The organism is Paenibacillus sp. Y5S-9 (genome assembly GCF_036894235.1).
GTDB lineage: Bacteria > Bacillota > Bacilli > Paenibacillales > Paenibacillaceae > Paenibacillus.
Genome location: NZ_CP145887.1, coordinates 749,731 through 807,401 on the forward strand (window position 1 = coordinate 749,731; position 57,671 = coordinate 807,401).

At 45.9% G+C, this 57,671-nt stretch carries 41 protein-coding genes, 3 rRNA genes, 2 riboswitches and 1 other annotated feature (1 of these 47 running past the window's edge); of the genes, 29 read left to right on the forward strand and 15 right to left on the reverse strand.

Annotated features, from left to right (window positions below; translation table 11 throughout):
• The 5 genes from V6669_RS03475 to V6669_RS03495 form a co-directional block, all read left to right on the forward strand.
• Positions 1 to 798 carry the 3' portion of a sugar ABC transporter substrate-binding protein gene (locus tag V6669_RS03475; RefSeq protein WP_338590726.1) on the forward strand. Its footprint begins 486 nt before the window's first position, so the window shows 798 of its 1,284 coding nt (coding positions 487–1,284); the start codon falls outside the window, past its left edge; it ends in the stop codon at positions 796 to 798.
• A gap of 139 nt (positions 799 to 937) precedes the next feature.
• Complete coding sequence (locus V6669_RS03480) at positions 938 to 1,840, forward strand: sugar ABC transporter permease (RefSeq protein WP_047841423.1); 903 nt, start codon at positions 938 to 940, stop codon at positions 1,838 to 1,840.
• A gap of 2 nt (positions 1,841 to 1,842) precedes the next feature.
• The gene (locus V6669_RS03485; RefSeq protein WP_338590729.1) at positions 1,843 to 2,682 is read left to right on the forward strand and encodes a carbohydrate ABC transporter permease; all 840 of its coding nucleotides are present in this window, start codon (positions 1,843 to 1,845) and stop codon (positions 2,680 to 2,682) included.
• A gap of 73 nt (positions 2,683 to 2,755) precedes the next feature.
• Entirely contained in the window at positions 2,756 to 3,997 is a 1,242-nt protein-coding gene (locus V6669_RS03490; RefSeq protein ID WP_338590731.1) for a rhamnogalacturonan acetylesterase, read from the forward strand.
• A gap of 555 nt (positions 3,998 to 4,552) precedes the next feature.
• On the forward strand, positions 4,553 to 4,969 hold the full coding sequence (locus tag V6669_RS03495; RefSeq protein WP_338590733.1) for a sensory rhodopsin transducer: 417 nt from the start codon (positions 4,553 to 4,555) through the stop codon (positions 4,967 to 4,969).
• Positions 4,970 to 5,054: 85 nt separating this feature from the next.
• Here the strand turns inward: V6669_RS03495 and V6669_RS03500 are convergent, their stop codons facing one another.
• The 5 genes from V6669_RS03500 to V6669_RS03520 all read right to left on the reverse strand — a co-directional run bounded on the left by V6669_RS03500 (position 5,055) and on the right by V6669_RS03520 (position 11,244).
• Entirely contained in the window at positions 5,055 to 6,212 is a 1,158-nt protein-coding gene (locus V6669_RS03500) for a Ger(x)C family spore germination protein (protein WP_338590735.1), read from the reverse strand.
• Positions 6,209 to 7,678: a spore germination protein gene (locus tag V6669_RS03505; RefSeq protein ID WP_289391102.1), complete on the reverse strand. Its 1,470-nt coding sequence runs from the start codon at positions 7,676 to 7,678 to the stop codon at positions 6,209 to 6,211. Before V6669_RS03505 ends, V6669_RS03500 begins: the two co-directional genes overlap by 4 nt.
• Entirely contained in the window at positions 7,659 to 8,765 is a 1,107-nt protein-coding gene (locus V6669_RS03510; protein WP_338590738.1) for an endospore germination permease, read from the reverse strand. Before V6669_RS03510 ends, V6669_RS03505 begins: the two co-directional genes overlap by 20 nt.
• A 69-nt stretch (positions 8,766 to 8,834) precedes the next feature.
• Complete coding sequence (gene trpS / locus V6669_RS03515) at positions 8,835 to 9,827, reverse strand: tryptophan--tRNA ligase (RefSeq protein ID WP_338590740.1); 993 nt, start codon at positions 9,825 to 9,827, stop codon at positions 8,835 to 8,837.
• A 140-nt stretch (positions 9,828 to 9,967) separates the two neighbouring features.
• Positions 9,968 to 10,281 (reverse strand) — a binding site (T-box leader).
• Between the two features lie 27 nt (positions 10,282 to 10,308).
• Positions 10,309 to 11,244, reverse strand: coding sequence for a DMT family transporter (locus V6669_RS03520; RefSeq protein ID WP_338590742.1), 936 nt, complete (start codon positions 11,242 to 11,244; stop codon positions 10,309 to 10,311).
• A 159-nt stretch (positions 11,245 to 11,403) separates the two neighbouring features.
• Between V6669_RS03520 and V6669_RS03525 the strand changes: the two genes are divergently transcribed.
• Entirely contained in the window at positions 11,404 to 12,798 is a 1,395-nt protein-coding gene (locus V6669_RS03525; protein WP_338590744.1) for a PLP-dependent aminotransferase family protein, read from the forward strand.
• Positions 12,799 to 12,936: 138 nt separating this feature from the next.
• Here V6669_RS03525 and V6669_RS03530 read toward each other — a convergent pair whose 3' ends face one another.
• Complete coding sequence (locus V6669_RS03530; protein WP_074093436.1) at positions 12,937 to 14,256, reverse strand: glutamate-1-semialdehyde 2,1-aminomutase; 1,320 nt, start codon at positions 14,254 to 14,256, stop codon at positions 12,937 to 12,939.
• Positions 14,257 to 14,387: 131 nt separating this feature from the next.
• Positions 14,388 to 15,431 (reverse strand): LCP family protein, encoded by a 1,044-nt coding sequence (locus V6669_RS03535; RefSeq protein ID WP_091018703.1) that lies wholly within the window; start codon positions 15,429 to 15,431, stop codon positions 14,388 to 14,390.
• A 212-nt stretch (positions 15,432 to 15,643) separates the two neighbouring features.
• On the opposite strand from V6669_RS03535, the gene V6669_RS03540 reads away from it, so the two are divergent.
• Genes V6669_RS03540 through bcp form a run of 4 tightly spaced genes read left to right on the forward strand, consistent with a single transcriptional unit; the run spans position 15,644 to position 18,787 of the window.
• Positions 15,644 to 16,690, forward strand: coding sequence for an ABC transporter ATP-binding protein (locus V6669_RS03540; protein WP_338590749.1), 1,047 nt, complete (start codon positions 15,644 to 15,646; stop codon positions 16,688 to 16,690).
• Position 16,691: 1 nt separating this feature from the next.
• Positions 16,692 to 17,486: an ABC-2 family transporter protein gene (locus tag V6669_RS03545; protein ID WP_338590751.1), complete on the forward strand. Its 795-nt coding sequence runs from the start codon at positions 16,692 to 16,694 to the stop codon at positions 17,484 to 17,486.
• Between the two features lie 4 nt (positions 17,487 to 17,490).
• Complete coding sequence (locus tag V6669_RS03550) at positions 17,491 to 18,276, forward strand: ABC-2 family transporter protein (protein ID WP_076333833.1); 786 nt, start codon at positions 17,491 to 17,493, stop codon at positions 18,274 to 18,276.
• 46 nt (positions 18,277 to 18,322) lie between these two features.
• Positions 18,323 to 18,787 carry a thioredoxin-dependent thiol peroxidase gene (gene bcp, locus V6669_RS03555; protein WP_338590755.1) on the forward strand — a complete coding sequence of 155 codons (465 nt, stop codon included), beginning with the start codon at positions 18,323 to 18,325 and terminating at the stop codon, positions 18,785 to 18,787.
• A gap of 92 nt (positions 18,788 to 18,879) precedes the next feature.
• On the opposite strand, the gene V6669_RS03560 is transcribed toward bcp, so the two are convergent.
• The 6 genes from V6669_RS03560 to V6669_RS03585 all read right to left on the reverse strand — a co-directional run bounded on the left by V6669_RS03560 (position 18,880) and on the right by V6669_RS03585 (position 25,012).
• Positions 18,880 to 20,007, reverse strand: coding sequence for an endospore germination permease (locus tag V6669_RS03560; RefSeq protein WP_338590757.1), 1,128 nt, complete (start codon positions 20,005 to 20,007; stop codon positions 18,880 to 18,882).
• Between the two features lie 99 nt (positions 20,008 to 20,106).
• Positions 20,107 to 21,231 carry an endospore germination permease gene (locus V6669_RS03565; protein ID WP_338590759.1) on the reverse strand — a complete coding sequence of 375 codons (1,125 nt, stop codon included), beginning with the start codon at positions 21,229 to 21,231 and terminating at the stop codon, positions 20,107 to 20,109.
• 18 nt (positions 21,232 to 21,249) lie between these two features.
• Positions 21,250 to 21,486: a hypothetical protein gene (locus V6669_RS03570; protein WP_338590761.1), complete on the reverse strand. Its 237-nt coding sequence runs from the start codon at positions 21,484 to 21,486 to the stop codon at positions 21,250 to 21,252.
• Between the two features lie 6 nt (positions 21,487 to 21,492).
• Positions 21,493 to 22,695 carry a Ger(x)C family spore germination protein gene (locus V6669_RS03575; RefSeq protein ID WP_338590763.1) on the reverse strand — a complete coding sequence of 401 codons (1,203 nt, stop codon included), beginning with the start codon at positions 22,693 to 22,695 and terminating at the stop codon, positions 21,493 to 21,495.
• Between the two features lie 20 nt (positions 22,696 to 22,715).
• Positions 22,716 to 24,230, reverse strand: coding sequence for a spore germination protein (locus tag V6669_RS03580; protein ID WP_338590765.1), 1,515 nt, complete (start codon positions 24,228 to 24,230; stop codon positions 22,716 to 22,718).
• A gap of 134 nt (positions 24,231 to 24,364) precedes the next feature.
• The gene (locus V6669_RS03585) at positions 24,365 to 25,012 is read right to left on the reverse strand and encodes a DedA family protein (RefSeq protein WP_338590767.1); all 648 of its coding nucleotides are present in this window, start codon (positions 25,010 to 25,012) and stop codon (positions 24,365 to 24,367) included.
• 240 nt (positions 25,013 to 25,252) lie between these two features.
• On the opposite strand from V6669_RS03585, the gene V6669_RS03590 reads away from it, so the two are divergent.
• The 14 genes from V6669_RS03590 (at position 25,253) to rrf (ending at position 49,415) form a co-directional block, all read left to right on the forward strand.
• Positions 25,253 to 26,554, forward strand: coding sequence for a polysaccharide deacetylase (locus tag V6669_RS03590; RefSeq protein ID WP_338590769.1), 1,302 nt, complete (start codon positions 25,253 to 25,255; stop codon positions 26,552 to 26,554).
• A 102-nt stretch (positions 26,555 to 26,656) separates the two neighbouring features.
• Positions 26,657 to 27,646, forward strand: a complete 990-nt coding sequence (locus V6669_RS03595; protein ID WP_338590771.1) for a MoxR family ATPase — start codon at positions 26,657 to 26,659, stop codon at positions 27,644 to 27,646.
• Positions 27,643 to 28,908, forward strand: coding sequence for a DUF58 domain-containing protein (locus V6669_RS03600; protein ID WP_338590773.1), 1,266 nt, complete (start codon positions 27,643 to 27,645; stop codon positions 28,906 to 28,908). Before V6669_RS03595 ends, V6669_RS03600 begins: the two co-directional genes overlap by 4 nt.
• Positions 28,895 to 31,258, forward strand: a complete 2,364-nt coding sequence (locus tag V6669_RS03605) for a transglutaminase-like domain-containing protein (protein ID WP_338590775.1) — start codon at positions 28,895 to 28,897, stop codon at positions 31,256 to 31,258. Before V6669_RS03600 ends, V6669_RS03605 begins: the two co-directional genes overlap by 14 nt.
• A 380-nt stretch (positions 31,259 to 31,638) precedes the next feature.
• On the forward strand, positions 31,639 to 33,177 hold the full coding sequence (gene guaA, locus V6669_RS03610; RefSeq protein ID WP_091018677.1) for a glutamine-hydrolyzing GMP synthase: 1,539 nt from the start codon (positions 31,639 to 31,641) through the stop codon (positions 33,175 to 33,177).
• A gap of 499 nt (positions 33,178 to 33,676) precedes the next feature.
• The gene (locus V6669_RS03615; RefSeq protein ID WP_338590779.1) at positions 33,677 to 35,224 is read left to right on the forward strand and encodes a type I restriction-modification system subunit M; all 1,548 of its coding nucleotides are present in this window, start codon (positions 33,677 to 33,679) and stop codon (positions 35,222 to 35,224) included.
• Positions 35,221 to 36,462: a restriction endonuclease subunit S gene (locus V6669_RS03620; RefSeq protein ID WP_338590781.1), complete on the forward strand. Its 1,242-nt coding sequence runs from the start codon at positions 35,221 to 35,223 to the stop codon at positions 36,460 to 36,462. The genes V6669_RS03615 and V6669_RS03620 overlap by 4 nt, the downstream gene beginning before the upstream one ends.
• Before the next feature lies 1 nt (position 36,463).
• Positions 36,464 to 37,675 carry an AAA family ATPase gene (locus tag V6669_RS03625; protein WP_338590783.1) on the forward strand — a complete coding sequence of 404 codons (1,212 nt, stop codon included), beginning with the start codon at positions 36,464 to 36,466 and terminating at the stop codon, positions 37,673 to 37,675.
• Positions 37,672 to 40,776 carry a type I restriction endonuclease subunit R gene (locus V6669_RS03630; protein ID WP_338590785.1) on the forward strand — a complete coding sequence of 1,035 codons (3,105 nt, stop codon included), beginning with the start codon at positions 37,672 to 37,674 and terminating at the stop codon, positions 40,774 to 40,776. The genes V6669_RS03625 and V6669_RS03630 overlap by 4 nt, the downstream gene beginning before the upstream one ends.
• Positions 40,777 to 41,350: 574 nt before the next feature.
• Positions 41,351 to 41,602: a hypothetical protein gene (locus tag V6669_RS03635; RefSeq protein WP_338590787.1), complete on the forward strand. Its 252-nt coding sequence runs from the start codon at positions 41,351 to 41,353 to the stop codon at positions 41,600 to 41,602.
• A gap of 403 nt (positions 41,603 to 42,005) precedes the next feature.
• Positions 42,006 to 42,105: riboswitch (purine riboswitch) on the forward strand.
• Positions 42,106 to 42,276: 171 nt separating this feature from the next.
• Positions 42,277 to 43,653, forward strand: a complete 1,377-nt coding sequence (locus V6669_RS03640) for an NCS2 family permease (protein WP_091039082.1) — start codon at positions 42,277 to 42,279, stop codon at positions 43,651 to 43,653.
• Between the two features lie 774 nt (positions 43,654 to 44,427).
• A 16S ribosomal RNA gene (locus V6669_RS03645) occupies positions 44,428 to 45,980 on the forward strand.
• A 317-nt stretch (positions 45,981 to 46,297) separates the two neighbouring features.
• A 23S ribosomal RNA gene (locus V6669_RS03650) occupies positions 46,298 to 49,223 on the forward strand.
• 75 nt (positions 49,224 to 49,298) lie between these two features.
• Positions 49,299 to 49,415: ribosomal RNA gene (rrf, locus tag V6669_RS03655) — 5S ribosomal RNA — on the forward strand.
• The 16S, 23S and 5S rRNA genes sit together here, the layout of an rRNA operon.
• Before the next feature lie 173 nt (positions 49,416 to 49,588).
• Here the strand turns inward: rrf and V6669_RS03660 are convergent.
• Entirely contained in the window at positions 49,589 to 50,143 is a 555-nt protein-coding gene (locus V6669_RS03660) for an NAD(P)H-dependent oxidoreductase (protein ID WP_338590790.1), read from the reverse strand.
• Between the two features lie 301 nt (positions 50,144 to 50,444).
• Between V6669_RS03660 and V6669_RS03665 the strand changes: the two genes are divergently transcribed.
• Positions 50,445 to 51,452, forward strand: coding sequence for a ketoacyl-ACP synthase III (locus V6669_RS03665; RefSeq protein ID WP_338590792.1), 1,008 nt, complete (start codon positions 50,445 to 50,447; stop codon positions 51,450 to 51,452).
• 173 nt (positions 51,453 to 51,625) lie between these two features.
• Here the strand turns inward: V6669_RS03665 and V6669_RS03670 are convergent, their stop codons facing one another.
• Entirely contained in the window at positions 51,626 to 53,560 is a 1,935-nt protein-coding gene (locus V6669_RS03670) for an amidase family protein (RefSeq protein ID WP_338590794.1), read from the reverse strand.
• Between the two features lie 371 nt (positions 53,561 to 53,931).
• On the opposite strand from V6669_RS03670, the gene V6669_RS03675 reads away from it, so the two are divergent.
• The 4 genes from V6669_RS03675 (at position 53,932) to V6669_RS03690 (ending at position 57,276) form a co-directional block, all read left to right on the forward strand.
• On the forward strand, positions 53,932 to 56,061 hold the full coding sequence (locus V6669_RS03675; protein ID WP_338590796.1) for a DNA topoisomerase III: 2,130 nt from the start codon (positions 53,932 to 53,934) through the stop codon (positions 56,059 to 56,061).
• A 74-nt stretch (positions 56,062 to 56,135) separates the two neighbouring features.
• Positions 56,136 to 56,273, forward strand: a complete 138-nt coding sequence (locus tag V6669_RS03680; protein ID WP_017690703.1) for a hypothetical protein — start codon at positions 56,136 to 56,138, stop codon at positions 56,271 to 56,273.
• Positions 56,274 to 56,399: 126 nt separating this feature from the next.
• Complete coding sequence (locus V6669_RS03685) at positions 56,400 to 56,663, forward strand: DUF1294 domain-containing protein (protein ID WP_017690702.1); 264 nt, start codon at positions 56,400 to 56,402, stop codon at positions 56,661 to 56,663.
• A 178-nt stretch (positions 56,664 to 56,841) separates the two neighbouring features.
• Positions 56,842 to 57,276, forward strand: coding sequence for a universal stress protein (locus V6669_RS03690; protein ID WP_047840488.1), 435 nt, complete (start codon positions 56,842 to 56,844; stop codon positions 57,274 to 57,276).
• 270 nt (positions 57,277 to 57,546) lie between these two features.
• Positions 57,547 to 57,648: riboswitch (purine riboswitch) on the forward strand.
• Positions 57,649 to 57,671: the final 23 nt, after the last annotated feature.

The window sequence follows — 57,671 nt, forward strand, 5'->3', positions numbered from 1 at the left end:
GGCGTGGATGCAATCCCTGACAATATGACTTGGGAATCATACGAAGCACTGGGTAAACAAACCGCAGAGAAAGGTCTGTATTTGGATGGAGGGATAGCTCCGGATATTTTCTTCCACTACTTCCTGCGTACCAAAGGACATTCCCTCTACAATGCAGAAGGAACTGGTCTTGGTTATGATGATGACCAATTGTTTGTGGAATTCTTCGGACTTATGCGCCGCATGATTGAGCAGGGCGCAGCACCTACACCGGATGTAGCCAACCAAACCAAAGGCATTATTGAGGAATCGGATCTCGTGAAGGAAAAAGGAATCGGCGTATGGCAATGGTCCAACCAGTTCGTAGCCTTGCAACAGGTAGCGAACCGTCCGCTCGAAATTGCTCCAATGCCAGGACCAGATATGGAAAAAGGACTTTATATGCAGCCAAGTATGTACTGGGGTGTGACGTCCAACTCCAAAGTGAAGGAAGAAGCGGCTAAATTCATTGATTTCTGGGTGAATGACGTGGAAGCCAACAAACTGATCAAAGGTGAGCGCGGTGTGCCAATTTCAGGAGCAATCAAAGAAGCTATCGCACCTGAGCTGAGTGACGCAACGAAACAGGTCTTTGAATTCGTAGCAGCCATGGAGCCAAAAGCTTCACCAATGAGTTCTCCGCCACCGGTTGGTTCACCGGAAGTAATCTCTGCTCTGGCAGATGTGGTTGAAGAGTTGAACTTTGGCAAAATTACACCTGAACAGGCAGCAGAAACATTCCGCAAGAACGCCGAATCTGTACTTGCGAACAATAAATAACAGTTGAATGATGGCTTGCTCGTCCCACTTCAGGGATGGTCGGGAATGGGGCTACTCGCGAATGCGAGGGCCTTTCCCCGTCCAGATGACCGAAGCAAGGATGAGGGAGCAAGCTGATCCATGAAGGAGGTTCGTTCCATTGAGGCAGTATTCGTCGTTACGTAGAAACTTAACCGGATATGCGTTCATAAGCCCGTTTATTATTGGATTCCTGGGCTTCACACTGATCCCCATGTTTGTGTCCTTATATATGTCGTTTACGAGTTATAACTTGTTCACTTCTCCGCGGTGGATTGGGCTCGATAACTACACCAAAATGTTTTTTGATGATCCGAAATATTGGAACTCGGTCAAAGTGACGTTTCTGTATGTATTCATTGGGGTACCGTTAAGGTTGATCTTTGCCCTCTTCGTAGCGATGGTCCTGAACACTGGCTCTCGTATGATTGGAACGTACCGGACGCTGTATTACCTGCCATCCATTATCGGTGGTAGTGTGGCTGTATCCATCATGTGGCGTAACCTCTTCAGTAATGAAGGTGTTATCAACAGTGCTCTAACGGCAATTGGGATTGGGCCAATCAGCTGGTTTGGTGACCCGAATGCGTCCCTCGTTATGCTTATCTCACTGTCTGTGTGGCAGTTCGGTTCGTCCATGCTGATCTTCCTGGCTGGTCTCAAAAATATTCCCACTGAGATGTACGAGGCAGCAGGTGTAGATGGTGCAAATCCTATTCGGAAATTTTTCAGCATTACCTTGCCGCTCCTTAGCCCAATCGTTCTATTCAATATGATTATGCAAACGATTGGTGCATTCATGACGTTTGTACCTGCCTACATTATCTCCAAAGGAGAGGGCGGTCCAATGGATGGTACGATGTTGTACTCTCTGTATCTGTTCCGTCAGGCATTTATGTTTAACAACATGGGTTATGCTTCGGCCATGGCCTGGATCATGCTCATCATGATCGGTATACTCACGGTAGCTGTATTCCTGACATCCAAGTACTGGGTGTTCTACGAATCTGAAGGAGGGAAGTAACGATGGTTTGGAGAAATGTGAAATGGCCCATTTATCACCTGTTCGTTGCAGCTCTTGCCCTCCTGATGCTCTATCCCGTCCTATGGATGCTATTCAGTTCATTCAAGGAAAGCCGTACGATTTTCGTCACAGCGGATACCCTGTTTCCTGCGGAGTGGATCTGGAGCAACTATGTGGATGGCTGGAAAGGCACAGCTGGAAGACCGTTTATGGATTACATCACCAACTCACTGGTAATTGTGGTTATTTCCACCATCGGTGCTGTAATATCGTCATCGCTGATCGCTTTCGGTTTTGCCAGACTGAATTTCAAGGGACGTACGTTCTGGTTCTCCTTGATGATGTTAACACTGATGTTGCCACATGACGTGGTATTGGTTCCTCAGTACATCATCTTCACGAAGCTGGGTTGGCTGAATACAATTCTTCCAATCGTTGTCCCTACATTTTTCGGAATGCCGTTCTTCATTTTCCTGATGGTACAGTTCATTCGAACGATTCCGAAGGAGCTGGATGAGGCTGCAACCATCGATGGATGTAACAAATTCAGGCTGTATATTCAGATCATTATGCCTCTGATCAAGTCTTCTCTGGCGACTGCAGCGATTTTCTCCTTCTACTGGAGATGGGAGGATCTGCTCGGTCCGGTATTGTACCTGAACTCGCCTGAGAAATATACCGTATCCATGGCGCTGAAAATGTTCCTGGATAGCGAGTCTGCTTCCAACTGGGGCGCAATGTTCGCCATGTCCATCGTCAGTCTGGTTCCGGTTGTAGCTGTGTTCTTCATCTTCCAAAAACAAATTGTTCAAGGGATGAGCACCAGCGGATTGAAAGGATAAGCCAGATTCACTGTATCTTCGTATCTTCGCCCGAATGAACGTTTACGAAAGTTAACCAAGGAGGTTATCGCTTTTGAATAAAGCTCAGGGTAGTCAGGCCGTTGCCATGGAGGCAGCGGCAGAGGGCCAGGCAGGGTCCGTGACCAGCTGGAAGTTTAACTTTGGACCAGACTCGGGAAGAGCAGATGAGACAGGGGATTATCTGAAAGTAACTGCAACAACCGCATATGAGGAACGCGAAGGATACGGATTCGAGGCAGGATCTCTGGTGTATGAGAAACAACGCATTCGTGATGACGATGTGTCGGATCCTACGAAACAACATTATAACAATCCGGGGCAGACAACCATGTCTGCCCGATTGCGTTCAGGCTTCTGTATTCCGCTCAAAGCATCATTCATCGTGGATGTTCCCGACGGAACCTACCAAGTATTACTCGTTGCAGGTGATGAATTGGCTGAGACAGTGACCCGCGTGAAAGCTGGTGAGGGCAGGCTTGTACTGCCAACCATTCGCACACTTCCCGGACAATGCGCAGAGGTTCGATTCTCGGTTGTTGTTCGTGGCGGCAGACTTCGTCTGTCATTCTCCGGTCCTGCGCCAAGAATCAATGCGTTAGAGATTACCCTTGCGAATCAGACTATGACCGTATTTCTTGCCGGGGATTCAACCGTAACAGATCAGCCGGAGAGTGGATATCCGTATTGCGGGTGGGGCCAGTTATTGCCAGCACAGTTCAAACATGATGTGGCAGTAGATAATCATGCCCAGTCAGGGCGCAGTTCCCGCAGTTTTATTAATGAAGGCAGACTCAGCGCCATTCTGGAGCGAATCAAGCCTGAAGATTTTCTGTTTATTCAATTTGGACATAACGATGAGAAGCCGGACCCCGAACGTGGGACGGACCCATTCACAACATATAAGGAATATTTGAAAAAGTATATCGACGGTGCCCGGGAAGCCAAGGCTCGTCCGGTGCTCATCACCCCGGTGCATCGTCGCTATTTTGCGGATGATGGCACTTTGACCGATACGCATGGCGATTATATCGTCGCCATGCGTGAGCTGGCGGAAGAGGAAGATGTTCCACTGATCGATCTGGCTGAGCGCAGCCGTCTTCTGTTCGAGCAGGCGGGCGTTGAAGGCACCAAGGACGACTTTATGTGGGTACTGCCAGGCGAGTATGTGAACTTCCCCTCAGGCGTGGAGGATAACACGCATTTTCAGGAACGAGGCGCCCGCCGCCTTGCCCAGCAGGTGGCAGAAGCCATCCGCGAGTTGCAATTGCAACCGTTGCAGATGTATCTGCGGTAGGTTCATCCCCTAAATAATTAAGCGAGTTAAACGAAGTAACGAGAAAAACAAAGTTGCCCAGCGAAGAGCGAAGGCAATAAACTTTTAAAAACAGGCGAGCGTAGCAGCGGAGGAGGGCGGAATCGGGTAGAGGGAGCAAAGCGTCCGCCTTTGGAGCGGGATTTCCCCTGCTGAGGGGGAATGGATAGAAATCCCGAGCCAACAGCGGCCCGCAGCCCGATCCGCCCGCCGAAGCGACTGCCCCGCAGCTATTCAGGGTTTAAAAGCTGTAGCAAGTTAAACAAAGTAACGAGCCAGCAAAAGTTGCCCAGCGAAAGAGCGAAGGCAATAATCTTAAAAAAAACAAGCGAGCGTAGCAGCGAAGAAGGGCAGAATCGGGTAGAGGGAGCGAAGCGTCCGCCTTTGGAGCGGGATTTCCCCTGTTGAGGGGGAATTGAATAGAAATCCCGAGCCAACAGCGGCCTGTAGCCCGATCCGTCCGCCGAAGCGGCTGCCCCGCGAGCCCATTTATTTTTAACCTATATTGCACTCGCAAAAAAAGGAGGATGTATTTCAATGACACCTGACCAGACAGAATCAGGCACATCTGCCCATAAGAACGATCCGACAGCGACAGGTCACACCTACTGGGTCATTCCGGATGGCTACATCCCGCCGGAGAGCAGCGGCACACTGGAGAGTCACGAAAGCATCTGTGTACTGAACACCAGTGCAACGGATGCGGAGCTGCACATCACGATTTACTTTGAAGATAGAGAACCACTCGAAGGTATTGTCGCTGAAGTGCCAGCGAGAAGGACGAAGCATATTCGCACTGCATCGCTACGATCCGGGGAGCAGACTATTCCTATGGGCGTACCTTATGCAATTACGGTTTCGAGCAACATCCCCGTTATCATCCAGTACAGTCGTTTGGACACGACCCAGCCTGAATTGGCTTTGATGAGTGTCATGGCGTATCCATTAGGATAACTTCCCTAATCGACAACATAGTTGGAGATGGTAAGAAGCCCCGTAACCTTGCATCCAATGCAGGCCGGGGCTTCTTTTTCTTCATTTAATCGCTGTATTTATACGTGCTCGCATTAAGGATATCCACATGGACCTCTACTTTGCCGAGCTTGAAACGCTCCAGGGGGTCTGCACGTTGGGAGACCTCTTGTTGCCATAAGGGCAGATTGTGGCGATAGAGGTGTTCCACGAGACCGTATGAATCGATCTTGCGTGACTTGGTTTTTTCGAACGTATCTCGGATTTGGGATTCGATTTGTTTCTCCGCTTCCTGTTCCATGGCATGTGGAGACCGAGGAGCCCCGTGATCTTCGGTGATGGAGCTTTTGACCGAGGTAACTAGATCAAATGTGACGCCATCTCCTTGTTTTCTCGCCGTGATTCTCGTCTTGGGATGGCGAAGCATCAAGGTTAAATCAGGAGTTTTCCCACCATTCCCATATACGTATAGTGGGTACTGATGTACGCGCTCATAATTTACGTAACGTGTACCATCTGCATCTGCTCCTGCAACTCTACCCTGACTTGTGCCTTTGGAAATGACATAAAACCCATCCATTCTAACAAGGGGGGGCGTTTTATCGCCGTTGAACCAGGTCTCGTTCCTCGTTGATACCGAGGGTAAAAGAACGATGGAAGCCGGCTCCCGTAGTCCATCGAGAAGCTGATGGAGCCGGATAGGTTCGAAACCGGAATGCTGTTTGTATAGCCTCATGGGCTCGAATAACTCAATCGTCTGGGCAGATTGGTTCAGCAGCGCAGATGGGGAGAGCACATCCGGAATGTTCTGCTCTGTCGCGTAAATCCAGGGTGTATATCTCAGTTGACCTGAATGCAGCAACGTATTAAATATATCCTCCAGCTTCCCTTCCAGAGCATTTTTCGATAAAACAATGGCTTTAACATGAGTCCAGAGCGTTTGCTGCTGTGATGTTTCATACAAGTCGTTAATAGCCATGCTCAGTGTTGAACCTTCGCCCCGTCCAATCCAGATATCCCTTGTTTCCCGGGAAGTTGGCGTTTCCTGTTTTGCAATACTGGAGAAGTCAATCAACTGGGCATACGCAATATATTGGTTGTCCACATAGTCTATTCCAATGGCCGTGATGAAGTTAATACTTTGCACCTCTTTGGAATCCCAGCATCCCGTTAGCAGGATCAAGCACCCCGCAAGTAGGCCACTCATGGACGTCCATCTGATCATGACCGTTTTCTCCAGCGAGTGGAATCTTGGGTGTGAAGTGCTTCTGGACGCTTGTTTTTTTTCATGGAAGGGGGCATGGATACGGCCTGAGTGAAGTCTCCTGGAATGTAGGGAGATACGGGTGACAGATAGGATACGCCATAACACTCCAACGATACGAGGTGTACCAACAGAGCGAACAGTCCGATCATAAATCCAAATAATCCAAGGATCGAAGAAATAATGAGCATTCCGATACGAATTTGTGCAGTAGCCCCGCTGAGCACGGTATTCACGAGAATATAGCTGGAGATGACTGAGATCGCTACCGTAACTATGATGGTGGGCGATGTAATCCCGGCACGAATGGCTGCATCCCCGATGATAAGTCCGCCGACCACGCTGACCGTCTGCCCTAACGCACGTGGTAACCGCCGACCGGCTTCGTTAAATAGCTCGAACATAAAAATCATTAAAAAGGCTTCCAGCGTCACCGGCATGGGCAGGCCCATTCTAGTACCAGCAATTGTAGCCAAGAGAGGTAGCGGAATCTGTTCCACATTGAAACTGGTCAGGCCGATGTAGAAGGCTGGGAAGAAACAGGCAATCAGCAGACCGGAAATACGCAAAATCCGTTCGAAGGTAACGATGAAAAAAGGTGTGCTTTTGTCTTCCGGGGACTTCAACTGATTGAAAAGTGTAGTTGGTGCGATGACCGCCACAGGAGAACCTTCAATGAGAACGGCAAAACGTCCATTTAACAGGGAATCGACGACAAAATCAGGACGTTCAGTATTATCTGTGAGTGGAAAAATACTTCGAATCCCTCCCATGACAGCTCGCTCCATGATTGAGGTACCCAGAATGCCGTCAATCTCAATCTGATCCAGATTGTGTTGTGCTTCTTTCAGAATGTCTGGATTAATAATATCTTTTACATATAGAAGTCCAATGGCAGTTTGGGTACGACCACCTTTGACATATTTCTCATAACACATCGAAGATGTTTTCATTCGTTTGCGAATAAGGGCCACGTTGGTAGTGAGTTCTTCGGTGAATCCATCGCGCGGGCCTTTAACTGATGTTTCAATGGCTGATTCTTCTGGACTGCGTCCCGGGATATCAGCGATATCCAGACTGCAGGCCTGCACACCATTACCAAAAATGATCAGTAGTTGTCCACTAAAAATCAAAAGATTAAGTTTCTTGGAATCAGTGAGATCCTCAATCGGATTTAAGGTTAATCCCAGTTCGTGGGGATGTGATTCCTCAATGATCAGGGAGTGTTGTTCCAGACGGGGAATAATAAATTGATTGATTTGTTTGCCGTCGACCAGTCCTTCGCAATAGAGCAAAATGACTGGCTGATCGGATTCATCTTTGACAGGAAAGGTCTGAATAACAACATCTGCACATGGATTGAACTGCTCTTTCAAAGAGGCAAGCAGTGTCTCATGGGACGTGGTGTCAATCGCTTGATGCTCCATGATGTTTCCTCCTCTGATGGCGTGAATGGATAAAGGCAACCGTCGTCGCGATAATCGCTAGTCCGCTCAGATACAAGAGATTGAACGGAAATATGTATTCGACCAGAAGCTTTTCGAAGGTCATATCATCCAGAGGATACAACATGGTTAGAATAAAGAAGACACCTAACGAGATACAACTGATAAGCCTTCTGGTAGAGCTCTTAATATTCCATATTTCTACTACAATATACATGGCGAGACTAATCCGGGTGAACGAGCCTGCGAGCCATTGGTAGATGGAAAAGAAGTCGGTTTGGGCGATGTATTTGCCCAAGGAGGCAATTCGCCATTCTTCAAAGGCGGGATATCTCATTTTGGCAGCCTCAAAAGGATCGAATTCCACAATCGCCCCGATGAGTGGGCCGACAGTCAGTCCCACAAGAATGAGTGCGAGCATCAGATACTGCCATACACGTATACGTTTGGAGAGATGAGGCTGGATATACCAGATGAACAGCAGTTCAAACATGCCTGCAAGACTGTAAATCATGCCATTCAGCACCGGATGCCAGCCATGTTCTAACACAGGCAGGAGACGGCTATAATCCTTGTATTGAGTGTTCACAATTGCAACATAGAAGCCCAGCAGTACCACTAGTGGAAGGATCAATCCTGCCGTAAATGCCAGTGAGCGGATACCTTTATATGCCCCATAGGCACAGAGAGACATGATGGCAATACTGGTTACCAGAATTGGCGTTTCTGTCAGATAATTTGTTTTGGCCCAAGTGGTGGTATCGTGCAGGGTGAAATAGATTGCGCTCAGAAAAAAGAGGCTGTTCCCAACTCGAAATAACATGCCAATGGGCTTGCCGAGACGGGATGTTAACCATTCATGCAAGGTTTGATGCTGGAGGAAACGAGAGACATAAGCGAGCATTAGCGCAAATATCAGAAATGGTCCGGCTGATAACAGGACGGAAATCCAAGAATCCCTTTTGGCCGCAGCCAAAAGGGCAGGAATAATTAGAACATGGCTGATCAAGCCAACGGACAACATGATCAACATCATAGCTTGTAAAAAAGAAGGTTGTGTTCGTTTCATGCTGAGGGGTCTCCTTTTCCCGATAGACTGTCCTCAGCAGTGTTAACGGGATTGGAGCGCTTCATACTGTCAGTCAAAATAACGAATACCCATGGCTTCTCTTACCTCTAACATCGTTTCCCGGGCCGCTTTCCTGGCCTCACGGGTACCCTCGATAAGAATCTCTTTCACTTGATCATCACGCTGTTCATAATAATTCCGTCGTTCGCGAAAAGGAGCAAGCAGATCATTGATGGCTTCACCTGCGATCTGTTTACAATCTTTGCATCCAATCCGCCCCTGACTGCAACCGGCATGTATTTCGTCTGCGTTCTCCTTGCGGAAAAGCTGATGATAGGCAAAAACAGGGCAGATATCCGGGTGTCCTGGATCAGAACGATGGATGCGGGCAGGATCAGTCTTGGCCTTGATCAATTTGGCTTTTACATCTTCAGGACTTGCATTTAATGAGATCGCATTCCCCATGCTTTTGCTCATCTTACCAACGCCATCCAGTCCTCCAAGCCGCTCTCCGGTCAAAATGCGGGGTTCGGGGAGAATGGGAGCGTATAACTCGTTGAACCGGCGAACCAATTTTCGTGCTGTCTCAATGTGAGGAATCTGATCTTCCCCTGCCGGAACAAGGGTGGCTTTACAGAATGCAATATCAGCAGCCTGACTGACCGGATATCCAAGAAATCCGTAGTACAGGTCGGTATATCCGCGATCACGTGCTTCGCTCTTGATGGTCGGATTATGCCGGAGTGTATTGACGGTAACAAACATGGAGAAGATCACAGTCAATTCCGCAATTTCCGGAATCATGGATTGAATGAACAGGGTAGCTTTGTTCGGATCAATGCCTACGGCGAGGTAATCAAGCGTGACTTGATGAACACTATCTGAAATCAGGCCAGGTTGATCATAGTGGGTGGTGAGTGCCTGAACATCTGCCAGTAAAATATAGGTTTTGTACTCTTCCTGCAATTGTACCCGACTGCGCAGGCTGCCTACGTAATGGCCGAGATGAAGTTGTCCGGTAGTCCGATCTCCTGTCAAAATAATATCCTTGTTTTTGTTCATGGTTTATTCTCCTTTGGTTTTGTGATTTTTCAACATTGAGCTGTCGCCACCAGCCGTCTTCCACGACCATCACCTCCTTTCAGCCTGCAAAAAAATCAAAAAAGCTTCGTCTTTTATCCCATTCCCCGGTTGGGAACAGAATAAAGGACGAAGCTTGTGCCTCGCGGTGCCACCTTCATTGGCCGCTCTGTTGCGGCCCACTTGAGGGATACGGATGAGGTATCTACCAGGAGCTCTTTTATGAGCTTCCATGCCTATCGATATCCTGTCCATGGATAACGGCTGGACATGCCGCCTCGCCTACTGAAAGTGTGTATTCCTAGGAACGGATACAGACTTGGTTCAACTTGGAACTCCGAAGCCCATTTCCACATATCCGATGCACCGACTCCCACCAGCCGCCGGCTCTCTGTAGCATCCTGACATATGTACTTCTCTTCATCATCGTGGATAACAAATGTTTACAATTTCCAGAATTATATCATGCTTTGATTCCACTGACCAGCCTATGTTTGCGACCACTCATATTGGTGCCAAGCACACCAGCGATAATCAACAATGCACCAATATAGTGGTAGCTACCCACTGGTTCATGCAATATCCATGCACCTCCTACGATGGAGATGAGCGTGGACAGATTGCTGAATACACTCATTTGCGAAGCCTCCAGATGGGTCAGAGCATAGCTCGCGAGCAGGGTGGAGATCATGGTGGAGAGAATTGCCAGATAAGCGAGCGCACCCAGATAGGATGTATCTCCAAGTGGTTTGATGTAGTCCATCATGGAACCGCTGGAAGCATGACGGATCAGGGAAGCGGCGTTAAATACAATACAGCCAACCATTAATGTGACCCATGTTAGTTCCATTGGTTTGTACTTCTGGGTTAATGGTCTTGCAAGCACACCATACCCTGCAAAACAGACTGTGGATAACAGCAATAATGCAATGCCTTTCAGGTTACCTATAGACATGCCGCTTCCTTGCATTATGAAGATAAAAACTACTCCAGCGACAGACAGAAGCAGGTACATCTTCTGCATCGTGGATGTGCGTTCCTTCAGGAAAACTGAAGCGAGAACGAGTGTGAATACAGGAGCCATAGCCTGAATAATACCAGCTTCCGATGAGTTGGAAGATACAAGTCCAAAGGCTTGAAAGGCAAAAAATAAAACGGGAGATAACAGCCCCAGTGGAATAATTCTCCACAGATCACGAAGGCTAAGTCGAATTTTGATCCAGCCAAAAATGATAGGAATGCTGACAACGATCAACGACAGCGCGAATCGGTGGGCAAGCACATCAATCGGATGTGCAACAGTGACGGTCATTTTAACAAATAGAAAAGATAGACCTATAATAGCTGCGTACAGTATAGCTGCGATATAAGCATATCCCCGAGTGTGTGTTGTGTTCATGAATGCTCCTCCAATACAGTAGTCATAGCGTTTTATCTTTCATTATCCTGAATTATGTCAGGTTCGAGGCATGTGCTGGCCTTATTCAATATACTGCCGGGTGCATCGTGCTACAATAGATAAAAGGTTAAACTGTATCGGTACAGTTGTTGGAGAGGGATGGGTGCATTGAGAAAATACGAAGTGATTGCCGAAGCGTTAAAGCAATGGATTCAGGAACAGATGCAGCAGCAGGATCGTCGCCAGTGGGCGGATAAGGGCATTCGACTGCCAGCAGTTCGAGTTGTAGCAGAACAATATCAATGCAGTGTAAGTACAGCGATTCGAGCATATGAGTGGCTGGAACAGCGGCATTTGGTGTACGCCATACCTCAATCCGGTTATTATGCTGTACAGAACGGGACAGGTGCTCAGGACATGGACTGGCAGGGAGCGTTGGACTTTGCTTCAGCTGCTCCCGATCCAAGAGTGTTCCCTTATGCAGACTTTCGTCACTGTGTGGATCAGGCGATGGAGAAGAAGCAGGCAGAGTTATTTATGTATGGCACGGATCAGGGATTACCTTCGCTAATTCTGCTGTTGCAGAAGCAGTTTTCGGATTATCAGGTGTTTGCGAGAACAGAGCAGTTCTTTATCACGTCAGGTGTGCAACAGGCACTGGCTGTACTTGCATTGATGCCTTTTCCCAATGGAAAGAGAAAAGTACTGCTTGAACTACCGACCTATCATAATATGCCCTCGCTACTGAGTGGATTGAATGTGCCGATTGCCGGTGTGAGACGTACCCTGGATGGGCTGGACTGGGCATCGCTTGAACGTCAGTTCGCTGAGGAAGATATCAAGTTTTTCTATGTGATGCCGCGCTTTCACAATCCGATTGGCACATCTTTGACTGTTGCTGAGAAAAAGAAACTGATCCGGCTTGCACAGCGGTACGATGTCTATCTGGTGGAGGACGATTATCTGGCTGATCTGGAGGACAATACGAAACAGGACCCGCTATGGTCATATGATACGGAAGGCCGGGTCATCTATCTGAAGAGTTACTCCAAAATTTTGTTTCCAGGCTTGCGCATTGGTGTAGCTGTTCTGCCTTCGCCTCTAATTGAATCGTTTGGTGCATACAAAAAAATGCTCGATATCGACACTTCAGTCCTGTCTCAAGCTGCTCTGGAGATCTATGTCCACAGCGGAATGTTTGCTCATCACAGGAAAGTGATTCGTAACCGCTATGCTGCCCGGATGAACACGGTGCATGAGCAACTGGACACATATACAGACTTTGCTCCATTTATGGAGGCTCCTCGAACAGGAGGGGAGCATACCGTATTGCCTTTGGCGGGTGATATCCCACTTCGTGTTCTGCTGTCCCGGCTTCAAAAGCGTGGTGTCATCGTTGATACAACAGAACGGTATTATCCGGAGGGAACATATCAGGTGCATGAGGATCAAATGCTGCGATTGAACATCTCCAATGTGCCGAAGCAGAGAATCGAAGAAGGGATGCAGGTGATCCAGGAGGAAATTTTGAAACTTCAGATCAGGCAGAAATAACGTGAAGAATCGGAGTGTTGTCCGTATATAACAAAAGGCGTCCACACAAGTTGATCACTTGTTGGACGCCTTTTCCATGAATTGTTTTCCACCGACCATACAGCTTGTACGCTATATTGTAGATGGAAATAATCCGTTTTATTCCTGAGCCATCGCCTTGAAGGAAGCTTCTGCGGCTTCCAATGTAGCCTGAACATCCTCGTCTGTATGGGCCGTGGTCAGGAACCAAGCCTCATATTTGGATGGAGCCAGGTTAATGCCACGGTTCAGCATGTGACGGAAGAAGGAAGCAAACAGCTCTCCATCCGTGTCTTGAGCATGATCATAATTCGTAACCGGATGGTCACAGAAATGGGTGGAGAATGCACCACGAATCCGGTTGATCGTCAGTGCAATTCCATGACGGTCAGCAGAAGCTTGCAGACCTGCTGTCAGGTCGATAGCAAGGCGTTCCATCTCTTCGTATACACCTGCGCCTTGCAGGACCTCCAGACATGCGATACCAGCCGAGATGGATGCAGGGTTACCAGCCATCGTTCCTGCTTGATAAGCAGGGCCGAGTGGAGCAACCTGCTCCATAACATGTTTGCGTCCGCCGTAAGCACCGATTGGCAGGCCGCCACCAATAATTTTACCAAGAGCCGTCAGATCGGGTTCAATCTCCGCATGATTATCGAGTCCGGCATACGTCTGTGTAGAACCGTAATGGAAACGGAAAGCCGTAATAACCTCGTCATAGATAACCAGTGAGCCGTTGGCGCGTGTCATGGCACAGAGACCTTCCAGGAAGCCAGGCTCCGGCATAACCATACCGAAGTTCCCAACGATCGGTTCAACCATGACTGCGGCAACATCATCACCCCAGCGCTCCAAAGCATCCTTCAGGGCTTCCAGATCATTGTAGGGCACAGTAATGACTTCTTGTGCAATACTGGCTGGAACTCCCGCACTGTCAGGAATTCCGAGCGTGGACGGCCCAGAACCCGCAGCCACAAGCACCAGATCCGAGTGACCGTGGTAACATCCGGCGAATTTTACGATCTTGTTGCGTTTGGTGTAGGCACGGGCTACGCGAATCGTGGTCATAACCGCCTCTGTACCGGAGTTTACAAAACGCACTTTATCCATGGAAGGAATGGCTTCTTTCAGCATTTTGGCGAGCTTGATCTCAAGCTCTGTTGGGGTACCGTACAGCACGCCATTTGCTGCAGCTTCCGTAATTGCCTGCGTAATATGAGGGTGAGCATGTCCTGTAACAATCGGACCGTAAGCGGCCAGATAATCAATATAACGGTTGTCATCGACATCCCAGAAGTGGGCGCCTTGGGCTTTTTTCATAAATACAGGTGCACCACCACCAACGGCTTTGAACGAGCGTGAAGGGCTGTTAACCCCCCCAACAATATGTTCAAGTGCTTCTGCGTATAGAAGTTCGGAACGGGAACGTGATGTATTCATAAGATAACTTCCTTTCGTAATGCAAAATATGATAAAGGTACAAGCTACAGAAAGATATGATGATTTTCTCATAATAGTATAGCCGGGCACAACGAGAGGGCAGCGTAATGGCTGCCCTCTGCATGTTTAGATTACTGAGCCGGTTGCTCTGACTTTTGATCGTCACCACTGGCTGTTTTATCTTCGGTGCTGGTTGTACTATCATCCGTTGTAGCAGGCGGGTGAATAATATCCTGAATATGCTGCTTCAATTTCTCTTCATTGGTAACCGTCAATACTTGCGCACCGCCTGCTGTACGTTCTTCTTTCAGCAGGTTCATTGGCGGGATCTGCTCACTGCCATTCATGCTGCTCTGGTAACCGAGGCCACCCAGTTTCCACATATCGGAGAGTGTCAGATTCGTATCCACATAGGGATTAACCTGTTCCAGAATGGAAGGCAGCTTGGCAATGGTAGTTGTTGACTGCATTTTCGCCGTCACAGCTTTCAGCAACTCACGCTGACGCTCGGAACGAGCGAAATCCGACATCGCATCATGGCGGAAACGAACGTACATGAGGGCTGTTTCGCCATCCAGATGCTGATACCCTTTTTTGAGATCAATATCGTATTCGTTATTGTCTGCTTTACTTGTATAGTGCATGTCTTTCTCCACATCAAAATCAACACCGCCAACGGCATCCACCAATTTGATGAATCCCTGGAAATCCGTATACACATAATATTGTACAGGAATGCCGAGCAGGTCGCCGGCAGCTTGCATCGCTGCATTAGGACCATGGGTGATGGCAGTGTTGATCCGTTCTTTGCCATATCCGTCAATATTGACGTAAGTGTCGCGCAGAATGGAGAACAGATTGATTTTTTTGGTAAGTGGGTCGAGCGATACAACCATCATGCTGTCGGAGCGGGGAACTTCACCTTTTTTCAATCCGCGCGCATCGACACCCATAACGAGAATATTTACCGTTTCTGTGCCTTCCCATTTTGGAGGGTCAGGAGTATTTACTTTCTCCACATTCTCGATACCTGCGAATGGTGATTCGTCGCCGTCTTTTGCCAAACCGTCCAACTGATTGAGAATAGAACCGAAATAATATGCCGCTGCTCCTCCGATAATTAACACGAAGGCGGCAAGAGAAATCCATATGGTTCTCTTCGTCTTTCTGGTCATGCTAGCTCTCCTTTGTATTTGAGATGAAATAAAAAAACGAGTTCGAGTATTCAAGTAAGATCTAGTCGAAGCTTTCCGTACACGTCTTTTCCCAACATAAGGGCAGGACGCGGCTCCAGACTATTTTAAAGCTTGCTGAATTTTGACTGATACCATTATAATTTCTTTTTGGGCTACAAGCAATTTCAACAAAATCCAAGTGAGGTATAATCATGCTGGCGATTGATGTCAAAGATTTGCGCAAGTCGTTTAGCGTCCAGAAAAGCCGAGGTGGGCTGAAGGGCGCATTCCAAGACCTGTTTGCACGTCAATACCAGGAGGTATTGGCTGTAAATGATATTTCATTTCAGATTCCGCAGGGCGAAATTTGCGGATATATTGGGGAGAACGGTGCCGGTAAATCAACAACGATCAAGATGTTGACCGGCATTTTGGTGCCTACTTCAGGGCAAATATCGGTTGGTGGATATGTTCCGTATCAGGAACGGGAGAAGTTTGTACAGAATATTGGTGTTGTTTTTGGTCAGCGCAGTCAATTGTGGTGGGATATTGGCGTTATCGAATCCTTCCATTTATTGCGCAAAGTATATCGTGTAGGAGAGGTCGATTTCCGGAAACGTCTGGATGAACTGGTTGAGCGATTGCAGCTTCAGGACCTGTTAAGCCGTCCGGTGCGGAAGCTCAGTCTTGGTCAGCGTATGCGCTGCGAGTTAGTGGCAGCCTTGTTGCATAATCCGAGTATTGTTTTCCTGGATGAGCCAACTATTGGTTTGGATATTGTGGTGAAGTCGGAAATTCGGGATTTCTTGAAAGATATGAACAAGGAGCATGGAACGACCATCCTGCTCACCACCCACGATTTGCAGGACATTGAGGCCCTGTGTTCCCGGGTGATCATGCTTGATGCGGGCAACATCATCTATGATGGTGGTCTGGATCATCTGAAGTCCCAGTGGGGCAAGGAGCGGGAGATCCGCTTCAAGTTTGGCTCAGCTCACAACATCAGTCAGATGCAGGAATGGACTGCTGCGTTGCCTGTGCGTTGGACAGTAGAGAATGAATTGTCCGCATCTGTATGGATTCCGCTGGACCTGAATGTTTCGGATGTACTCGGACGTGTCGTTGGACAGGCTGATATTACCGATATTCAGATTATCGAGATCAACACGGATGAGATTGTGCGCAGTATTTACCAATCCGGTTCCGCCGAGCGTCCCAAGATTGTGGGAGCAGGGAAAGAAGCGGTGGGTGTATCCTGAGATGAATAGTGCATTTATTGATTTTATGCGCATCCGTTTTCTAACGATGCTGGCATACCGGGTGAATTATTACTCCGGCATTTTGATATATACGCTGAATATCGGCGTGTATTACTTTACCTGGCAAGCCATTTACGGTAGCAGTGGTGAACTCGGCGGTTTCACGGCAGCGCAGATGACCACTTACATCGCTGTATCCTGGATGGCACGTGCTTTTTACTTTAACAATCTGGACCGGGAGATTGCCGCAGACATACGGGATGGCTCCATTGCGATTCAATTCATCAGGCCGATCAATTACGTTATGGTCAAAATGATGCAGGGTCTTGGTGAAGGCATTTTCCGCTTCCTGCTCCTCATGATTCCAGGGATGCTCATCGCCATTCTGCTGTTCCCGGTTGAATTGCCTACGGCGCCATCGGCGTGGATCGGCTTTCTCGTCATGCTGTTCTTCAGTTTCCTCATTAATTCCCAGATTAATGTGATAACGGGACTGGCAGCATTCTTTGTGGAAAACAATGAAGGCATGATGCGTATGAAACGCGTCGTGGTTGATCTGTTCTCTGGTCTAATCATCCCGATCAGCCTGTATCCAGGCTGGATGTCCGCGGTGATGAAGGTATTGCCTTTTCAGGCCATTACGTATCTGCCCGGTTCCGTTCTCACTGGAAGAGTGGAAGGTACCGCCATCTGGAATGTACTCGGTATTCAGGTGTTCTGGTTTGCCGTGTTACTGCTCCCGATGGTATTGATCTGGCGTAAGGCGCGCAAGCGTCTGTTCGTGCAAGGGGGATAACGGAATGTACTATATGGGGCTGATCTGGGAATATTTGAAGAACTACATGAAAACACGACTCACGTACCGTGCTGATTTCTGGGTGGAGATTCTATCGGATCTGCTGTTCCAGGCAACCAACCTGATCTTTATCTTTGTGGTCTTCCGTCATACGGATAACCTGGGCGGCTGGAGCGAGAGTGAAGTACTCTTTGTTTATGGATATTTTATGGTGCCCTATGGCATCTTCAGTTGTTTTATCAATCTGTGGGGGTTCAGCGAGCGGTATATCGTCAAAGGTGAGATGGATCGTATCCTGACACGCCCTGCACATAATCTGTTCCAGATCTTGCTTGAAAATGTAGACCCGCCTGCACTCGTGGGCTCGTTTATCGGCTTGATTATCATGATCTTCAGCGGAGCAGAGATGGGCTTGATGCTGGAGTGGTGGCATATTCCTGCCTTGATTATTTTGGCACTCAGTTCAGTAATGATCTATGCCGGCATTTATACCACACTTACTTCGTTGTCCTTTTATTCAGACGCACCAACAGGTATTCTGCCATTGATGTATAACATCCAAGGGTATGGGCGTTACCCTGTGACGATCTATAACCGTGCCATTCAGGTACTGCTAACCTGGATCATTCCGTTTGCCTTTGTGGGCATCTATCCGGCAGCCTTGTTCCTGGAGAGGTCCGAGATGCATCGGATGGCGCTCCTCACACCTGTGATGGGACTGGTGTTTGGTTCCATGGGCTTGCTTCTGTGGAATTATGGCGTGAAACGGTATCGCGGAGCAGGATCATAATAACGCCCTGATAACAATTCATGGGCAAGACTAGGGAGGAACTGACATGACGTTAACTGTAGGCGAACTGGCACCGGATTTTGAGCTTCCGTCCAGTACGGGAGAATCAGTAAAGCTTTCGGATTACCGCGGACAGCGGGTACTGCTTTATTTTTACCCCAAGGATATGACTTCGTCCTGTACACAACAGGCTTGTGATTTCCGGGATCGACATGCTGAATTTGAAGGGCTGAACACGGTCATTCTCGGAATCAGCACCGATCCAATGAAACAGCATGACAAGTTTATCGCCAAGTATGGACTGCCGTTCACCTTGTTATCGGATGAAGAGCACATTGTTGCCGAGCAGTACGGCGTATGGCAGTTGAAGAAAATGTATGGCAAGGAGTACATGGGTATGGTTCGCTCCACTTTTCTGATTGATGAAGAGGGGAAATTGATCAAGGATTGGTCCAAAGTTCGGGTCAAAGGACATATTGAGGCAGCACTTGAGGCTGTGAAGGCATTGTAATGTAGTGACCTGGATATGTATGAATGCATGCATATAATCCGTTGCATCACCAAAGGCTGTGTTTCGCGGAATTTACCGTGAACACAGCCTTTTTAGGTGGGCAATCGTTTTGGATGGGTTGAATTGTTTTTGCTCTTGCCAGAACGAATTCGATGCACGAGAAGAAGGAATAGCGGAATAATAAAGCTAACCGTGATATCCCAGTCCACCCAAGCAGGCATGATCGTATTGGTGTAGAAAATGACATTGGGAGAAATCAGCACTGCTAACGCGAATAATAACATCGCTGATGGCAAAATGAGCGGTTTATATGTCTTTAATCGAAATAACTGAGCTGTTCCAACGACAAAGGAGAACATGTAAAGCAGGCTTTTGAAATAGGTAGCAATTAACCAGGCAGTCGCCATGAAGGCCTCAATTCGCTCAAAAAAGTTGCCGATATTAATTTTCTGGGACAGGGTATAGGAGATGTAGATGTCATGCTGGGTCAGAAAGGGCCCAAAAATCATGAGCGAAATGACCAACAGTGTGGTTAGCAGCAGCCCTCCGCACAAAGTGGCGAGTAACATATCACGTTTGACATGAGGCCCAGACATCACATAAGGAAGAACCATGGTGATCACGATTAGTTCACCAAAGGAAGTAAATGCCCCTCTAATGATAGACTGCATCAAATGAAGCCAAGGGGTGTCCAAATAAGGCAGTAGATTTGAACTTTTTACTTGGGGCATCAGCCCTAAAAATAAAAGAATCATAAACGAAACAACGATGGGGGCTAGCATTTCACTGCTTCCTCCTATTGTACGCAAGCCATGCATAAGCCCCCAGACCAGAGTGCACATAAGGATAATTATAATGACCCGGATGGGGGTCTGAAGATAGATCTGTGTGGTCATAAAGTCACCAACCTCACGGATACATATGACAGCGCCTATGGCGAAATAAAATAGATATGCAACTGACAGAACAGACCCTACCCATCGGCCAAGTATTTTTTGGCAGATTTCAATAAGGGAAAGATCAGGATGCGTCTGATGAAGTTTGTATAGTACCCACATGATGAGTATGCCGATCGGTTGGCCGATAAGAGAACAGATCCATGCATCCTGTTTACCAGAAGCAGTAACCACGGAGGGGTAAAGTAGAATCATGTCCCCAATCATGACGAGAAAGGTAAGGACTGCAAATTGCCTAATGGTGATTTTCTCCTTAATTAACATAGACACCGTTCTCCTTCTCTATATTCAGCATGGATGATATTCATGAATGAACTCCATTTTTCCATCCATCCCAGGCTCCTTCTCCCCAAAAAATAGTACTTATTCCTGTGAGGAATTGTTGGGAGTAACCGATGATTTTCTGAAAGACTTGAGCCATTGTATCAACAGAAGACAGGCCGGCAGAATGATCCCCAATGTGGTATCCCAATCTACCCAGTATGGAACAACGGTGATTACGATGAAGGTTATGCTGGGTGAGACCAGATTGGCTAAACCGAACACGAGTATGGACGCAGGGAGTACCAGTATCTGATACTGCTTAAGCTTGAACAGTTCCGCACAACCAACAATAAAGGCGTATAAGTATATCATCGCTTTGAAGTACGTAGAGATCAGCCAGGAAGAAGCCATAATGGCTTCAATACGTTCAAAAAAGCCCCCAATACTAATTTTCTGAGATAAAACAAAAGAAGCATATATGTTATGTTGCGTAAGAAAGGCACCCAAGACCAGCAACGATATGGTAACAAGCGTTGCCAATACCAAGCTGCCTAAACCAGCTGCAATAATTACGTCTCGTGTTCGATGAGCCTGCTTGGCAACGTAGGGCAGTATCATCATGATGGGAACAACTTCACCGATCGGATATATAATGCTTACCAGAATGCCCTGCGAGATAGAGACAACACTCGTATCACTTGCTGGCTTCAAATTTCTGGTATCAATCTGAGGAAGCAGGCAGACTGCAAGGACGACAATAAACACAATAACGACGGGCATCAGTAGTTCACTACTTCGTCCCATCGTCTCTAATCCGTGAGACACTCCCCAGGCGATCACGATGACAAACATCAGAATGATGATGCGAATGGGAGTGTACGGGAAGATTTGAGTGGTCATGAAGTCGCCGACTTCTCTCGTATGCGTGGAAGCACCAATAATGAAAAAGAACAGGTAGAAGCAGGAAAAGAAAGTACCTGGCCAGAACCCTAGAATGCTTCGTGCCATCTGCACCAGATTTTTGTCTGGGTGCATACTACATAACTTCAGGATCATGGCCATCAGTGCCATCCCCAGAGGAACGCCTATAAAAGCACAAATCCAGGAGTCTTGTTTGGCATAAGACGTGATGACTGAGGGGTAGATCAGCATCATATCCCCGACCACCATCATAAAAGTGAGAGTGGTCAATTGTCTTGTTCCAAGGCGCCCCTGTTCCAGCATAATGGTCCTCTCCTTTTTCTAGGTTCCCGTCAGACGTGCCAAGAATTGATTAACAGGTTCATAGATCCACATGATGATATAGAGTGGACTGGGGAAATCCCACAGGTTGGCTGCAATCACACTGAACCCTGTGGCTATGACGAGCATCCCGCTGTACACAGCGGTTTCCCTCCATTCCTTGCGGCGGATGAGACCCGGAAGATCAACTAAGCCTACGAGGCCCCCTATGACAATAACAGTAATTGTAATCAACATCCGGTCTCACTCCTTCAAATCCTCCTTGAATGAATCATCCAGTGTACCTACACGTTTGATCTGTACATTGGCTTCGTACGTAACATCCAGATTCTCAAAATATTGATCCCAATCCTTCTCAATCTTTTTGAAAAATTTAGGATCGGCATGATACACTTCCTGACCGAATCCAAAAATGTCAATATGGAACTTTCGCCGCACGGAATTCACGGATTTTTCCATCAGGTCTATCAGTCGCTCCTCACTGTCCTTTTCCAACTCTTTGAGTGTTTTCATTGAACCAATTTTGATTCCGCACTCTACTGCGCCAATGGAAGACACATTTTTGAGTTTGATGTGGATCACAGGTTGGTCGTTAATGACCTTTGCTTTTCGTTGGGTCTTGGTGCGGAGAGCTTTGAAAGTCACTTTTCCTCCCTTTCGGCAAGGCAGGTGACTGATAGTAGACACCACATTGTCACGGATATAGTTGTATCCTTTTGATTCATCTTCCGTTAACCAGCCGATCAGTTTGTCCTTTTTAAATATGCTTAATCCCGTAGAATTCAGTCGGGCGGGAGACTTGATTGTCGCAATATTATCTTTACTTCCGCTTATCTCTGAATTGCCAACGATCCCTACACCAGTGATTACAGGCTGTATTCCAGGCGTCAGCATATAATCAATTAATTGGTCTCCGGTTACGGTTGTTGTGGGAGACCAGGTCTTGGCAGACACATCCAAAGAATTAAATAACTTCTCCGCAGGAATGTTTTCCAATGGAGTAAGTACGTCCAGTACTTTGGAAGCTGTAGTATTTCGTGCAACCATGACGTAATAATCAGGCCTGGCAGTAGGTTCCCTCATTAACGCTTCCATGACATCGTAGATGCCCTCTTTGCGTGCATATTCTTCTCCGAACACCAGTACACGGATATGTGCCATGAATATGCGACGTGGGCTTGTCTCGGTCAGCTTCTGAATCGCTTCAAACAGCGTGGGCGCGGACGCTTCATACAGCGTGACAGGAGTACCGTTCCCTCCCCCTGACTTGGAGGATACTTCATTCGGCACGACGACCTGAGCGCTCACTTTAATCAAATCGCCATCCTTGTCTACACCAAGACCCAGCATAATGCCAAGTTCATTCAGTTCCTGGCGATCCCAGCATCCGGTAAGGAGAGGGAGCAGGAATACAATGCATACAATTAATCGGAAGCACTTGTTCATACGTTGTTCTCCTTACCGAATTAACGCTTCATTTTTTTGCTGGATTGTCTGATTTTGTTCGGGGTACCCGTAGAGAATGGACGTGTTTTCATATGGGACCAGGGTACACGAAACAGCGTATCTTTCAGATCTTTCTGAATTAGAGGTGCAAAGGGGGACATATACGGTACGCCAAAAGAACGCAAGCTGCACAGGTGTGTAACTGTGATAAGCAGAACAATTAGAATACCGTAGAAACCAAAAGCTGCCGCAAGTATCATTAATACAAATCGCAAAATCCGGACAGAGATCGAAAGTCCATTCTCCGGAATGACATAACTGGATATGGCCGTAATGGAAACGATAATAACCATTGCAGCGGAGACAACTCCTGCATCTACGGCTGCTTGGCCAATGACCAGCGTTCCGACAATGGAAACGGCCTGACCCACTGTTTTTGGAATACGTATACCTGCTTCTCGCAAAATTTCATAGGTCAGTTCCATCAGTATGGCTTCAATGAATGCAGGAAAAGGAACGCCCTCACGTTGAGCTGCCAGACTAATGAGCAGATTGGTGGGTAACATCTCCTGGTGAAAGGTGGTAATGGCAATATAGAAGGAAGGAGCTAGTAAAGCGATAAAAAAGGACAGATAACGAATCAAACGAATCAATGTGCTGATATCGGCCCGTTGGTAGTAATCTTCCGGCGATTGGAAGAAATGTACGAACAAGGCTGGAACCAGCAGCACAAAAGGCGTGCCGTCCACGATGATGGCTACTCTTCCCTCAAGTAAGGCAGCACAAACCGTATCCGGACGTTCACTATTGTAAACGGTGGGGAATAACGTGCCTGTTTCGTCCTGTACAAGTTCCTCGATGTACCCGCTCTCCAGAATCCCGTCAATGTCGATCTCATCGAGCCTGCGCCTTAGTTCCTCTACCACTTCTGGATCAACGGTATGCTTCAAATATAAGACCGCAACCCTTGTTTTGGTGATACGACCAATCTCCTTTTCTTCGATCCAGAGATGAGGGTCACGAATCCGTTTGCGAATCAAGGAAGTATTTGTACGCAAATTTTCATTAAATCCCTCCATAGGACCCCGAACAACGGTCTGTGAGATGGGTTCACCAACAGCACGGTCTTCCCACCCAGCTGCGGCAATTTTCAATCCTCGTACACTGCCTTCGATTAGCAGGATGGCCGAACCGGACAGGAGAGCATTAAGCACATCTTCCATGTCATCCACAAATGTTACATTGCTCGCAGCCAGAATGTCATTCTGGAGGTAGCTTAGATGCTCATCATCTGCGGAGAATTCTGGAAGTTCATGTGTCTTTAACAGGGATTCCAGGATGGAATGATTCAGAATCTGAACATCCACTAATCCATCAATGTACAACATGACTGCAGGCCATTTATGTAAACACTGGAGAGGGCGCATCATCAAGTCGTTGCTGTTTCCCATCACTTGCTTGCAGTATTCCATATTTTCGCTTAGATCCGGAGAGATTTGCCTCTGATCTTGGCGTTCCAGCGACGATTCACTCATGCCTTCACCTCCCTATACACCCTATATTTTCAAGTTAGTATGACCTGGATGAATTCGGATTATCACAAAAAAAAAGGAGCCGCGATTACTCGCAACTCCTTGCCTGCTTATTATAGATGGACTTTTGTCCGAGTTTACTTTTGTCTTTGTCGAACAGGGGCTGGCTTGGATACGGTGGATTTTGCTGCCCATGCTTTGCGGTAACGATAGAGCACGGCTACGATGAGCAATAGGCCGATTCCTCCCACGATATATGCTGCATTTTGATGAGCCAGATGGAATACGGCGTTCCACTGAGGGCCAAATATTTTGCCAATGCCGAGAAACAGTACAACCCAGAACAGTGCGCCTGAATAGGCGTAGAGAGCGAATTTGCGAAAGGGAACAGCGGCTATGCCCGCGAAATACCCGGTGAAATGCCTTACACCCGGAATGAAATAACCGATGAAGATTAAGGCATTACCATACTTGGCGAACCACTTTTGCGTTTTATCGAGCTTGTCCTGCTTCAGCAGAAACCATTTTCCGTATCGTGTTATAAAGGGCAGACCTGCTTTGGCTCCAATAAAATAAGTGATGGTCATGCCAATCGTTGTCCCCAGAAAAGCCAGTATGGTGAGGATTCCAAAGTCGAGATGCCCCTTGTAGGAGAGAAACCCTGCGTAAGCCATCGTTGTTTCACCAGGAAAGGGAAGTGCGATGAATTCAAGCAACAAGCCAAAAAACAAAACGCTGTATCCGTAGGACCCAAACAGATGTTGGATCTTCTCAAGCAATTCCAATAGATTTCACTCTCCTGAATACGGGGTGGGAGCATGAATACTCTCCAAGGTGTTTTAATGTGTTCTGCCTTTTCATTATGCTACCTAATCTGAAGCGAAGAATCAATCAGGCTAGATAGCAAATTGTGAAAAAATATTAAACAAAATCACGTCTTTTTTCAATGAAGCCTCCATATAATTCTAACAAATCTGCTGAAGTCTATCAGCAAATTACTAGAGACGGTGGAGGTCGATTCGTAAATGGTACAGAGACCGGAATTGAGAAGCAAGGAAAATGGGGGGAACTCTGCAACAACCATACATATGTTTTTATCTGGACAATGGTCTGTCATTCTCGTGCGAATTGCGATATTGCTATGTGCATTCGCTGTATATGCAGGCACGGCTTATGCATCTTCTGCTTCCGGCTCAGGTGATCCAATTTCGGAAGATAAGAATACTCAAGACAAGGTAGTCTATCTGAGTTTTGACGATGGACCGGGTAACCATACCCGTGAAGTATTGGATATTTTGCGCAAGGAGAAGGTTTTGGCTACATTTTTTGTGCTGGGTGAGCAGGCAGAGCGTTATCCCGAGTTAATCCGGGGGCTTGTGGAGGATGGACATGCTTTGGGCAATCATACGTTTAATCATCAATACGAACAGCTATACAGTGATTTTAAAGTGTTCTGGAAACAGATCAAGCAGACAGAGGAAGTGCTGGAGCGTATAACCGGTTTCCGTCCGAATCTGGTGCGAGCACCAGGCGGTACATACGGGCATTTTGACCAGAGTTATTTTGATTTGCTCCAACTGGGTGGATACACCGTCATGGACTGGAACGTCGATAGTGGAGATTCCAAGCGTAAGGGTGTTCCGGCCAAAGAGATCCTCAGCAATTCGACCAAAGTACCTGCGGGAGCACGTTCGGTCATTGTCCTGATGCATGACGGTGGTGCACATGCTGAAACGGTAAAAGCTCTTCCGGGTATTATCAAATATTATCGTGATCATGGATATCGTTTTGACACCATAAAGAGTACGGATCAACCAGTTCAATTCCGTGTACATCCAGATAGTAAGTTTAAGGCCCGCAAGGTGCCGGGAAAGGCCTGGATCGCAGAGCATGTAGAAGCAAATGCGACGTTGTGGCTCGCAACCAAGAAGCTGAAGGTAGAGGTGGGATTAGCCGCGGCTACCTTGCAACCGGGCGAGTTCCGTATGGAAGGTCAGCGAATCATGGTGCCTTTGCGTACATTCATGAAAAAATTCGGGGGCAGCACTCGCTGGGACTCTGAAACAAGGACAGCCATAGCAGTATGGAAGGAAAGAACGATTCATGCAGACAGTGTGAGCGGAACACTGACCACAACAGGGGCAATTGAAACGGGAGCAGTACAGAGTCAGGGGGGAACCATCTGGGTTCCGTTACGTGAGTTACTGGAGCAGATGGGGTTGAGGGTGAATTCCTTAACCAGTAATGAAGCAGAGTGGACGGTCAAGGCGGGCACTTCCAGATCCATTTCGGCAATGAACAGCATATTTAAGTATAAAATGATCTGAAGAAAGTCATTCTTGCAGGACTATTCTCTCTACTTCCGGGCAACACTGAATCATAGATTACTATGGTTCAGGAATGCTGATGAACGGAAGGAGATCAGAGAAATGTCTTATATCCGAATGGAACATGAACATGCGGTCGAATTGTTAAACAGGGTCATGAAGCGTGTTGAGAGTGTGATTATTGGCAAAAAAACAGAGATTCGTTATGTCCTCACTGCAATGCTCAGTGGAGGTCATGTACTTCTGGAAGACGTGCCAGGTACCGGGAAAACGATGCTGGTTCGTGCCGTTGCTTCTGCACTGGACTGCTCCATGGGCCGGATTCAATTCACGTCCGATGTCATGCCGGCTGATGTTACGGGCACTTCAATCTATCATCCACATACAGCTGAATTCAAGTTTCGGCCCGGACCTGTCATGTCCAACATTGTCCTGGCTGATGAAATAAATCGCGCTTCACCACGCACTCAGTCTGCCCTGCTGGAGGCAATGGAGGAACGACGTATTACGGTTGATGGCACAACCTATGCCTTGCCACGCCCGTTCTTTCTGCTGGCGACACAGAATCCGTTACAGTTCGAGGGTACGTACCGTCTGCCTGAAGCGCAGCTGGATCGATTTATGATGAGAATTGGACTGGGGTATCCCGATCCGGAACAGGAATTGGAATTGTTAACCCGCATGCAAGGTAGAGAAGCGTTTGATGAACTTCGCCCTGTCCTGCTTGCTGAAGAAGTCGTAGCCATGCAGCGTGAAGTCAAACAGGTACATGTTGATCCGGTCGTCAAACAGTATCTGGTGGCCGTTGCTGTAGCCTCTCGCAGCCTTCCGGCGGTTAGATTGGGCATCAGTCCGCGTGGAACACTGGCCTGGATGGCTGCTGCGCAGTCATTTGCCTATCTTCAAGGGCGCAGTTATGTCATTCCGGATGATGTGAAAGAGGTAGCTGTGCCTGTCCTTTCCCACCGTATTCAATTGAAGGCCCAGAACAGAGCGGAGGTTTGGGGGCAAGTACAGGTCATTGAAGAAGCATTGTCATCGGTCCCGGTACCTGTACAGATGGCATCACAGGGAAGGGGACGGAAGCAATGACTGCGCTGGGACAACGGATTGTGAGTGCTGTCTTGGTGGTGGCTTTTGCTTCCTTGTATCAGTGGCATGGGGGCAAAGCGGCGTTGTTTCTATCCGTTATAACTTTCTTGATGTTCACAGGAGGTCTGCTTCTCCATTTGTTCAGACCACGGCGTATTCACATCCGTCGGAAAATACACACGAACCGGATTGAGGCAGGCGAGCAGGTACGGGTTCTGGTCGAACTGGAATTCAAATGCCGTATTCCATTGTTATGGATCGTTCTGTGTGAGAACACACCTGCAGGTGTTCATCGCAAATTAATTTTTCCGGGAACACGGCGACAATTTTCCTATCAATATGAATGTTCCGGGTTACGCAGAGGAATCTACAGATGGGATACGGGCAGATTGTACTGGGGTGATATGTTTGGCTGGAATACCCTCTCCGCAGAGACCGAAGGAGGTACACCCCTGATTGTTGTTCCTCAAGCAACGGCTTGGGGGAAGGATGATTCGGTAGAATTCGCAGCGATGATCGAAGGGACTCTGTCGGAGCGAAGAAATAGCCAGGGAAACCGTAGCCCTGAATTCCGTGAATATCAGCAGGGTGACCCACTGGGAAGAGTTCATTGGAAAAGTACAGCCAAAACGGGTAAACTTCAGACCTTTCTGCCTGATACCACGGATCTGGCTTCGCTCGGCATCCTTGTGTATGAAGGTGCGTCGGGTTATGACGTAAAACAACAGGAGAACATGGATGCACCTGCTTTTGAACGAGTGGTTCGTGCAGCTGCCCGCTGGATTCATACCGCTGAGCGGGATGACATTCCTTATCACCTGTGGATGGAAGGCGGTGATAAGAGCCATGATGCACAAGATCAATGGCAGCATGGGCCGTTCCATGCAGATGATGAGAATCATGGACTGGACAAGTTAGCGGGGGCACAAATATCCAAAGCACAATCAGGCTCTGTTTCACTCCGAACGGAGATGCTGGATGGACTGACGAGTGGGTCGCGAATTGTGGTTCTTACCGGTAAGATGGATCAGGTTCTGGCCGAATGGATCTTAACTGCAATCGGGTCGGGTTATCGTGTAGAGGTGCAATTGACTGAAGCAAACCAGGACCAATTAGGATCAACGGATAGATTGATGAATGGATTGGGATATGACAGCTTAAGTTTGGAGCGGCTTCGTCACAGCGGGGTGCCAATCCATGCGGTTACAGACGTTGCGTTATCTTCATTGGGAAAGGTGGAGGTAACGGATGTGGGAGCGTAATGGTAACCAGCAACCCAATTCCACTGTGGCCGACTTAGAGTCAACGGACCGTACGAGAATAGAATCGGCCCGTTCCGTATATAAAGTTGTGAACCAGAATTCTGTGAAGGATATAAAGGATGAGGGATATGTGAGCGTACCTGTCCTGTACAAAATTGTTATTTCGGCCATTTTACTTATACTGTCTCTGGAGTGGATATATCCGGTTACATCATCAGATCAGCAGGGCAGTGAACGGTTCTTGTCCGTAATGGCGGGATTAACGGGAGCATTGTTGCTCGCGGGGTTAATTCGTACAGGATGGATCACCGGAGTACTGATTCGATTATTCATTGCACTCGCTGCTTTATGTCTGATGTACGGAGGAAGTGATCCTGTCCGTTGGGCGGTCGCTTATCCGGGGATATTTTCAGCGGATATGGACACTTTTATAAATAACTGGCGATTTCACTCGATTAGTACAGAAACGAGAGGTTTGTTCATGATGTGCGGCTGGAGCATGCTCATGGCTTCTGTGCAATCCCTCGTATTGTTACGTCGAAGCGTTATGCTGTTTGGCAGTGCAACACTGCTCTATTTGCTTTTGCTTGAATCCTTTGCGGGGCTGGATGTGTATGCTTCTGTAATACGGTCTGTCCTATGGACTTTTCTTATTCAGGCTCTGCTCCAGCTATTACGTCTCAATGCAGGAGTCACTACTCCGAGTTATCGCGGCAGCCCCTATGGCCGTTGGAGTGCAGTAACTATCGTTGCTTCTGCAGGTATGGTGCTTTTCTCCGCGTTACCTGGCCAGTTTGCTTCCATTCCTCAGCCGGAACGCATATCTTTGGAGCAGATGGGTGAACGCTTAGCTCGATGGGCAGGGTATACACAGCACAGTAGTATCCCTGCTGCAACGGCAGTCACGGGATATAGTACAGCAGACGCGCCTATGGGAGCACCGTTGGTGCAAGGGAACTCCATCTTTTTTATAGCAAAGAGTCCAAAAGTGACGTATTGGCGAGGGGAGACCCGTTCATATTATAACGGTAGTACTTGGAGTGATCCGGGTCAAAGCTTCGAAACGGCAAGTCCATCCGGAATGCTGCGTGCTGATGGTTGGGAGAATCCAACCTATTGGAGTCGCATTCGCCAAACCGTCACGATGCAGCGAGAGTGGAAAGGACCAAATCCTCTCTTTACCGGGGGGATACCGGTTAACGTATCGTTCCAGGATAAGAACAAGGATAATCAGGAAAACATGTTTTCTTTGCTGTCTAATCGCGATTCGGCAACGTTGTGGCTCGCGAGCTCAGGGGACGATAAGATAGTTAAACATTATTCGGCAGACGTCATGGTTCCTGTCGCAACACCTGAACAGTTACGTCTGCTTGAGGAAACGAATAAAGGGAAAGATCCGGCAGCCATTCGGAGGGACTATCTGCAATTGCCTGCATCACTCCCTGGTCGAGTGCAGACGCTCGCCAAGGAAATTATTAAAGGCAGTGAGACCCGGTATGACGCTGTGCAAGCTGTAAAGACTTATCTGGCTGCTCATGCCGAGTATACGTTGGATACCCGTATGCCACCGCGTGGAACCGATTTTGTGGACGATTTTTTATTCGTCACCCGGCAGGGGTATTGCAATCATTTCTCCACAGCCATGATTGTGTTGCTGCGTGCAGAGGGCATCCCCGCACGCTGGGTTAAAGGTTTTGGCCCCGGAGTTGCTGACCCGGATGTGCCCAGTCAGTATGTGGTTTCACAGGGAGATGCACATTCCTGGGTAGAGGTGTATTTTCCGGGTGCAGGCTGGATGCCGTTTGAGGCCACGCCGGGCTTCACCATGGCGCAAGGCGCGAGCGAAGATGCTGCAGCGCTTGCCGGGGCGCAGCCTGTTGCGGAGACTCCGCCGTATATGAGCGGCGGATTGGCTAACGCGGGCGCATGGCTGCTCGCCCGCGCACGGGCCATTGCCGCGGAGCCATGGCTCGCGGCAGCCCTTGTGGCAGCGGCCCTGCTGGGCGCCGCTGCTCTGGTCCGCATGCGGCGGCTACGCCCCGCGCTGCGGATCAGGCTGCTGCTGGCGTGGCCACGCAGCAGCTTCCCGGACCGCGAGCGGCTGCTGGGTGCCGCCGCTCCGGTCTGGGCCGCGCTCGCGCGCCGGTACGGCCCGCGGCCGCCGGGTATGACGCTGCGTGAATATGCAGCGTCACCGGCTTTGGCCGCAGGCGCGGACGGCGCGGACATCGCGCGGTTTGCAGCCGACTGGGAACGGCTGCTGTACGGGCCAGACCGTCCGCTGCGCGCGGACAGCCTGGACTTCCTGCGCCGGGCACTTCGTTTGGCCCGGCGGTTGCAGACGTTGTAACACAAGGATGTTACAACGTTACACCAAAGATGCGAAGCTGCTGCCATACAATCGCTATCGCTTTCCAATAGAGCTTGGCCACTTGTGGGCAGATGAAGATCGCCATTGGCTGGCGCATTGTTATTTAAACGCAGCGTTTGGTTCATCGCTGCATGCCACACATAAGACGCCTTTCGCGCTACGCTGCGAACGAGGCGTCTTTCCACGATCATACACTTGAACCAGCATCTTGCTGCCAAGCTTTTCTATTCGGAATTTCATATTTAAAGGCATTTGGTAATCCTGTTTTGATATGTCGAAAAAAGGAGTTTCGCCTTTCCTTGACGGTATGTTTTGTCGTTGCGTATAATTAGTTTCATTGAATTGAGGGAGGCACGGTTATGAATAAGCAGAATGAGATTGTGGTTGTCCTTGACTTTGGGGGCCAATACAACCAGTTAATCGCCAGAAGAATCCGGGATCTTGGCGTATACAGCGAGCTTTTGCCGTATAACACACCGGCGGAAAAGATCGCAGAAATGGCACCAAAAGGAATCGTATTTTCAGGTGGGCCGTCCAGCGTATACGCTGAGAATGCTCCACACGTGGACCCAGGTGTTTATGACCTAGGCTTGCCAATCTTCGGTATCTGCTACGGAATGCAGCTTATGGCACAACAGCTCGAAGGTAAAGTAGAACGTTCCGAGAAACGAGAGTACGGTAAAGCAGACCTTGAGTTTGCCGCTGGATCTACACTGGCAAAAGGCATTGAAGGCGAACATACAGTATGGATGAGTCACGGTGACCACGTGGTTACACTTCCTCCAGGTTTCAAACTGGATGCAGGTACGGAAAGTGCGCCAATCGCTGCCATGAGCGACGATGAGCGTAAATTGTATGCTGTTCAGTTCCATCCGGAGGTACGTCACTCTGTTCGCGGTAACGACATGATTCGTAACTTCCTGTTCGAAATCTGTGGTTGCGAAGGCAACTGGACGATGGAAACATTCATCGATGACACCATCAAAGACATTCGTGAAAAAGTTGGCGACAGTAAAGTACTATGTGCGCTTAGCGGCGGTGTAGATTCTTCCGTTGTAGCTGCATTGCTTCACAAAGCCATTGGTGATCAACTGACATGTATGTTTATCGACCACGGTCTGCTGCGCAAAGGCGAAGCGGAAAGTGTAATGGAGACGTTTGTCGGCAAATTCGACATGAAAGTGGTCAAAATTGATGCACAAGAGCGCTTCATGTCCAAACTGGCTGGCGTGGATGATCCAGAACAAAAACGTAAAATCATCGGTAACGAGTTTATTTACGTATTTGACGAAGAGTCCAAGCAGTTCGATGATTTTGCATTCCTCGCGCAAGGTACACTGTACACAGACATCGTGGAAAGTGGTACAGCGACTGCACAGACCATCAAATCTCACCACAACGTGGGCGGTCTGCCTGAAGACATGAACTTCAAACTGATCGAACCGCTGAGCACGCTGTTCAAGGATGAAGTACGTAAAGTCGGTACCGAGTGTGGCCTGCCGGACGAAATTGTACACCGTCAGCCGTTCCCTGGTCCGGGTCTTGCGATCCGTGTTCTTGGTGAGGTTACTGAAGAGAAACTTAAAATTGTTCGTGATTCAGACTACATCCTGCGTGAAGAGATTGCCAAAGCCGGTCTCGACCGTGAAATCTGGCAGTACTTCACAGCCCTGCCTAACATGAAGAGTGTTGGCGTTATGGGTGATGCACGTACGTATTCCTACACCGTAGGTATTCGTGCTGTAACATCCATCGACGGTATGACTGCGGACTGGGCACGTATCCCTTGGGATGTGCTGGAGAAAATCTCCGTACGGATCGTTAACGAAGTTGATAACGTAAACCGTATCGTCTATGACGTAACTTCCAAACCACCTGCAACGATCGAGTGGGAATAATCAAGCGACACTCTATACACTGAAAGACGTTGATTTTACGCCGTTTATGTAAAACTCATAAGACTTTCTGAGATCAAAATTCCTTTGAATTGTCTCCAAGATTGTCGCCAAAAACTCTCGCCGAATGATTGTCGGTGGGAGTTTTTATTTAAGATTTACCCGATTGGGTGCGTGAAACGCGCGAAACATAAAACCACCTGCTAATGAAGTGATCCCAACAATACAAGTCGAATCCAGTCACGACACATGTGGAATGAGTGGCTTTGTAGGTGTCATCCTTTACATTCTAAAGCTGCACAAGGACGTAATGAAGATGCCTAGGGATTTCCTTTAGGTACATTTATAATCGATCGGCTTCACCATGGTGGAGTGTTGTATAATGTGGAGGTACAATCGCGTCATTAAATTGGCAGGAACTAAAAGTGGAAAGAAAACTACAAATCTATCTAGAATTTCTTTTTCTAATCAATGTATAAGAGGAAAAAATGGAGGTATACAAATGTCAAGTGCAACACAACGTGCCGAATTACAATCTCAAATCTGGAAAATAGCCAATGAAGTCCGTGGCTCTGTAGATGGATGGGATTTTAAACAATATGTTTTGGGAACGCTGTTTTATCGTTTCATTAGCGAAAACTTTACTAGCTATATTGAAGCGGGAGACGAAAGTGTCAAGTATGCAGAAATTCCTGACGATATTATAACGAAAGAAATCAAAGAGGATGCCATTAAAACAAAAGGTTATTTCATTTCTCCGAAGCATCTGTTTGCTAATATTGCAAAAACCGCCAACACAAATGAAAGCTTGAATACTGATTTAGCTGAGATATTTTCTGCTATTGAAAATTCAGCAAATGGTTATCCTTCTCAATTGGATATTAAAGGATTATTTGCTGATTTCGACACGACAAGCAATAGATTAGGTAATACCGTAAAGGACAAAAATAGTCGATTAGCTGCTGTCATTAAAGGAGTTGAAGGGCTTAATTTTGGTGGTTTTGAAGATAGTCAAATTGACCTTTTTGGTGATGCCTATGAGTATTTGATCTCTAATTATGCTGCCAATGCAGGTAAATCCGGAGGGGAATTTTTCACACCGCAGTCTGTGTCTAAGCTTATTGCGCAATTAGCCATACATAAGCAAACAACGATTAATAAGATTTATGACCCAGCAGCCGGTTCAGGTTCATTGCTATTACAAGCAAAAAAACAGTTTGATAATCATATTATTGAAGATGGTTTTTATGGACAGGAGATTAACCATACAACTTACAACCTTGCTCGTATGAATATGTTTTTACACAATATAAACTACGATAAGTTTAATATTGCTTTAGGAAACACTCTTTTAGATCCTCAATTTGGTGACGAAAAGCCTTTTGATGCGATTGTATCTAATCCACCTTATTCCGTAAAATGGATCGGCAGTGATGACCCAACACTTATTAACGATGAAAGATTTGCTCCTGCAGGCGTATTACCCCCAAAATCTAAAGCCGATTTTGCGTTCGTACTTCATGCGCTTAGCTATCTTTCAGGTAAAGGCCGTGCTGCTATCATTTGTTTCCCTGGCATTTTTTATCGCGGTGGTGCAGAACAAAAAATTAGACAGTATTTAATTGATAATAACTTTATTGAAACGGTTATTTCATTAGCACCTAACCTTTTTTATGGGACTTCAATAGCGGTTAATATCTTGGTTCTTTCAAAGCATAAAACCGATAATAAAACTCAATTTATAGATGCAAGTGGAGTAGATTTCTATAAAAAAGAAACGAATAATAACATACTTAAAGATGAGCACATTGAGCGAATCATTAAAATTTTTGACAAAAAAGAAAATATTGACCATATTGCAGAATCCGTTGAGTATGATGCAATCGTTCAGAAGGATTATAATCTTTCTGTGAGTACTTATGTAGAACCAAAAAACACAAGGGAAGTCATTGATATAAATAAGCTTAATGCAGAGATAAAGACGACTGTAGCAAAGATAGACCAACTACGTGCTGAAATTGATGACATTATTGAGGTGATTGAATCATGATTAAGCCGAATTATATGGATATATTGCTTGATGGAATTGAGGTTGAGTGGAAGAGTATTGAAGAAATAATCATTGATAAGTTTTGGATTATGCCCGCTACGCCAGAATTTAATGAAGGTGAAGAAATTCCATACATTACATCAAAAAATATACGAGGTGGTCAGATTAATTTTGATAAAGTTAAATTCATATCTCGTTCTGATTATTTGGGATTATCTCGTAATAGACCCATACTTGCAGGTGATATTTTAATTAGTATGATCGGTACAATAGGGGAAGTTGCTAGAGTAAAAGATACCGATTTAGATTTTTATGGTCAAAATATGTATCTAATTCGACTAGATAATAATTTAATAAATAGTGATTTCTTTTTACATTTTTTTGATTCACCGAAAATGAAAAGTCATTTTAATTCAGTTAAGAACAATTCGGGGCAAGGATATTTAAAAGCCAAAGATATTGAAAATCTCCAAATTCCCATTCCACCCCTTCACATTCAAGCTGAAATAGTTCGTATTTTGGACATCTTTACAGAGCTTACAACAGAGCTTACAGCAGAGCTTACAGCAGAGCTTACAGCTCGTAAAATTCAGTATAACTATTACCGTGATAGGTTCTTGACTTTTGACGAGGGAGAAGTTGAGTGGAAGACGTTGGGGGATGTTACACTATCAACTTCCAATATTAGGTGGACAGATACAAAGGATACTTATCGGTATATTGATTTAACTTCAGTTTGTCGCGAAAAAAACACAATAATTGAGACAACCGAAATATCCGCTGAAAATGCACCGAGCAGAGCCCGGAAATTAATTATAAGAAATGATGTTATCTTTGCAACAACTCGTCCTACCCAGCAACGACTTTGTTTAATTACTGAAGAATTTTCTGGAGAAGTTGCTAGTACTGGTTATTGTATCTTAAGAGCCAAAATTGATGAAGTTTTACCGAAATGGATTTATTATTGTATTACTTCATCGGAATTTAAAAAATATGTAGAAGAGAATCAGAGTGGTTCTGCATATCCAACAATTTCTGATTCGAAGGTCAAAGAGTTCAAAATTCCCACCCCAACTCTTCCCGAACAAGAGCGAATAGTATCTATTTTAGACAAATTCAATGCCTTGACATTCTCAATCACTGAGGGTTTACCACGTGAAATAGAGTTGCGTAAAGAGCAATATGAATATTATCGTAATATGCTACTTTCATTTCCGAAAAGCGAGGTAGAAGTATAGTATGGGAAAGAGTTTAATTGAAGTTGCACAACAGTTAAAAGATAATGATAAAAAAGTTCAACTGATTTATGCTTTTAATGGAACGGGTAAAACAAGGCTATCAGGGGAATTCAAATTGTTATTTGCACCAAAAGTAGATGATGATACGGAATTAGAAGAATCAGAAGTAATCGGTAAAAAAATACTATATTACAATGCGTTTACGGAAGATTTATTTTATTGGGATAATGATTTGGAGTTTGATGTGGAACCAAAACTTAAAATCCACCCTAACGCATTTACAAAATGGATTTTTGAAGAGCAAGGACAAGATTTTAATGTTATTTCGAATTTCCAACATTATACCGATGAAAAATTATCTCCACGTTTTAATGAAGAATCTTTTAAAAATGAGGATGGAAATAATGTAACAGTAAGAGCTTTTACAGAAATAACTTTTTCGTATGAGCGTGGTAATGATGATCGTTCAGATAACATTAAAATTTCAAAAGGAGAAGAAAGTAGTTTTATATGGTGTGTTTTTTATTCTCTACTTGAACAAGTTATTGAAGTATTAAATGTAGCTGAACCAACGGATAGAGGAACAGATCAATTTGATCAATTGGAGTATGTATTTATAGATGACCCTGTAAGTTCATTAGATGATAATCATTTGATTGAATTAGCGGTAAATCTAGCAAAATTAATAAAATCATCTGCATTAACAGACCTTAAGTTCATTATTACCACACACAATCCTCTTTTTTATAACGTGTTGTTTAATGAATTTCGTAATACTGATAGAAGTACAGGTTACAACAGTAATAAACACTTTAAATGGTATAAACTGGAAAAGAAAGAAGAGGGTACTTACGAACTAGTAGATCGGCTTAAGGACTCACCTTTTTCTTATCATCTATTCCTAATAAATGAAATTGAAAAAGCTATTGAAGCTGACCAAGTATATAAATATCATTTTAACTTTATTCGAAATATTTTAGAAAAAACTGCCACTTTTTTAGGGTATTCTGATTGGGCAGAATTGTTGTTACCTGTTAAAGGAAATCGGGATGCATATGTAAAAAGGATTCTAAACTTATCTAGTCATTCAAAACATTCAGCTGAAGAAATTGTTGAACTCACAAACGATGACAAGAATGTTATAAGATATCTTATGAATGAAATTAATGAAATATATAGGTTTAAAAAATTTATTAAGGGGGGAAATGAATGAGCGACTACAACACTATCGCAGAATCAAATAACTACATAGTTCTAGATAAATATAGCAAGATAGCAGAACAAGGGGGAGGCTATCAAACGGAAGCTAATTTAGAACGAGAACTGATTCGAGATTTAGTAAATCAAGGTTATGAATATCTACCAAGCATTAACACTCCTGAAAAAATGCTTGCTAATGCTCGTGTGCAACTCCAAGACCTTAACAAAGTACAGTTCTCAGAAGCTGAATGGATTAGATTTTGTGAGCAGTTTTTAGATAAAACCAGCGATAACCATATCGACAAAACCCGTAAAATTCATAACGATTATATTTATGACTTTGTTTTTGATGATGGACATATTCAGAACATTTACCTAGTGTACAAAGAAGATGAGAAGATTGCCCTAAATAAAGTGCAGGTTATTTCTCAATTTGAACAAAAAGGAACTCAAGCTAATCGATATGATGTTACCATCTTAGTCAATGGCTTACCATTAGTGCAAGTCGAGCTTAAAAAGCGTGGGATTGCGATTCGTGAAGCCTTTAATCAAGTTCATCGATACAGTAAAGAGAGTTTCAATTCTGATAACTCTCTATTTAAGTATTTACAGATTTTTGTGATTTCTAATGGGACAGATAGCCGTTATTTTGCTAATACGACGAAACGGGATAAAAATAGTTTCGATTTTACGATGAATTGGGCCAAAGCGGATAATATCCTAATTAAAGATCTAAAAGATTTCACAGCTACATTTTTTCAGAAAGATACTTTATTGAATGTACTACTTAAATATTCCGTATTTGATGCGAGCGACAACCTGCTGGTTATGCGACCTTATCAAATTGCCGCGGCAGAAAGAATATTATGGAAAATTAAGAGTTCATACCAAGCAAAAAAATGGAGTACCATTGAAAGCGGCGGATATATTTGGCATACAACAGGTTCGGGAAAAACGCTTACGAGTTTTAAAGCAGCTCGTTTGACTACTGAACTGGATTTTATCAATAAAGTTTTTTTTGTTGTAGATCGGAAAGACCTGGATTTTCAGACGATGAAAGAGTATCAGCGTTTTTCTCCTGATAGTGTTAATGGTTCAGAAAGTACCGCAGGATTAAAGCGTAACATCGAAAAAGATGATAATAGAATTATTGTGACGACGATTCAAAAACTGAATAACCTAATGAAAAGCGAAACAGAGTTAACTATATATAATAAGCAAGTGGTATTTATTTTTGATGAAGCTCACCGTTCACAATTTGGTGAAGCTCAAAAAAATATCAAGAAAAAGTTTAAGAAATTCTATCAATTTGGATTTACAGGCACGCCTATTTTTCCAGAGAATGCGTTGGGTTCTGAAACTACTGCTTCTGTCTTTGGGCGAGAGGTACACTCTTATGTCATTACGGATGCCATTAGAGATGAAAAGGTTTTAAAGTTCAAAGTAGATTATAACGATGTACGTCCCAAGTTCAAAACGATCGAAAAAGAACAGGACGAGAAAAAGCTATCGGCAGCAGAAAATAAGGAAGCACTACTACATCCTGAACGGATCAAAGAAATATCTCAATATATTCTTAATAATTTCAGAGTAAAAACCCATCGTCTAAACGCAAATGGAAAAGGGTTTAATGCCATGTTTGCTGTGAGCAGTGTCGATGCAGCCAAACTTTATTATGAATCATTAAATAAATTACAACAAGGAAGCAATAAGCCCCTGAAGATTGCTACAATCTTCTCCTTTGCTGCTAATGAAGAGCAAACTGCGGTGGGTGAGATTCTTGATGAAACTTTTGAACCTTCAGCAATGGATAGTAGTGCAAAAGAGTTTTTAAGTTCAGCGATCAAAGATTACAATGTGATGTTTAAAACTAACTATGGCGTGGAAAGTAAAGAGTTTCAAAATTATTATCGTGACCTTGCTAAACGAGTAAAAGACAAAGAGATTGATTTGTTAATTGTTGTTGGAATGTTTTTAACTGGTTTTGATGCACCTACATTAAATACTTTATTTGTTGATAAAAATCTTAGGTATCATGGTTTAATACAAGCTTATTCGAGAACAAATCGTATTTATGATTCCACCAAAACTTTTGGGAATATTGTTACTTTTAGAGATTTAGAACAAGCAACCATAGACGCTATTACTCGTTTTGGAGATAAAAACACTAAAAATGTGGTTTTGGAAAAAAGTTATAAAGAATATATGGAAGGATTTGCTGATGTGGCAACGGGTGAAGCCCGTCGTGGTTACGCAGATGTAGTCGGAGAGTTAAAGGAACGTTTTCCTAATGTCGATGAGATTGTTACTGAAAAGGATAAGAAAGAATTTACTAAACTATTTGGTGAATATTTGCGTATTGAAAACATCCTACAGAACTATGATGAATATTCAGCTTTAAAAGCACTACAAACAGTAGATATGACTGACACTAAAGCTTTAGAAGATTTTAAGAATACTCACTATGTAACGGATGAAGATATAGCTGATATGCAAGAGATTCAAGTGTTAGAAGAGAGAGAGAATCAAGATTATCGTTCTTCATACAATGATATTCGTGATTGGTTTCGTCGTGAAAAAGTTGGAAAAGAAAAAGAAAATACTTCTATTGATTGGGATGATGTTGTCTTTGAGGTAGATCTTCTAAAATCCCAAGAGATTAACTTAGATTACATTCTTGAACTTATTTTTGAGAAAAATAAAAACGTAAAAGATAAAGATTCATTGGTTGAAGAGGTACGTCGTTTAATTCGTTCTAGTGTAGGAAACCGTGCCAAAGAAAGCTTGGTAGTTGATTTTATTAACCAAGCTGATTTAGATAGTATTCAAGATAAAGCAAGTATTATCGATGCCTTCTTCTCATTTGCCCAAACTGAGCAAAAACGTGAAGCAGAGGAATTGATTAATACTGAAAAACTTAATGAAGATGCTGCAAAAAGATATATTTTGACTTCATTAAAAAGAGAATATGCTAGCGAAAATGGAACGGAGCTTAATGAAGTTCTTCCTAAAATGAGTCCACTCAATCCTCAATATTTAACAAAAAAACAGAGTGTTTTTCAGAAAATCTCTGCCTTTGTGGATAAGTTTAAGGGTGTAGGTGGAAAGATTTGATAAGTCTAAAATAGCGGTTAAACATCAAAATATTTGACTCTCATTCTAAAGAAATAAAATTTCATTGGTGATGGTGTAGAATTATTTTAATATACTTCATCACCTTTTTATTTACCGCTAAAATTGTATTTGTTAATCACCTGAAGCTCTATCGTTTGCACTCTTTTTAATTTTGCTATGTATGAGAAGGAGGATTATACCAGTTTTTTAGCGTATGTTCATGTAGTGTCCATGGCTTATCTTTCATTTCTTTAGCTATCAAAGTCCCAAATTTCTTATAATCAGAAATAATTATATTGCGAGTCCTATCTGCTCCATCGAGTGGGAGTAGGATATACGCCTTAACAATAGGTTGAAAAATGACACTCTTATATCTGCGGTGTTTAGCAAATAGAAGGGAGTCTTTTTTATTGCGTACAGTATGAGTAAACATTAATCATGGCGTTGTTCCCTTATTTAATAAACTCTCAAAATTGATCCCATTTTAAAGTTCACTTCATGATCCTTTCAGGTCCGGCCTGTACAATAAGTACATACTAAGAGCTATATGGCTACTGAAGGGAGAATTGAATGTATGCGTAAAACCGACTATATGAGCAAATGGAAGATGGGCATTGGAAGTGCGTTTCTGATGGTGATGCTGGCAGGATGCGGTTCAGGTATGCAAGACCTGGCTTCCGGTTCAGGGGACTTTCCATTTGTGAACTTAGAGGCAGCGGATGCTTCTTCCGATCAGACCCGAAACCAGGAATTATCCTCTGACGTAACAACGAACACAAATCAGGAACAACAAGAGATGCAGGGTACTCCGCAGACAGAGATATAATTAACATAGGACTGATCCGGTAAAAAATAGCCCTGGAACATGTCGCAAATTGCTCCATATACCTAATGATAATACGCCTTCGGAATAAGAGACATCGTTATTCCTAGATCATCATTCACCTGATTGCTAAAACGCATCAGAAACATAAGTTAACCTGATTAGAGCGCTTCTCGCCCTTGGATCAGGTTAGCTTTTTTATGTTATCCTGCGGAACTTTCGCCATGAAAGAATGGACATAATCCATTGCAATTTCTCCGAAAAAAGCGCATTCAATTGGGTTGTAAACCGCTGAACTGGTTCAATCTGTTAAATAATACGAACGATATTATAAAAGGGTTATATTAATATTCGTTTTTCTCATTGACAAAAACATACTGCCCTCCTAAAATAGTGATGGGAAACAAACAAATAGCGCATACTTATTCGTATAATCCTGGGGATTGGCCCGGGAGTCTCTACGAGATCACCCTAATGATCTGGCTACGAAGAGGAGAAGGCTAAGCACATGAATTCTACATGATTGCGGGGACATCACGCACATTAGAATTTTTTTTGTTCTTAGTAAAGGCATCGTGCCACTCCTTGTCAGCTGAACCCTGGGTGAAGAATCTTCATCAGGGTCATTTGTCGTTTTTCAATATGGCTTCAACATCTCTAAGGGGGAGTTAGTAATTATGGATCGTTTCTTTAAATTAAAAGAAAACGGAACAAACGTTAGAACGGAGATTGTTGCAGGTCTCACTACGTTTATGACAATGGCTTACATTCTTTTTGTAAATACGTTGTTCTTGGGACAAGCCGGAGCGGGGATGTCGGATAATGCAGTATTCTTTGCAACAGCCGTCGGCGCCGGATTAATGACTATTATTATGGGATTGTTCGTGAATATTCCGATCGCACTTGCACCAGGTATGGGGCTGAATGCGTACTTCATGACTGTCGTTCTAAGTTCGAATGGAGCGATTACTTGGCAAGCGGCTCTCGGAGCGGTATTCCTTTCCGGTATCGTGTTCATTATTTTGACCGTGACGAAGATTCGTCAAATGCTGCTTGTTGCAGTTCCACAATCGATCAAAATGGCCATTACAGTTGGTATCGGTCTCTTTATTACCATTATTGGTTTCAAACTTGCTAATCTCGTGGCTGTAACAGTTAATGTTGCACCAGACGCAGACCTGAGTCAGCCGATTCCAGGTAGCAGTTTTAACCTGTCATTGGGTAACTTTATAACACATCACGATGCATTGCTGGCTCTGATTGGTTTGCTCCTTATTGCTATACTGATGGTTATGCGTGTCAAAGGCGCTCTGCTGATCGGGATCGTAGCAACAACGCTGATTGGTATTCCGATGGGCGTTACGAATCTGAGTGGTCTTTCAGGCGCAAGCTGGTTGCCTAACTTCAGTGATCTGGCGGTTGGACAGCTGGATTTGAAAGGTGCCATCAGTCTCGGATTGTTCGAGATCATCTTCATCTTTACCTTCGTTGAATTGTTTGATACGTTTGGCACGATGGTAGGTACTGCAACGCGTATGGGTATTATGAAAGATAAGAAAAAAGGCGAGAAAACGATCGGTAAAGCGATGCTCGTCGACGCAGTTGGTGTCAGCGCAGGTGCTGCACTGGGTACAAGTACCATTACGGCATACGTTGAAAGTGCTTCAGGTGTTGAGGCAGGTGGGCGTACAGGACTGACCTCGGTAACAACAGGTTTGTTGTTCATTTTGGCCCTGTTTATCGCACCGCTTGCGCTAGTTGTTCCATCTGCTGCAACGGCTCCGGCATTGATCATCGTGGGTGTGCTTATGATGAGTCAGGTACGCAGCATCGAGTGGGATGATTTCCTGCAAGCTTTCCCTGCGTTCCTTACTATTGTATTGATGCCTTTCACAGGCGGAATCGCGAACGGGATCTCCGCAGGTATCGTATCTTATGTGATCCTGGCGGTGTTCAGTAACTTGGTTACAGAGCGTAAAGTGAAAATTCACTGGCTCATGTGGATCTTGGCGATCATTGTAGTCTGCCGATACGTATTTATTGGCGGGGAATAAGCGTACATTAGTTTTAATGAAGAATACGGAGATAAGTTTGTTACCTTATATATGAGAAAGAAGCGAAAGCCACGGGATTTAAACCCGGAGCTTTCGCTTTTTTTGTATTCTTTTCTTGAGAAAAATGAATTTTAAAAATGTTTTCCTTCTATATAGAAGGAATGAGTATAATGTTCTATGATCTGTTGGTTGTTTATCCAATGAAATCATCGGTTAATAAGTTTCTATAACGTGATGAGTCTGTACTGTATACAAGATGTGTTTCTCTATAATTGGATTAGGGATCATGTGAAAAACTTTTTGCGTATGTAAGTTCATTACTCCGATCATTAAAGTTAGTGCGCAGATGTATCATTTAGCCGGCCATAAGGAGATACTTGTTAAAAGGTCTACAGAGTACTAATTTTATAAGAATTTAATGTTTATCGAAAAAAAGACTTGCGTTCCATAATTGTACATGGTATATTCTATTTCCGGCCAAAAAAACACGAGATACACGGTGCGGCAAGCAAATGAAATAAGCTTCGAAAGAAACTTAAAAAAAGAGCTTGCAAAGTTGGTTCGGACATGATATTATATAAGAGTTGCTGAAGAGAACGGCATTCGGTAACGAAACAAGTTTGATCTTTGAAAACTGAACAACGAGTGAGTAAACATTCTGCTTGCAGAATGAACGCGAAAGTTGAGACAAGCCTTGGCTTGAATCGACTGGAGCACAAATGAGATTTTTAATCTCGTCAGATTCAAAATGAGCTTATCGCTCTTTTCAATACTTTATTGGAGAGTTTGATCCTGGCTCAGGACGAACGCTGGCGGCATGCCTAATACATGCAAGTCGAGCGGACTTGATGAGAAGCTTGCTTCTCTGATGGTTAGCGGCGGACGGGTGAGTAACACGTAGGCAACCTGCCCTCAAGTTTGGGACAACTACCGGAAACGGTAGCTAATACCGAATAATTGTTTTCTTCGCCTGAAGGAAACTGGAAAGACGGAGCAATCTGTCACTTGGGGATGGGCCTGCGGCGCATTAGCTAGTTGGTGGGGTAACGGCTCACCAAGGCGACGATGCGTAGCCGACCTGAGAGGGTGATCGGCCACACTGGGACTGAGACACGGCCCAGACTCCTACGGGAGGCAGCAGTAGGGAATCTTCCGCAATGGGCGAAAGCCTGACGGAGCAATGCCGCGTGAGTGATGAAGGTTTTCGGATCGTAAAGCTCTGTTGCCAGGGAAGAACGCTTGGGAGAGTAACTGCTCTCAAGGTGACGGTACCTGAGAAGAAAGCCCCGGCTAACTACGTGCCAGCAGCCGCGGTAATACGTAGGGGGCAAGCGTTGTCCGGAATTATTGGGCGTAAAGCGCGCGCAGGCGGTCATTTAAGTCTGGTGTTTAATCCCGGGGCTCAACCCCGGATCGCACTGGAAACTGGGTGACTTGAGTGCAGAAGAGGAGAGTGGAATTCCACGTGTAGCGGTGAAATGCGTAGATATGTGGAGGAACACCAGTGGCGAAGGCGACTCTCTGGGCTGTAACTGACGCTGAGGCGCGAAAGCGTGGGGAGCAAACAGGATTAGATACCCTGGTAGTCCACGCCGTAAACGATGAGTGCTAGGTGTTAGGGGTTTCGATACCCTTGGTGCCGAAGTTAACACATTAAGCACTCCGCCTGGGGAGTACGGTCGCAAGACTGAAACTCAAAGGAATTGACGGGGACCCGCACAAGCAGTGGAGTATGTGGTTTAATTCGAAGCAACGCGAAGAACCTTACCAGGTCTTGACATCTGAATGACCGGTGCAGAGATGTACCTTTTCTTCGGAACATTCAAGACAGGTGGTGCATGGTTGTCGTCAGCTCGTGTCGTGAGATGTTGGGTTAAGTCCCGCAACGAGCGCAACCCTTATATTTAGTTGCCAGCACTTCGGGTGGGCACTCTAGATAGACTGCCGGTGACAAACCGGAGGAAGGTGGGGATGACGTCAAATCATCATGCCCCTTATGACCTGGGCTACACACGTACTACAATGGCCGGTACAACGGGCTGCGAAATCGCGAGATGGAGCCAATCCCAACAAAGCCGGTCTCAGTTCGGATTGCAGGCTGCAACTCGCCTGCATGAAGTCGGAATTGCTAGTAATCGCGGATCAGCATGCCGCGGTGAATACGTTCCCGGGTCTTGTACACACCGCCCGTCACACCACGAGAGTTTATAACACCCGAAGTCGGTGGGGTAACCGCAAGGAGCCAGCCGCCGAAGGTGGGATAGATGATTGGGGTGAAGTCGTAACAAGGTAGCCGTATCGGAAGGTGCGGCTGGATCACCTCCTTTCTATGGAGAATCGTTTCCTGCAACGGAAACATTCAAATATAAAATCTAGTCAGGTCGGCTAGTTACTCACTCGTTGCTCAGTTTTGAGAGCTCAAACTCTCAAACAGCTTGCTTTTGCATGGAGCTTGTTCTTTGAAAACTAGATATCGAAACGAAACAAACGCGAATTAGAACATTCCTTTTTAGCTGAACTTGTGTTAAACAAGTTTAATAAATTGGTACTTAATTGCTTTTGCGATGGTATTGGGTGGGAGCGACTTTTGGCTTTGGACATAGTCCAAAACAAGGGAAGCGAGCAGTCAAAACCGGAGCAATATGGTTAAGCTACTAAGAGCACACGGAGGATGCCTAGGCGCTAGGAGCCGATGAAGGACGTGGCGAACAACGAAACTGCCTCGGGGAGCTGTAAGCAAGCTTTGATCCGGGGGTGTCCGAATGGGGAAACCCAGCTGGGGTAATTTCCAGTTACTCATAACTGAATACATAGGTTATGTAGAGGCATACCAGGGGAACTGAAACATCTAAGTACCCTGAGGAAGAGAAAACAATAGTGATTCCGTCAGTAGCGGCGAGCGAACGCGGAGAAGCCCAAACCAGAGAGCTTGCTCTTTGGGGTTGTGGGACGTCTCACATGGAGTTACAAAGGAACCGGTTAAGCGAAGAGGTCTGGAAAGGCCCGCCAAAGAAGGTAAAAGCCCTGTAGTTGAAAGTCTGTTCCCTCCGAGACGGATCCCGAGTAGTGCGGGGCACGTGAAACCCCGTATGAATCCGGCAGGACCATCTGCCAAGGCTAAATACTTCCTAGCGACCGATAGTGAAGCAGTACCGTGAGGGAAAGGTGAAAAGCACCCCGGAAGGGGAGTGAAATAGAACCTGAAACCGTGTGCTTACAAAAAGTCAGAGCCCGTTTTAGGGGTGATGGCGTGCCTTTTGTAGAATGAACCGGCGAGTTACGTTCCCGTGCAAGGTTAAGGTGAAGAGCCGGAGCCGCAGCGAAAGCGAGTCTGAATAGGGCGACATAGTACGTGGACGTAGACCCGAAACCGGGTGATCTACCCCTGTCCAGGGTGAAGGTGCGGTAACACGCACTGGAGGCCCGAACCCACGCATGTTGAAAAATGCGGGGATGAGGTGGGGGTAGCGGAGAAATTCCAATCGAACTCGGAGATAGCTGGTTCTCCCCGAAATAGCTTTAGGGCTAGCCTCGGAAACTAGAGTCGTGGAGGTAGAGCACTGATTGGGTGCGGGGCCCGCAAGGGTTACCAAGCTCAGTCAAACTCCGAATGCCATAGACTTACTTCCGGGAGTCAGACAGTGAGTGCTAAGATCCATTGTCAAAAGGGAAACAGCCCAGACCATCAGCTAAGGTCCCCAAGTGTGTGTTAAGTGGGAAAGGATGTGGAGTTGCACAGACAACCAGGATGTTGGCTTAGAAGCAGCCACCATTGAAAGAGTGCGTAATAGCTCACTGGTCGAGTGACTCTGCGCCGAAAATGTAACGGGGCTAAACACACCACCGAAGCTATGGCTTGATGCTATGCATCAGGGGTAGGGGAGCGTTGTATAAGGGTTGAAGGTGTACCGTAAGGAGCGCTGGACATTATACAAGTGAGAATGCCGGTATGAGTAACGAAAAGATCAGTGAGAATCTGATCCGCCGAAAGCCTAAGGGTTCCTGAGGAAGGCTCGTCCGCTCAGGGTAAGTCGGGACCTAAGGCGAGGCCGAAAGGCGTAGTCGAAGGACAACAGGTCGAAATTCCTGTACCACCGTAAGCCGTTATGAGCAATGGGGGGACGCAGTAGGGTAGTGACGCGGACTGATGGATGTCCGTCTAAGCAGTAAGGCTGATGTGTAGGCAAATCCGCACATTGTAAGGCTAAGCTGTGATGGGGAGCGAAAATTATAGTAGCGAAGGTCATGATCTCACACTGCCAAGAAAAGCCTCTAGCCAGGTGAAGGTGCCCGTACCGCAAACCGACACAGGTAGGCGAGAAGAGTATTCTAAGGCGCGCGGAAGAACTCTCGTTAAGGAACTCGGCAAAATGACCCCGTAACTTCGGGAGAAGGGGTGCCCCGGTAGTGTGAATAGCACGAGGGGGCCGCAGTGAAAAGGCCCAAGCGACTGTTTAGCAAAAACACAGGTCTGTGCGAAGCCGTAAGGCGAAGTATACGGGCTGACGCCTGCCCGGTGCTGGAAGGTTAAGGGGAGTGGTTAGGAGCAATCCGAAGCTGTGAACCGAAGCCCCAGTAAACGGCGGCCGTAACTATAACGGTCCTAAGGTAGCGAAATTCCTTGTCAGGTAAATTCTGACCCGCACGAATGGCGTAACGACTTGGGCGCTGTCTCAACGAGAGATCCGGTGAAATTTTAATACCTGTGAAGATGCAGGTTACCCGCGACAAGACGGAAAGACCCCATGGAGCTTTACTGCAGCTTGATATTGAATTTGGGTACGATCTGTACAGGATAGGTGGGAGCCTTTGAAGCAGGAGCGCAAGCTTCTGTGGAGGCAACGTTGGGATACCACCCTGATCGTATCTAGGTTCTAACCTGGTACCGTAATCCGGTGCGGGGACAGTGTCAGGTGGGCAGTTTGACTGGGGCGGTCGCCTCCTAAAGAGTAACGGAGGCGCCCAAAGGTTCCCTCAGAATGGTTGGAAATCATTCGAAGAGTGCAAAGGCATAAGGGAGCTTGACTGCGAGACCTACAAGTCGAGCAGGGACGAAAGTCGGGCTTAGTGATCCGGTGGTACCGCATGGAAGGGCCATCGCTCAACGGATAAAAGCTACCCTGGGGATAACAGGCTTATCTCCCCCAAGAGTCCACATCGACGGGGAGGTTTGGCACCTCGATGTCGGCTCATCGCATCCTGGGGCTGAAGTAGGTCCCAAGGGTTGGGCTGTTCGCCCATTAAAGCGGTACGCGAGCTGGGTTCAGAACGTCGTGAGACAGTTCGGTCCCTATCTGTCGTGGGCGTAGGAAATTTGAGAGGAGCTGTCCTTAGTACGAGAGGACCGGGATGGACGTACCGCTGGTGTACCAGTTGTTCCGCCAGGAGCACCGCTGGGTAGCTATGTACGGACGGGATAAACGCTGAAAGCATCTAAGCGTGAAGCCCCCCTCAAGATGAGATTTCCCAGTATGTAAGACCCCTTGAAGACGACGAGGTAGATAGGCTGGGGGTGGAAGTGCAGCAATGCATGGAGCTGACCAGTACTAATCGGTCGAGGGCTTATCCAATAGCAAGTGATAATTCGCATGTTTCGTTTCGAATCTAGTTTTCAGAGAACAACACTCTGAAATGTAAGCTACGCGTTTGGTGGCGATGGCGGAGGGGTTCCACACGTACCCATCCCGAACACGACCGTTAAGCCCTCTAGCGCCGATGGTACTTGGACCGCAGGGTCCTGGGAGAGTAGGACGCCGCCAAGCAATATAAAGACACACTTGATGATATCGAGTGTGTCTTTTTTGTTTTAATCCTAAATACTTATATAAACCTTAACAGCCCTGGTTATTTACCAGGGCTGTTTTTTTATTTCATTGTTTATAACTTTAAAAGAATCATTTCTCTATCGTTCTTCATTTAATTAAGCAACATCTGTCTAGCCCTTTATTTGGTCGCAAGCCTCCGCAAGGATTGTAAGGGAGTTCTGCAATGCACGCTGGGTTTCCGAATCAATGATGACGCCTTGTTTGTTCATTTTCAATGTAATATGAGGAATAGTTAAGCAGCCCTCTTGTAAGACTTGTGCATTAATCATGTTTAGTGTAAGCAATAAGGAAGCATGGGCTTTGTCACCTCCCATGGGGCTTGGGGAAGCAGCAATGACAATGGTGGGTTTATTGAGCCATTCTCCAGAAGATACAATCCAATCTAGTGCGTTTTTTAAGACCCCAGGAACGCCATTACCATACTCTGGCGTGCAGATAAGGACACCGTCCGAATGCTTAAGTTGGGCTCTCAAGTTCTGTACGGACACTGGGCCCTCCGCGACATCGATGTCAGGGTTAAAATGCGGTAGATCATTTAATCCATCATAGATTTGAAACTTAAGGTTAGGCGTAGCCAGCTTAATCATGGCGTGCATTAGTAACGTATTGGAGGACTGATTGCGGAGACTTCCGGAAATGGCAAGGATATTTAATTCTTTTTTCATGAGCGTAGATCATCTCTATTCTTTAATAATGTAGGGCAATCTGTTTATTTTCCTCCTGATGGAATGAGCTGTCTATAGAAAACGCATTTAATTAAGGCATTCTTCATGTTAGTCAGCCGATATCCACAATTCTTCATCAAAAATGCATGCCATCGTTTGTATTACTCTGGGTAATAGAATGAAGAGATCACTTTAAAATAAACAACTAACGAAAGAATCATAATAAATATTTTATAAAATTAGTACCAAGTACTAAGACTTAGTGCTATAATAATAAAAAACAAGTGAGGTGACTACCGGTATGAATCATCAATCAAAGGCAACCATCACGGCAATGGGAACGTATGTACCGGATCGAATATTAACGAATGCTGATCTGGAGAAATTGGTCGAGACAAGTGACGAATGGATTGTACAGCGTACTGGTATGAGAGAACGGCGAATTGCAGCTGAAGATCAATTTGTATCTGACCTGGCTACGAAGGCTGTAGAAGATATGATACGTCGTTATGATGTAAGTGTAGAAGATGTGGATATGATCCTTGTGGCTACAAGTACACCTGAATATGCTTTCCCAAGTACGGCATCCAGAGTACAGGCTAACCTTAAGATCCCACACACGGGCGTACTGGATTTAAATGCTGCATGCGCAGGTTTTACCTACGGGCTACAGCTTGCTGACAGTCTGGTGACCAGTGGAATGTACCGCAAAGTACTGGTTATTGGAGCAGAGACGTTATCCAAAATTACGGATTACACAGACCGCACGACTTGTGTACTGTTTGGTGATGGAGCGGGGGCCTTCTTGGTCGAGAGATCATCGGGTGCTGAAGGTGACTTTATGGCAGCCATATCAGGTACACATGGAGAAGGTGGTGTACATCTTTATAAGAGTGGTCTGTCTTCGGAGATGAATGGTGTGCCTTTGCAGGGTGAGGGATGCCTTGTTCAGAATGGGCGAGAGATTTATAAGTGGGCTGTACGGACGATCCCAGAGCAATTAGGTAATCTTATAACGAAAGCTGGATTAAGACCTGAGCAGATTGACTGGTTTGTCCCGCATAGTGCCAATATGAGAATGATTGAGGCTGTTTGCGAGCGTGGTCCGATTCCTTTGGAACGTACTTTAACCAGTGTGGAGTATCGTGGGAACACCTCTGCTGCTTCCATTCCGCTTGCTTTACAGCTTGCAGTGGATGAAGGGAAATTGAAAGAAGGACAGAGCGTAGCTCTCTTTGGCTTTGGTGGTGGTCTGACGTACGCAGGTCTGGTACTGAAATGGGGCGTGCCGGACAAGAGTCAGGAATGAGTAACATACGACGGTATGCAACACAAAGATAAATAGAGAAAAAAAGAGACCACCCAAACTTCATGCAGTCATGAAGAGGGTGGTCTCTTTAGTGGGTTAACTCGTTTCAAAAAAAGTGGTATGATTGCATCTATTTTTTGTGTTAACCGGAATTGCTTAATCCCATAAACATTTTACGGCGTAAGCTTAGGCGCTTGGCGGTGATGAGTTCCTTGTTCGTAGCTGTAAGCCAGCTTGATCAAGGTACCTTCATCAAAGGCACGACCCAGGAACTCCATGCCTACAGGCAAACCATCAGTTGTGAAACCAGCAGGGACCGTGATCGCCGGGAAGCCGGAGAATGGACTCAGACGGTTGTTACCACCGGAGTTTTGTCCTTCGCCAATAACACCAGCAGCTTGTGTGGACGTAGGATAGATGATGGCATCCAGGTTATTGTCTGCCATAACTTTCAGCAGGGACTCACGTGTAACTTGGGTACGTTTCAGGACGATGTCCTTGTATTCGGTAGTCTCCAATGTTTGGCGTGCATCCCGAGTCTTCATGGATTGTTCTTGTGACTTATCAAACTCTCCGGAAGCGATGATCTCGGACAGACTGTGATATGGAGCATCTGCACCCAATGACTCCAGATAGTCATTCAGCTGGAACTTGAATTCATATCCACTAAGGCTTGGGTATTTGTTGATCTCAGCCAAGTTCGGGATAGAAATTGGAACTGCGGTAGCGCCAAGTGACTTCAGTTCTTCCACAGCTGTGTTGATTACGTCAGCAACGGCTTTTTCTTCAGCTTTGGTACTTGGGATGAGCTCCGTTGCCACACCGATGCGTGCACCTTTCAACCCGTTTACATCCAAGAAATCAGTGTAGCTGGAAGGGATTTTTCCAACCGCGTAAGCTGTAGCGACATCTTTTTTATCATAGCCGGCTGTAGCATCGAGCATGATTGCAGCGTCACTAACTGTACGGGCCATAGGTCCACCGACATCCTGTGTCAAAGCCAATGGGATAATGCCTTCACGGCTGGACAGTCCAATGGTTGGGCGGATACCCACAAGGCTGTTGAAGCTGGATGGGATTCGGATTGAGCCACCAGTGTCTGTACCCATGCCGGCTGCGGCAAAGTTAGACGCAATGGCAGCACCTGTTCCACCGCTTGAGCCACCTGGATAGTGGTCCAGGGCGTAAGGGTTCAGTGTTTGTCCACCCAATGAGCTGGATGTCGTGATGCCAAATGCGAATTCATGCAGGTTTGTTTTGCCCAAAATAATGGCCCCAGCTGCTTTGAGTTTCTTCACTTGTTCAGCATCGTGAGCAGGAATGGAATCTTTCAGACAGATACAGCCTGCGGTTGTCGGCATGTCATTGGTATCGAAATTGTCTTTCACCAGAATCGGAACGCCATGCAGAGGTCCACGAGCACCTTGAGCTGCACGTTCTTCATCCAATTGCTCCGCAATTTGGAGCGCATCCGGGTTCAGGGTTAATACAGCGTTGATGCTTACACCTTGATCATCGTATTTTTCAATGCGGTCCAGATATTTCTGAACCAACTCTTTTGATGTCAGTTTTCCTTGCGTCATTGCAGTCTGGAGATCCATAATGGTTGCTTCCTCCAGCACAAACGGTTTTATGTAGTTATAAATGCGGTCTTTCAATACAGATAGATCATTCTCGGTAAGTACAGCGTTTGGAAGGAAGAGGGATTCCGTATAACCTTTCATCAACCCCGCAGTGTTCAGTGCACCAACAGCACCTGCGAAAGTGGCTTCATCCGGGACATCCTTGAATGATTCGGTAGTCGATTCCAGCTTGAGCCATTGTTGCAAGGCGACCGCAGCATCTTTACGTTGTACGGTTGTGCCGGATAGCTTGTCCATGGTAAAAGGAACACCTGCAAGTGTTGCCGCTTCTTCCATGGCCTGAACAAATGCTGCCGGAGTAGCAGGCGCTTTTCCTTTGGATACAGCAGCTACTGTTGTTTTACTCGTAGGCGTTGCCGTTGCAGCTGATGCCGAAGGTAACGTTCTTCCCCATGTTGTGGCAACAACAGCACCTGCCAGTAACAAAGCCCCACTTTTTTTCAATACAGATCCATGATAAGTCATGCATCCACGCTCCCTTCCTGTGTCTCATTGATGTGTGTAGCAGCGATTCTGTTTCTATGCCTTTGACACATTGTATAGTCATGTCAGGTAATCTTACAAGGTTTATATTTATCCAAAAAAACGTATACATCAATACTTTACAGTGTTAATACTTATTCATGCTTCTGTTTACATGTACTCAGAAAAACTATTACATATTTTAATGTTAGGAAATATAACATATAATCGATATGTTGATTAAACATGAGGTTACAGGATACGAGTAGATTAGGAAGTAGAGATGACAGAGCATACCTTTAGTGTGAAATGATATAATGAAAAGATAGGAATAAAAGAGACATAACGTTCTACCAGAGAGGAAGAGATATGAAGTGAAGACATTGGTACTCGCAGAAAAACCATCTGTAGCACGCGAAATAGCCAGAGTTATGGGTGCGCGTGATAAACATAAAAGTTACATGGAAGGCCCGAAATATATCGTTACCTGGGCGCTTGGACATCTGGTTGGATTAGCTGAACCCGAGGATTACGATAAAAAGTATGCAACATGGAATCTGGAGGACCTGCCCATTCTGCCAGAGCGTACGAAACTGAAGGTACTTAAAGAGACCAACCATCAATATAAAGCCGTGCAGCAGTTGATGAAGCGTCAGGATGTGGGCGAGCTGGTTATTGCGACGGATGCAGCACGTGAGGGAGAATTGCTGGCCCGTTGGATCATGCAGATGGCGGGGTGGAAAAAACCTTTTAAACGTCTGTGGATTTCATCCCAGACAGATAAGGCGATCAAAGACGGATTTGCTTCGCTGAAGCCAGGCAGTCAGTTCGACCGTCTCTATGAATCTGCACGTTGCCGTGCGGAAGCCGACTGGATGATTGGACTTAACGTGACCCGTGCACTAACCGTTCGTTTTAATGCGCAGTTGTCTGCTGGACGGGTCCAAACGCCGACCTTGGGCATGATTATGGATAGAGAAGATGAAATTAATGGTTTCCGCTCGCAGGAGTATGAGACGATAACGGCAGATTTGGGTGGTTTTCAGGCTGTGTGGCGGGCAGCTGGAGGAGATTCACGAATTTTCGACCCTCAAGAAACGCAAGAATTGAAGAAACGGGTAGATGGGCGCAAGGGCACGATTGCTCAAGTGAAAAAAAGCGAGAAGGTAGAGCCTCATCCACTTGCATATGACCTGACGGAATTGCAACGGGATGCCAACCGGAAGTATGGTTTCTCTGCAAAGCAAACATCAAACGTCCTGCAGCGTCTGTATGAACAGCACAAGCTCGTAACGTACCCACGTACGGACAGCCGATACCTCACTTCGGACATGACAGCTACGTTGAAAGAACGGCTGGACAGTGTAGCCATTGGACCTTATGCGTCTCTGGCACGTCCTTTGCTGCGCAAAAATCTGAATATCACCAAACGTATTGTGGATGACAGTAAAGTTACCGATCACCATGCGATTATCCCCACGGAGCAGACGGTGCTTCTGAATCAACTGAATCCGGAGGAACGCAAATTGTACGATCTAATTGTACGTCGATTTATCAGCCTGTTTTATCCGGCAGCGAAGTACGATTCGGTTGCGATCACGGTTCAAGTGGGGAATGACTCCTTCCATGTCAAAGGAACAACAGTGAAAGAAAGTGGATGGCGTGAAGTATACGGCGGTGATTACAGCGATGATGACGATGACCGTGCTGATGATGCAACAGACCATGAGCGTGCGCTTTTGCCAGATGTGCAGCAAGGACAGTCCGTGACGGTTCAGCGTTGTCACATTAAAAGTGGACGGACGATGCCGCCCAAACGGTATACCGAAGCTGCTTTGCTTTCTCAGATGGAAAAGCATGGACTCGGGACTCCGGCTACGCGGGCGGATATTATCGAGAAGCTGGTCAGTTCCGATACAATAGATCGTCAAGGCAACAGCATGCACCCGACTGGCAAAGGAAAACAGTTGATTGAACTGGCTGCTCCGCAGCTTCGTACACCGGATCTGACTGCTCGCTGGGAAGCTGAACTGGAACGCATCGCTCGTGGGCAAGGGAAACCGGGGCCGTTTCTGGATAGTATCCGATCCATGGCGAAAGAGCTGGTGTCTACGGTAAAAGGCAGCAAAGCAGAGTACAAGCCGCATAATGTGTCCAATAGCCATTGCCCGGATTGTAACGCACGGTTGTTGGAGAAGAAAGGCAAGCGCGGCAAGTTTCTTGTATGTCCTACCGAGGACTGCGGGTATCGTCGTTCGGCAGAAAAAAGATTGTCCAATCGTCGTTGTGCGCAGTGCCACAAAAAGATGGAAATCAAAGAAGGCAAGGCGGGGTTATACGTACAATGTCTACCTTGTGGTATTACTGAAACGTTGGATAAGGATAAACAGCATGTGAACAAACGCGATCAGCAAAAGCTGGTGAAACAATATGCTAAGCAGGAGTCCATCGGTTCCAATCTGGGTGAACTGCTGAAGGCGGCTATGGAGAAAAAGGGAGAGTAACACGCTTGAGGGTAGTTGAGGTAGTATAAGATCCTCCGTTTTCAGGCAACGTAAGCCAAGGAGGTGATACCTATATGCCGCATAACAAACCAGAGAAGATCCATAACCAGCAAAACAAAGACAGTATTCGGGAAGAGAGTATCGCTGTGCGCCCGGACAAAGCAGCCAAAAGAGCACCAAGCCTGAACGGTATTCCAAAGCAGGAATCCTAAGTCAGAGCGAGGTTAGCGTTATTACACAAAATTGTGGTTCCCTACCCGGTGCGTTGAACATGTCTCTGATGAGGACTATAATGTAGACAGGGAGATGTCCCGGGACAGGGGGATCGCTAGAATTATATGCAAACCGGACTTATATTGTGGTTTTTATTTATTAATGTAGTTGGTTATCTGGTGATGTCGGACGATAAGAGGCGTGCGCAACAGCGTCGTGACCGTACACCCGAACGGACGTTATTCTTATTAGCATTTATAGGCGGTGCTTTGGGAGTCTGGATCGCGATGTATCGGAAAAGGCATAAAACCAAACATCCCAGCTTCACCATTGGTATTCCATTGTTGTTGTTCCTGAATGCGGTAATCTATGGTTACTTTATTCAATGAATACATGGAACACATGCGTAACCGTTCAAACTTTGGTTTCATATGTAAATTCATTCGTATAAATGGTTCATTGTGGCTGCGGAACGTTTAAGGAGTTATATGGTTCTGTTAGTTTATTACATGTCAGACCGAAGCTTGCTTCGCGTGCTCTACATATAAAGGAAGGGACGGGATTCACATGTTATTCTCCAAAATATTAGTGGCTTATGATGGTTCGAAAGCTTCAAATAAAGCACTTGATCGTGCGATTGAGCTAGCTAAAGTGTCCCCAAATGCAGTACTGGATGTCATTCATGCTTTTGATTTCCCGCGTGTATTCATCGGTGAGGGGTTGGCTCCACTGCCACCTTCACTTAATAATGACTACTACAATCTGGCGGTACAGACGACAGATGAAGCAAAAGAGCGAATTCAGGCTGCTGGTGTAACGGCCAATGTGGATCTGATTCAAGGAGCGGCTGCGGAAGTACTGCTTGATTTTGCCAAAGAAAATGATTCTGATATCATTATTATTGGTAGCCGCGGACTCGGTGGAATTCGGGAATTTGTCCTGGGTAGTGTCAGTCACAATGTGGTACAGCATGCTCAGGTTCCAGTACTGATCGTAAAATAATGGATGAAGTGTGTACGCACTGAAGAGCAGGAAGCCGGTTGTCTTCGAGAGATTGAAGAGGAGCCGGCTTTCTTTTATGGGATGAAATGGATGGCTAACCGAATTTAATGAAGCAATTCCCGAACATTATATTTGTCAATATGTTAAATGTTCGTCTTTAAGTTGACATTAGCTGTAGGGGATTGTTAGAATGTTAGATGTGTCGATCAGGTAAGAATAAGGTCGAGTAGGAACGAAATATGTAATAAGAGATTACCAAAATGAACGAAGATAGTTTGATAGATATTTGCTCGTATAACGCCGGGAATAGGGCCCGGAAGTATCTACCCGGGAACCGTAAATTTCCGGACTACGAGGAGATACGGCTGAGAGTCGCATGCAACCAGATGCGGACA

Bases quoted from the DNA above. Each gene is read 5' to 3' on its own strand.
- V6669_RS03485 (WP_338590729.1), top strand. From the start codon at position 1,843: ATGGTTTGGAGAAATGTGAAATGGCCCATTTATCACCTGTTCGTTGCA.
- V6669_RS03615 (WP_338590779.1), top strand. From the start codon at position 33,677: ATGTCAAGTGCAACACAACGTGCCGAATTACAATCTCAAATCTGGAAA.
- V6669_RS03690 (WP_047840488.1), top strand. From the start codon at position 56,842: ATGTTATTCTCCAAAATATTAGTGGCTTATGATGGTTCGAAAGCTTCA.
- V6669_RS03620 (WP_338590781.1), top strand. From the start codon at position 35,221: ATGATTAAGCCGAATTATATGGATATATTGCTTGATGGAATTGAGGTT.
- V6669_RS03580 (WP_338590765.1), bottom strand. From the start codon at position 24,230: ATGAGTGAATCGTCGCTGGAACGCCAAGATCAGAGGCAAATCTCTCCG.
- V6669_RS03680 (WP_017690703.1), top strand. From the start codon at position 56,136: ATGCCGCATAACAAACCAGAGAAGATCCATAACCAGCAAAACAAAGAC.
- V6669_RS03565 (WP_338590759.1), bottom strand. From the start codon at position 21,231: ATGCTGGAACAGGGGCGCCTTGGAACAAGACAATTGACCACTCTCACT.
- V6669_RS03635 (WP_338590787.1), top strand. From the start codon at position 41,351: ATGCGTAAAACCGACTATATGAGCAAATGGAAGATGGGCATTGGAAGT.
- V6669_RS03545 (WP_338590751.1), top strand. From the start codon at position 16,692: ATGAATAGTGCATTTATTGATTTTATGCGCATCCGTTTTCTAACGATG.
- V6669_RS03525 (WP_338590744.1), top strand. From the start codon at position 11,404: ATGGGTGCATTGAGAAAATACGAAGTGATTGCCGAAGCGTTAAAGCAA.
- V6669_RS03630 (WP_338590785.1), top strand. From the start codon at position 37,672: ATGAGCGACTACAACACTATCGCAGAATCAAATAACTACATAGTTCTA.
- V6669_RS03505 (WP_289391102.1), bottom strand. From the start codon at position 7,678: ATGGAGCATCAAGCGATTGACACCACGTCCCATGAGACACTGCTTGCC.
- V6669_RS03665 (WP_338590792.1), top strand. From the start codon at position 50,445: ATGAATCATCAATCAAAGGCAACCATCACGGCAATGGGAACGTATGTA.
- V6669_RS03495 (WP_338590733.1), top strand. From the start codon at position 4,553: ATGACACCTGACCAGACAGAATCAGGCACATCTGCCCATAAGAACGAT.
- V6669_RS03670 (WP_338590794.1), bottom strand. From the start codon at position 53,560: ATGACTTATCATGGATCTGTATTGAAAAAAAGTGGGGCTTTGTTACTG.
- V6669_RS03570 (WP_338590761.1), bottom strand. From the start codon at position 21,486: ATGTTGATTACAATTACTGTTATTGTCATAGGGGGCCTCGTAGGCTTA.
- V6669_RS03660 (WP_338590790.1), bottom strand. From the start codon at position 50,143: ATGAAAAAAGAATTAAATATCCTTGCCATTTCCGGAAGTCTCCGCAAT.
- V6669_RS03540 (WP_338590749.1), top strand. From the start codon at position 15,644: ATGCTGGCGATTGATGTCAAAGATTTGCGCAAGTCGTTTAGCGTCCAG.
- V6669_RS03590 (WP_338590769.1), top strand. From the start codon at position 25,253: ATGGTACAGAGACCGGAATTGAGAAGCAAGGAAAATGGGGGGAACTCT.
- V6669_RS03575 (WP_338590763.1), bottom strand. From the start codon at position 22,695: ATGAACAAGTGCTTCCGATTAATTGTATGCATTGTATTCCTGCTCCCT.
- V6669_RS03595 (WP_338590771.1), top strand. From the start codon at position 26,657: ATGTCTTATATCCGAATGGAACATGAACATGCGGTCGAATTGTTAAAC.
- V6669_RS03685 (WP_017690702.1), top strand. From the start codon at position 56,400: ATGCAAACCGGACTTATATTGTGGTTTTTATTTATTAATGTAGTTGGT.
- V6669_RS03600 (WP_338590773.1), top strand. From the start codon at position 27,643: ATGACTGCGCTGGGACAACGGATTGTGAGTGCTGTCTTGGTGGTGGCT.
- V6669_RS03550 (WP_076333833.1), top strand. From the start codon at position 17,491: ATGTACTATATGGGGCTGATCTGGGAATATTTGAAGAACTACATGAAA.
- V6669_RS03625 (WP_338590783.1), top strand. From the start codon at position 36,464: ATGGGAAAGAGTTTAATTGAAGTTGCACAACAGTTAAAAGATAATGAT.
- V6669_RS03530 (WP_074093436.1), bottom strand. From the start codon at position 14,256: ATGAATACATCACGTTCCCGTTCCGAACTTCTATACGCAGAAGCACTT.
- trpS (WP_338590740.1), bottom strand. From the start codon at position 9,827: ATGAACAAAAACAAGGATATTATTTTGACAGGAGATCGGACTACCGGA.
- guaA (WP_091018677.1), top strand. From the start codon at position 31,639: ATGAATAAGCAGAATGAGATTGTGGTTGTCCTTGACTTTGGGGGCCAA.
- V6669_RS03560 (WP_338590757.1), bottom strand. From the start codon at position 20,007: ATGTTAATTAAGGAGAAAATCACCATTAGGCAATTTGCAGTCCTTACC.
- V6669_RS03535 (WP_091018703.1), bottom strand. From the start codon at position 15,431: ATGACCAGAAAGACGAAGAGAACCATATGGATTTCTCTTGCCGCCTTC.
- V6669_RS03520 (WP_338590742.1), bottom strand. From the start codon at position 11,244: ATGAACACAACACACACTCGGGGATATGCTTATATCGCAGCTATACTG.
- V6669_RS03510 (WP_338590738.1), bottom strand. From the start codon at position 8,765: ATGAAACGAACACAACCTTCTTTTTTACAAGCTATGATGTTGATCATG.
- V6669_RS03500 (WP_338590735.1), bottom strand. From the start codon at position 6,212: ATGATCAGATGGACGTCCATGAGTGGCCTACTTGCGGGGTGCTTGATC.
- V6669_RS03605 (WP_338590775.1), top strand. From the start codon at position 28,895: ATGTGGGAGCGTAATGGTAACCAGCAACCCAATTCCACTGTGGCCGAC.
- V6669_RS03640 (WP_091039082.1), top strand. From the start codon at position 42,277: ATGGATCGTTTCTTTAAATTAAAAGAAAACGGAACAAACGTTAGAACG.
- bcp (WP_338590755.1), top strand. From the start codon at position 18,323: ATGACGTTAACTGTAGGCGAACTGGCACCGGATTTTGAGCTTCCGTCC.